The 57166-nt window shown below is 60.2% G+C and carries 53 protein-coding genes (2 of these 53 cut by a window edge); 21 read left to right on the top strand and 32 right to left on the bottom strand.

From position 1 onward, the window contains the following. The 4 genes from ABWL43_RS12395 to ABWL43_RS12380 form a co-directional block, all read left to right on the top strand. Positions 1-1076, top strand: partial view of an RHS repeat-associated core domain-containing protein gene (locus ABWL43_RS12395; protein WP_404487911.1) — the end only. It extends 3538 nt beyond the left edge of the window; the window shows 1076 of its 4614 coding nt (coding positions 3539-4614); the start codon falls outside the window, past its left edge; its stop codon occupies positions 1074-1076. After that, a complete protein-coding gene (locus tag ABWL43_RS12390) occupies positions 1076-1711 on the top strand; it encodes a hypothetical protein (RefSeq protein WP_262206331.1) in 636 nt (211 codons plus the stop codon). The genes ABWL43_RS12395 and ABWL43_RS12390 overlap by 1 nt, the downstream gene beginning before the upstream one ends. Before the next feature lie 446 nt (positions 1712-2157). Beyond that, complete coding sequence (locus tag ABWL43_RS12385; protein ID WP_262206330.1) at positions 2158-2454, top strand: hypothetical protein; 297 nt, start codon at positions 2158-2160, stop codon at positions 2452-2454. A 770-nt stretch (positions 2455-3224) separates the two neighbouring features. Continuing rightward, positions 3225-3608, top strand: coding sequence for a hypothetical protein (locus ABWL43_RS12380; protein WP_404487910.1), 384 nt, complete (start codon positions 3225-3227; stop codon positions 3606-3608). 7 nt (positions 3609-3615) lie between these two features. Here ABWL43_RS12380 and ABWL43_RS12375 read toward each other — a convergent pair whose 3' ends face one another. Next, positions 3616-4053: a DUF3995 domain-containing protein gene (locus ABWL43_RS12375; RefSeq protein ID WP_242197482.1), complete on the bottom strand. Its 438-nt coding sequence runs from the start codon at positions 4051-4053 to the stop codon at positions 3616-3618. A 92-nt stretch (positions 4054-4145) separates the two neighbouring features. Here ABWL43_RS12375 and ABWL43_RS12370 point away from each other — a divergent pair, with 92 nt between their 5' ends. Together ABWL43_RS12370 and ABWL43_RS12365 are read left to right on the top strand one after the other, a co-directional pair. Further along, a complete protein-coding gene (locus ABWL43_RS12370) occupies positions 4146-4535 on the top strand; it encodes a DUF2946 domain-containing protein (RefSeq protein ID WP_262206327.1) in 390 nt (129 codons plus the stop codon). Positions 4536-4630: 95 nt separating this feature from the next. Beyond that, on the top strand, positions 4631-6757 hold the full coding sequence (locus tag ABWL43_RS12365) for a TonB-dependent receptor (protein ID WP_404487909.1): 2127 nt from the start codon (positions 4631-4633) through the stop codon (positions 6755-6757). Between the two features lie 151 nt (positions 6758-6908). Here ABWL43_RS12365 and ABWL43_RS12360 read toward each other — a convergent pair whose 3' ends face one another. Together ABWL43_RS12360 and ABWL43_RS12355 are read right to left on the bottom strand one after the other, a co-directional pair. After that, positions 6909-7925 carry an ABC transporter substrate-binding protein gene (locus tag ABWL43_RS12360; RefSeq protein ID WP_404487908.1) on the bottom strand — a complete coding sequence of 339 codons (1017 nt, stop codon included), beginning with the start codon at positions 7923-7925 and terminating at the stop codon, positions 6909-6911. Positions 7926-8058: 133 nt separating this feature from the next. Further along, entirely contained in the window at positions 8059-8529 is a 471-nt protein-coding gene (locus tag ABWL43_RS12355) for a hypothetical protein (protein WP_145164588.1), read from the bottom strand. Between the two features lie 387 nt (positions 8530-8916). Here ABWL43_RS12355 and ABWL43_RS12350 point away from each other — a divergent pair, with 387 nt between their 5' ends. The 3 genes from ABWL43_RS12350 (at position 8917) to ABWL43_RS12340 (ending at position 9841) form a co-directional block, all read left to right on the top strand. Next, positions 8917-9192, top strand: coding sequence for a hypothetical protein (locus ABWL43_RS12350; protein WP_145164590.1), 276 nt, complete (start codon positions 8917-8919; stop codon positions 9190-9192). Between the two features lie 110 nt (positions 9193-9302). After that, on the top strand, positions 9303-9533 hold the full coding sequence (locus tag ABWL43_RS12345; protein WP_119741687.1) for a hypothetical protein: 231 nt from the start codon (positions 9303-9305) through the stop codon (positions 9531-9533). A 71-nt stretch (positions 9534-9604) separates the two neighbouring features. Next, positions 9605-9841: a DUF2789 domain-containing protein gene (locus ABWL43_RS12340; protein ID WP_106580278.1), complete on the top strand. Its 237-nt coding sequence runs from the start codon at positions 9605-9607 to the stop codon at positions 9839-9841. Positions 9842-9848: 7 nt separating this feature from the next. Here the strand turns inward: ABWL43_RS12340 and ABWL43_RS12335 are convergent, their stop codons facing one another. The 3 genes from ABWL43_RS12335 to ABWL43_RS12325 all read right to left on the bottom strand — a co-directional run bounded on the left by ABWL43_RS12335 (position 9849) and on the right by ABWL43_RS12325 (position 12350). Then, positions 9849-10052 carry a hypothetical protein gene (locus ABWL43_RS12335; RefSeq protein WP_262206323.1) on the bottom strand — a complete coding sequence of 68 codons (204 nt, stop codon included), beginning with the start codon at positions 10050-10052 and terminating at the stop codon, positions 9849-9851. Between the two features lie 115 nt (positions 10053-10167). Next, positions 10168-11400: a methyl-accepting chemotaxis protein gene (locus ABWL43_RS12330; protein ID WP_404488401.1), complete on the bottom strand. Its 1233-nt coding sequence runs from the start codon at positions 11398-11400 to the stop codon at positions 10168-10170. Positions 11401-11945: 545 nt separating this feature from the next. Continuing rightward, positions 11946-12350 carry a TraR/DksA C4-type zinc finger protein gene (locus ABWL43_RS12325; RefSeq protein WP_010564800.1) on the bottom strand — a complete coding sequence of 135 codons (405 nt, stop codon included), beginning with the start codon at positions 12348-12350 and terminating at the stop codon, positions 11946-11948. A gap of 624 nt (positions 12351-12974) precedes the next feature. On the opposite strand from ABWL43_RS12325, the gene ABWL43_RS12320 reads away from it, so the two are divergent. Further along, entirely contained in the window at positions 12975-17465 is a 4491-nt protein-coding gene (locus ABWL43_RS12320; RefSeq protein ID WP_404487906.1) for a dermonecrotic toxin domain-containing protein, read from the top strand. Positions 17466-17568: 103 nt separating this feature from the next. On the opposite strand, the gene ABWL43_RS12315 is transcribed toward ABWL43_RS12320, so the two are convergent. The 12 genes from ABWL43_RS12315 to iolC form a co-directional block, all read right to left on the bottom strand. Then, positions 17569-18591, bottom strand: coding sequence for an ABC transporter permease (locus ABWL43_RS12315; protein WP_026013640.1), 1023 nt, complete (start codon positions 18589-18591; stop codon positions 17569-17571). 58 nt (positions 18592-18649) lie between these two features. Then, on the bottom strand, positions 18650-20203 hold the full coding sequence (locus ABWL43_RS12310) for a sugar ABC transporter ATP-binding protein (protein WP_404487904.1): 1554 nt from the start codon (positions 20201-20203) through the stop codon (positions 18650-18652). 63 nt (positions 20204-20266) lie between these two features. Further along, on the bottom strand, positions 20267-21202 hold the full coding sequence (locus ABWL43_RS12305) for a sugar ABC transporter substrate-binding protein (protein WP_404487903.1): 936 nt from the start codon (positions 21200-21202) through the stop codon (positions 20267-20269). A 48-nt stretch (positions 21203-21250) separates the two neighbouring features. Continuing rightward, the gene (locus ABWL43_RS12300) at positions 21251-21433 is read right to left on the bottom strand and encodes a hypothetical protein (protein WP_145164602.1); all 183 of its coding nucleotides are present in this window, start codon (positions 21431-21433) and stop codon (positions 21251-21253) included. 128 nt (positions 21434-21561) lie between these two features. Continuing rightward, entirely contained in the window at positions 21562-22590 is a 1029-nt protein-coding gene (locus tag ABWL43_RS12295; protein ID WP_404487902.1) for a Gfo/Idh/MocA family oxidoreductase, read from the bottom strand. A gap of 197 nt (positions 22591-22787) precedes the next feature. Then, positions 22788-23648: a sugar phosphate isomerase/epimerase family protein gene (locus ABWL43_RS12290; protein ID WP_404487901.1), complete on the bottom strand. Its 861-nt coding sequence runs from the start codon at positions 23646-23648 to the stop codon at positions 22788-22790. A gap of 158 nt (positions 23649-23806) precedes the next feature. Continuing rightward, a complete protein-coding gene (locus tag ABWL43_RS12285; RefSeq protein WP_404487899.1) occupies positions 23807-24817 on the bottom strand; it encodes a Gfo/Idh/MocA family protein in 1011 nt (336 codons plus the stop codon). Positions 24818-24836: 19 nt separating this feature from the next. Further along, positions 24837-26768: a 3D-(3,5/4)-trihydroxycyclohexane-1,2-dione acylhydrolase (decyclizing) gene (gene iolD, locus ABWL43_RS12280; protein WP_404487897.1), complete on the bottom strand. Its 1932-nt coding sequence runs from the start codon at positions 26766-26768 to the stop codon at positions 24837-24839. A 149-nt stretch (positions 26769-26917) separates the two neighbouring features. Then, positions 26918-27739, bottom strand: a complete 822-nt coding sequence (locus ABWL43_RS12275) for a TIM barrel protein (protein ID WP_404487895.1) — start codon at positions 27737-27739, stop codon at positions 26918-26920. 25 nt (positions 27740-27764) lie between these two features. Further along, positions 27765-28553 carry a 5-deoxy-glucuronate isomerase gene (gene iolB / locus ABWL43_RS12270; protein ID WP_145164612.1) on the bottom strand — a complete coding sequence of 263 codons (789 nt, stop codon included), beginning with the start codon at positions 28551-28553 and terminating at the stop codon, positions 27765-27767. Positions 28554-28556: 3 nt separating this feature from the next. Beyond that, positions 28557-29444, bottom strand: a complete 888-nt coding sequence (gene iolE / locus ABWL43_RS12265) for a myo-inosose-2 dehydratase (protein ID WP_404487893.1) — start codon at positions 29442-29444, stop codon at positions 28557-28559. Positions 29445-29592: 148 nt separating this feature from the next. Next, entirely contained in the window at positions 29593-31530 is a 1938-nt protein-coding gene (iolC, locus tag ABWL43_RS12260; protein ID WP_404487891.1) for a 5-dehydro-2-deoxygluconokinase, read from the bottom strand. On the opposite strand from iolC, the gene ABWL43_RS12255 reads away from it, so the two are divergent. After that, the gene (locus tag ABWL43_RS12255; RefSeq protein ID WP_404487889.1) at positions 31529-31732 is read left to right on the top strand and encodes a hypothetical protein; all 204 of its coding nucleotides are present in this window, start codon (positions 31529-31531) and stop codon (positions 31730-31732) included. The genes iolC and ABWL43_RS12255 overlap by 2 nt on opposite strands. Before the next feature lie 83 nt (positions 31733-31815). Then, the gene (locus ABWL43_RS12250) at positions 31816-32724 is read left to right on the top strand and encodes a MurR/RpiR family transcriptional regulator (RefSeq protein ID WP_106580294.1); all 909 of its coding nucleotides are present in this window, start codon (positions 31816-31818) and stop codon (positions 32722-32724) included. A 160-nt stretch (positions 32725-32884) separates the two neighbouring features. Here the strand turns inward: ABWL43_RS12250 and ABWL43_RS12245 are convergent, their stop codons facing one another. Both ABWL43_RS12245 and ABWL43_RS12240 read right to left on the bottom strand, forming a co-directional pair. Beyond that, entirely contained in the window at positions 32885-33085 is a 201-nt protein-coding gene (locus ABWL43_RS12245) for a hypothetical protein (protein ID WP_242197538.1), read from the bottom strand. Positions 33086-33130: 45 nt separating this feature from the next. Then, the gene (locus ABWL43_RS12240; protein WP_404487887.1) at positions 33131-34552 is read right to left on the bottom strand and encodes a PLP-dependent aminotransferase family protein; all 1422 of its coding nucleotides are present in this window, start codon (positions 34550-34552) and stop codon (positions 33131-33133) included. 92 nt (positions 34553-34644) lie between these two features. Between ABWL43_RS12240 and ABWL43_RS12235 the strand changes: the two genes are divergently transcribed. After that, the gene (locus ABWL43_RS12235) at positions 34645-35856 is read left to right on the top strand and encodes a multidrug effflux MFS transporter (RefSeq protein ID WP_404487885.1); all 1212 of its coding nucleotides are present in this window, start codon (positions 34645-34647) and stop codon (positions 35854-35856) included. A gap of 102 nt (positions 35857-35958) precedes the next feature. Here the strand turns inward: ABWL43_RS12235 and ABWL43_RS12230 are convergent, their stop codons facing one another. Next, the gene (locus ABWL43_RS12230; protein WP_404487883.1) at positions 35959-36864 is read right to left on the bottom strand and encodes a hypothetical protein; all 906 of its coding nucleotides are present in this window, start codon (positions 36862-36864) and stop codon (positions 35959-35961) included. A gap of 323 nt (positions 36865-37187) precedes the next feature. Here ABWL43_RS12230 and ABWL43_RS12225 point away from each other — a divergent pair, with 323 nt between their 5' ends. Further along, positions 37188-37871, top strand: coding sequence for a response regulator transcription factor (locus ABWL43_RS12225; protein WP_003219726.1), 684 nt, complete (start codon positions 37188-37190; stop codon positions 37869-37871). Further along, positions 37849-39240: a HAMP domain-containing sensor histidine kinase gene (locus ABWL43_RS12220; protein ID WP_145164627.1), complete on the top strand. Its 1392-nt coding sequence runs from the start codon at positions 37849-37851 to the stop codon at positions 39238-39240. The genes ABWL43_RS12225 and ABWL43_RS12220 overlap by 23 nt, the downstream gene beginning before the upstream one ends. Positions 39241-39371: 131 nt before the next feature. On the opposite strand, the gene ABWL43_RS12215 is transcribed toward ABWL43_RS12220, so the two are convergent. The 3 genes from ABWL43_RS12215 to ABWL43_RS12205 are packed head-to-tail and all read right to left on the bottom strand — an operon-like array spanning position 39372 to position 41636. Beyond that, complete coding sequence (locus tag ABWL43_RS12215) at positions 39372-39788, bottom strand: SRPBCC family protein (protein WP_404487881.1); 417 nt, start codon at positions 39786-39788, stop codon at positions 39372-39374. Between the two features lie 29 nt (positions 39789-39817). After that, complete coding sequence (locus ABWL43_RS12210; protein WP_242197557.1) at positions 39818-40615, bottom strand: SDR family NAD(P)-dependent oxidoreductase; 798 nt, start codon at positions 40613-40615, stop codon at positions 39818-39820. A 16-nt stretch (positions 40616-40631) separates the two neighbouring features. After that, entirely contained in the window at positions 40632-41636 is a 1005-nt protein-coding gene (locus tag ABWL43_RS12205; protein ID WP_404487879.1) for an aldo/keto reductase, read from the bottom strand. Positions 41637-41749: 113 nt separating this feature from the next. Here ABWL43_RS12205 and ABWL43_RS12200 point away from each other — a divergent pair, with 113 nt between their 5' ends. After that, positions 41750-42643, top strand: coding sequence for a LysR substrate-binding domain-containing protein (locus ABWL43_RS12200; RefSeq protein WP_145164635.1), 894 nt, complete (start codon positions 41750-41752; stop codon positions 42641-42643). A 118-nt stretch (positions 42644-42761) separates the two neighbouring features. Here ABWL43_RS12200 and ABWL43_RS12195 read toward each other — a convergent pair whose 3' ends face one another. Genes ABWL43_RS12195 through ABWL43_RS12185 form a run of 3 tightly spaced genes read right to left on the bottom strand, consistent with a single transcriptional unit; the run spans position 42762 to position 46524 of the window. Next, positions 42762-44057 (bottom strand): NAD(P)/FAD-dependent oxidoreductase, encoded by a 1296-nt coding sequence (locus ABWL43_RS12195; protein ID WP_404487877.1) that lies wholly within the window; start codon positions 44055-44057, stop codon positions 42762-42764. Then, positions 44054-45142, bottom strand: coding sequence for a polyamine ABC transporter substrate-binding protein (locus tag ABWL43_RS12190; protein WP_145164639.1), 1089 nt, complete (start codon positions 45140-45142; stop codon positions 44054-44056). Before ABWL43_RS12190 ends, ABWL43_RS12195 begins: the two co-directional genes overlap by 4 nt. A 23-nt stretch (positions 45143-45165) precedes the next feature. Further along, positions 45166-46524 carry a glutamine synthetase family protein gene (locus ABWL43_RS12185; protein ID WP_404487875.1) on the bottom strand — a complete coding sequence of 453 codons (1359 nt, stop codon included), beginning with the start codon at positions 46522-46524 and terminating at the stop codon, positions 45166-45168. Between the two features lie 139 nt (positions 46525-46663). Between ABWL43_RS12185 and ABWL43_RS12180 the strand changes: the two genes are divergently transcribed. After that, the gene (locus ABWL43_RS12180; protein ID WP_404487874.1) at positions 46664-47560 is read left to right on the top strand and encodes a helix-turn-helix domain-containing protein; all 897 of its coding nucleotides are present in this window, start codon (positions 46664-46666) and stop codon (positions 47558-47560) included. A 98-nt stretch (positions 47561-47658) separates the two neighbouring features. Continuing rightward, positions 47659-49818 (top strand): TonB-dependent siderophore receptor, encoded by a 2160-nt coding sequence (locus tag ABWL43_RS12175; protein ID WP_404487872.1) that lies wholly within the window; start codon positions 47659-47661, stop codon positions 49816-49818. Here ABWL43_RS12175 and ABWL43_RS12170 read toward each other — a convergent pair. Beyond that, positions 49808-50938, bottom strand: coding sequence for an MFS transporter (locus ABWL43_RS12170; RefSeq protein WP_404487870.1), 1131 nt, complete (start codon positions 50936-50938; stop codon positions 49808-49810). The two genes, ABWL43_RS12175 and ABWL43_RS12170, sit on opposite strands and share 11 nt — an antisense overlap. A 97-nt stretch (positions 50939-51035) precedes the next feature. Between ABWL43_RS12170 and ABWL43_RS12165 the strand changes: the two genes are divergently transcribed. Beyond that, on the top strand, positions 51036-51806 hold the full coding sequence (locus ABWL43_RS12165) for an AraC family transcriptional regulator (protein ID WP_404487868.1): 771 nt from the start codon (positions 51036-51038) through the stop codon (positions 51804-51806). Positions 51807-51810: 4 nt separating this feature from the next. Here ABWL43_RS12165 and ABWL43_RS12160 read toward each other — a convergent pair whose 3' ends face one another. Together ABWL43_RS12160 and ABWL43_RS12155 are read right to left on the bottom strand one after the other, a co-directional pair. Further along, positions 51811-52248, bottom strand: a complete 438-nt coding sequence (locus ABWL43_RS12160; protein ID WP_262210229.1) for a carboxymuconolactone decarboxylase family protein — start codon at positions 52246-52248, stop codon at positions 51811-51813. A gap of 122 nt (positions 52249-52370) precedes the next feature. After that, positions 52371-52841, bottom strand: a complete 471-nt coding sequence (locus ABWL43_RS12155; protein WP_106580315.1) for an Lrp/AsnC family transcriptional regulator — start codon at positions 52839-52841, stop codon at positions 52371-52373. Positions 52842-52964: 123 nt separating this feature from the next. Here ABWL43_RS12155 and ABWL43_RS12150 point away from each other — a divergent pair, with 123 nt between their 5' ends. Both ABWL43_RS12150 and ABWL43_RS12145 read left to right on the top strand, forming a co-directional pair. Further along, positions 52965-54212, top strand: a complete 1248-nt coding sequence (locus tag ABWL43_RS12150; protein WP_404487866.1) for a methionine gamma-lyase — start codon at positions 52965-52967, stop codon at positions 54210-54212. Positions 54213-54444: 232 nt separating this feature from the next. Then, entirely contained in the window at positions 54445-55122 is a 678-nt protein-coding gene (locus ABWL43_RS12145) for a response regulator transcription factor (RefSeq protein ID WP_262210235.1), read from the top strand. 56 nt (positions 55123-55178) lie between these two features. Here the strand turns inward: ABWL43_RS12145 and ABWL43_RS12140 are convergent, their stop codons facing one another. Both ABWL43_RS12140 and macA read right to left on the bottom strand, forming a co-directional pair. Continuing rightward, positions 55179-57137: a MacB family efflux pump subunit gene (locus ABWL43_RS12140; RefSeq protein ID WP_404487864.1), complete on the bottom strand. Its 1959-nt coding sequence runs from the start codon at positions 57135-57137 to the stop codon at positions 55179-55181. 3 nt (positions 57138-57140) lie between these two features. Beyond that, on the bottom strand, positions 57141-57166 hold the 3' portion of the coding sequence (gene macA, locus ABWL43_RS12135; protein ID WP_404487862.1) for a macrolide transporter subunit MacA. Its footprint extends 1126 nt past the window's final position; 26 of the gene's 1152 nt are visible here — the last part of the coding sequence; its start codon lies off the right edge, out of view; the stop codon is at positions 57141-57143.

Raw genomic sequence — 57166 nt, 5'->3', positions numbered from 1 at the left:
GGTTGGTGATTCAGGGCGATCATCATTACGACTATGACGCGTTCGGCAATCTGATCCGCCAAAGACGCGGTAAGGGTCATCAACTCGTTACCGAGTACCGCTACGACTGCCAGCATCGGTTGATTGGTATCACTCAACCCAACGGCCAAACCGCGAGCTACTGCTACGACCCGTTTGGTCGGCGCATCAGCAAAACCGTCGACGACATAACGACGGAGTTTTTCTGGCAAGGCGACAAGCTGGTTGCGGAGCATCACGCGGATCGTCATCGCAGTTATATCTACGAGCCGGACAGTTTCCGTCCGTTGGCGTTACTGGAAGGTTTTGGACCGAAAGACACCCACCCCTTCCACTACCAACTCGACCACCTCGGCACCCCGCAGGAACTCACAGCCCCCGACGGGGAAATCGTCTGGTCCGCGCACTACCGCGCCTATGGCCAGATCAGTCGCCTAGACATCGAAAAAATCGACAACCCACTGCGCTTCCAAGGCCAATACTTCGACCCGGAAAGCGGCCTGCACTACAACCGCCATCGCTACTACAATCCAGATATTGGTCGTTACCTGACGCCCGACCCGGTGAAGCTGGCGGGTGGGATCAACACATACCAGTACGTGCCCAATCCTATCGGGTGGGTAGATCCGCTAGGCTTAAACACCTGTCCCGGCGCCAATGTATGTAAACCCGAACATAAAGCCGAGAGCCCAACACGGAACGCAAAAGCTTCCGATGGCGAGCCAACGTTACCAGTTAACACATCAAACCAAGAAAAAACCGTAAGGGTACGACACTATACGAGCAGGGCTGGCTCAAAAGGCATTGAAAAAGAGGGAGCAATATTGGCTCAAGACAGCAATAGAGTTTATCTTGAACCCGCAAAAAACAAAGTACTAAACCCGACAGAAGCGCAGGACAAATATCACATCAAAAAAAATAAAGGTCGAGATTACATTGAAACGGATGTAGAGGAATCACGATTGGAGTTGATAAAAAACCCCAGATATAACTCTACTGAGCTAACCGTAAAAGGAAACTTGACGTTAAAAAACCCAAAATTCACAAGGAGAAAGTAATGTTAGAAAACAATGAAAAAATAGTACTTCCCGGAAAAGAAGCACTTGACGCTCTTAAAGAAATCGAGTTTATATTGATATCCTTACACAAAATGGGCAGTTATTATGCTGAAAAGCCTGGTGCTCTAGAAGAGTATCGAAAAGCAACCACTGACTTCATCGACGATTGCGCCGTTACACAGCGCTTGGCAAAGGTCCGCAGGATCGTATCTATGCCCTTTGACGACTCTCTCGGTGATGACGAGATGGATGACATGGAAAGATATTTCTCCGATTTAAAATTCTGGGAGCCCAGTCAACCGATGAATCGAACAAGCCCTAGTACAGAAAAGATTACTATCTCAAAGGGAATCATTGAACAAGTCACTTGCAAAAGAAATGAATTACTAGTTTTTTTTACGGACCAACAAGATCAATCACTGCTGATCACTTTCCATAACCCGGCCGCCTTTAAAAGTATAAATGCGATCACCTCTCAATGTGAGATACACGAGGAAAAGGATTCTAACCTTTCGCAAGAGGTAGCACGCATCGCTCCAGACAAATCAGGTAAAAATTATTGCTTCAAGGACAGCAGCAGCGGCGAAGTTATCTTTTCAGTGATAGCGGGTAGCTACAGCATTGAGAGGATATGAGATTGACTGAACACCTGTTTCGGATATATGGCCGACTTGGTAGCCAGCGACCCGGTAACGGATGGATGAGAAGCTGTATCAGCCGGGGAGCACAGACAGTGGATAAATACTCTAAAACTGGAGGAGCCCTTATTTGAGTAAAAGCGTAGATTAATTTGCTGATAGTGATCCAATCGTGGCTACGACAGACGAAGACAAAAGTCAGGAAACATCTCGAGAATATTAAGGTCGCAGAAGACCTCAACGGAGGCGACTTCAAAATCTACGACCTTTCATTACTGGGTACAAGACGTTATTTAAGCCTAGATGGCGTGATTCCTAATAACAAGACCTTCCCGACTGGAAAGCAAATGGGGTAGGAACCAAAGCGAATACAATGAAGTCACCCACTTTAATAAGACACCCAGAAAATGAAAATAATTTGCGTGCCACTTACGACAGAAGCAATGAAATTGCTGGACATAAACGAATGCCCGGACGCTCTACTTGAGACTGTCTCGCTTACTGAAAAAGAACACCAACAATTTTTAAATTCTGGCGCATTAGAAAGCATAAATTATGCGACAGGGAAGATAATCGATGAGTATGAGGACGAAATCATAACCACTCCTGAAGAACTAGAAACAACTTTGCAAATATTGAAAACCCACTTAAAACCTGAAAACTCAAAAACATTAACCAAATTAATCCAATTAAACGAATTAGCAATCAATAAAAGCACAGGGTTATTTTTCTTTTTTTAACCGTTCAATCTTAAACCCATCGCCAGTTTCATCCAGGACAATACAATCACAGGAAAACACTGCTAGTGTAAAATAAAAAATAGCACTTAATGAAAAGGAAGCACTTGATACCCTTAAAGAAATCGAGTTCATACTGATGTTTCTACACAAAGTGGGCAGCTATATGCTTATAAGCCTAGCGCCGTGGAAGAGTATCTATCCTAGGCAACGAGTGTGATTTTTTGTTCGGCTTAGACACTCAGATTACGTCAACCAGAGCCGATAGACTGGATAGACAATACGATGAAAACCAAGCCCTTAGAAAATTTTATAACTGAGTATTTGGCACAGGTAAAAAAAGTAACAAAGCTAATTGAGCGCTGATTCGGAGCCACAAATATTCTGAGCCTTTGGTGCTCCACCACCACACATAGATCCTGCGCGCATGACTGTTGACCGCACGTCCGTCACACTCATGCAAACACCCAAAAATAACTTTGAAAAAGTATGGCGCAGGCTAAGTTATCTTAGAGATATTTCCACCACGGAGATTTCAAAGTAATACTTTTCGACAAAATGTCTCTCTCCTTCAGATTTTATGACCCGGAAACGCGTGGAGCCGCGCAACTTATCTGCCTCTCTAAGCACGCAGAACTATTAAACGAAATTATTGCCACGATGAAAATAACAGAAATTCAACAAGGCGATGTATACACCTACATCCATCGCGAACAAAAACGCTATGATTGTCAATAGCACAACCGGCTAGAGTCGAACTAAGTAGAAGCAAAATGAAAATTCGAATTATCGATACATTTTCTGAGCTAGGCGTATTGCACGTGAGCTTCCAATCACCCGTCGGAAGTGGCACTGCCCTATGGAGCGACTCTGTGCCAAAAGCCGGTGAGATCGTTGATGTGGAGTTCGATTTGGATGAGGTTTTTTCGTGGGGGAAAAATATGACGCACTCCTCTGAAAAAACACCGAAAATCAGTGCGATAGCCAACGTCACTTATATTACGGCTGAACTGTCCCAAAGTGCAGATGAAGAATGCGCAGCATTGAATCTCAGGGACTCAATAATCCTCATCGAACTTGACGGAGCGATCCCCCTACAATCCGGGTTCGTTGAGTTAAGAGCAGCTAAAATTCACCTCTACCCAACAAACATTTAACCCCCCCTCACCCCCACGCCACCACCAACAACCCCACCCCCAACACCAAACACAACGGCGAATAAAAATACGTATCCAGCCGCGCAAACCTCGACCCACCGACCTTCTTGAAAAACCCCACCAACTCCGAATCGCCTATCGCCCTGGCAAACATCACCACGGCAATCGCGCTGATCCCCCACTGCAGCGCGCCATGGGACACCGGTGAGAAATACAAACCGGCCCGCAGGCAGACGAGCAATGCAATCGCCACCAACCCCAGCGCGACCAGGAATGTGCCCAGCGCCGAGGGTTTGAACGCTGGTCGTGGCCCGTGGGCGAATTCGCCGGGCAGTTGGGGGATGGCGGCAAGGCTGCCGAGTTTGCCGCCCGCGGCCCAGTACAAGTGCACCATGCTGATGCAGGTAAAAACCCCGACGATCCAACGCGCGATGACAAAGCTCATGGCGGGCGCTCCCTGAAATATGGGAATGAGGATAGTCGCCCTGAGATTTTTTGTAGGCATTTCGTCGGCGGCTGATGGTAAAGTGCCGCCCCATGAAAATCGCCCGTGCCGACCGCTCGCTCATTGTTTGGATGCTTTACTGCTGCGTGCTGTTCAATGTGTTCGCGTGCAGTATTGGGCATGGGCAGATGCTGGGGATGCAGCTCAACGGCATCGGTGGTCAGTTCTGTACGGTGGACCCGCTTACCCAGGCGCCCAAGTCGACCAACTCCACGGATGAGAGCCTGCCGACGCTGTCGAAGGCGTTTAGTTGCCCGCTGTGTTCGACCGGCGGTATGGGCCCGGCACTGAGTTCCAGCCTGAATGTGGCGGTGTTGCCACAACCTCATGCGCCACCACCGGCGGTGGTGCTTGCCGCTGATATCCCTGCCCGCTTCACCTGGCCTGCGGCCAACCCGCGCGCGCCGCCCGCTTTCGCCTGATCCCTTCGCTTTCTGATTTGCACTGGCCACCGTCCCCATCGGGGAATACGCGCGGCTGTGCGTTGTTTTCAAGCCAAGTTTTTCAGGATTCAACCATGAAACATTTACCCCTGTTGGCGGGCCTGTTCGGCTGCCTGCCTGTCTGTGGCTGGGCGCTTGAGTTGGCGCCTACCACCATTGATGGTGAGCAAGCCGCGGAGCCCGGCCTGGCGCTCGACCAATCCAGCGGCATGGCGTCGCGGCTGGGCTTAAGCGTGCGCGAGACGCCGGCATCGGTGGCCATTGCCACCCGCAACGACATTGAGCGCCATGGCGCCAAGACCTTCCGCGATGCGGCCAACACCCTACCCGGCGTCAACGCGAGTGCGCCGCCGGGGTTTGGCGGGTTTGTGTCCTACCGTGGATTCACCAGCAGCCAGATCACTCAGATGTTCAACGGCATCAACGTCGCCACCGGCTTGGCCCGACCGGTGGATGCGTGGATCTATGACCGCGTCGAACTGGTTGGCGGCCCCTCCTCCTTGATCAATGGTGCCGGCGCCGTGGGCGGCTCACTGAACTATGTGACCAAGCTGGCGACCCGCGAGGAGCAAGCGGCAGAAGGCCAGCTCACCTACGGCAGCTACGACACCGCCGGCATGGCCTTTGGCGTCAACCATGCGCTGACGGAACCGGGTGCCGAGGTGCAGCATTACGCGCGTCTGGACGTGAGCCGCAACACCAACCACAGCTATATCGACCGCGACCAGCGGGATGCCTGGAGTGTGGCGTTTTCCCTGCTCAGCGACCTGACGCCCAACCTGTCCCATACCTTGGCGCTGGAATATCAGGATGAACATGAGGACAGCCCGTACTGGGGCACGCCGGTGCTCAACCCCAAGGCGGGTGAGTTGAAAATCGACCGGCACAACCGGTTCAACAACTACAACGTTGCCGATGGTCGTTACGAGCAGCGCACGATCTGGGCGCGTTCGATCATTGATTATCGGATCAACGACAGCACCACGCTTAAGAACACGCTCTATCACTTGGACAGCCAGCGCGACTACCGCAACCTGGAGACCTACCAATACAACGCCGACAACAGCGCGGTGAACCGTTCAACGGCCTACCAGGTGCGTCATCAGGGCGAACAGAACGGCAACCAGTTCGAACTGCGCCACGACGATACGTTCTTCGGCTTGTCGACCACCTGGTCCGGCGGCTTCGAGTACAAGGTCAACAGCACCACCAACAACCCACTGAACGTGCCGGGTAACAGTAGCGTGGACCCGAACCACTACAACCCAGGGCACTTCTACGATATACCGGGCACCCGGCCGGGCTTCGTCAAGGACAAAACCAATGCGGTCACCACCCAGGCACTGTTCGCCGAAAACCGTCTGGGCCTCACCGACAAACTCTCGCTGCTGACCGGCTTGCGCTACGACGCTATCGACCTGGACGTTACCAACCACAGAACGGTGACAGCCACCAACCCACGTCACTTCAAGCGCAGCTGGGAGCCGGTGACCGGTCGCGTGGGCCTGACTTACCAGTTCATCCCGTCGGCCAATGTGTATGTGCAATACAGCACCGCGGCCGAGCAGCCGTCGACCACCACCCAAGTGTTCGACGTGTCCACCGGCAAACAGTGGGAAGTGGGCAGCAAGTTCGATTACCTGAACGGTCGCGGCTCGGCCACCGTCGCGGCCTACAAGATCGAACGCAAGGATTTTGCCGTTACCGACCCGCTGGACCCGAACAACAGCATCCCGGTGGGCGCGCAGTCCTCCAAGGGTATTGAGTTGGCCAGCTCATTGCGCATCACGCCAAAGCTGCTGGCCGAGGGCAATTTCGCCTGGGTGGATGCCGAATACGATGATTTCAACGAAAAAATCGCCAGCGGCGCGGTGGTCTCACGCAAGGGCAACACGCCCACCAACGTACCCAAGCGCGTGGGCAACGTATGGCTGACTTATGAATTCACACAGGATTGGCAGGGGGGCGTGGATGCGCGGTATGTCGCGCCGGTGTATGCGGACAATGCCAATACCCTGACGGTGCCGGCCTACACGCTGTTCGGGACTTTCCTGCGCTACAAGGTGGACTCACACACCTCGTTAACCGGCCGGGTGCGCAACCTGACGAATGAGGTGTATGCGGAGTTTGCACATGTGTCGCCGGCGTATTACCTAGGGTCGCCAAGGACCTTCGAGGTGGCCGTTCAAACCAAGTTCTAAGCCTGAAATACAATCAAAAATGTGGGAGCTGGCTTGCCTGCGATAGCATCACCTCGGTCTACCTGATAAACCGAGGTGCCTGCATCGCGGGCAAGCCCGGCTCCCACACAAGCCCACATTTGAATCTGCATCGAATAGAAAGGTTGTCGGCTTACTTCAAACTCGCCTCAACCTTCTGCGCCACATCCTCCGTCAACCACGCCTTCCACACCTCAGGATGCTCCTTGAGAAACGCCTGGGCCACTTCGCGTGGCGCCGTATGGTTCTCGCTCATGGTCGCCAAGGCCTTGTTCAGCGGCTCGATGGGAAACTGAACCTTTGTAAAAAATTCGGCAATTTGCGGGTTCGCCTGCTGGAACGGCGTCGATACACCAATGCTCAACTTGGACGCCAACGAGCGGGTCGGCCTCGGGTTGGGGTTATCCGCATCGGTCAGTGTCTTCCACGCATCGGCGTCAAACGGTGGCTCTTCCAGCTGGATCAGCTTGTAACGCCCCATCAACGGCGTCGGCGACCAGTAGTAGAACAACACCGGTTTGCCACGACGGATCGATGACGCAATCTCGGCATCCAGGGCGGCGCCCGAACCACTGCGAAAATTCACGTAGCTGTCTTCCAGGCCGTAGGCCTTGAGCTTTTGTTTGTTGACCACTTCCGAGGTCCAGCCGATGGGGCTGTTGAGAAAGCGCCCCTTGCCTGGCGATTCCGGGTCTTTGAACACATCCTTGTAACGCGCCAGGTCTGTGACGCTTTTGAGGTCCGGCGCCAGAGGCTTGAGGCCCTTGGCAGGGTCGCCCTTGACCACATACTCCGGCACCCACCAGCCTTCAGTGGCGCCCTTGACCGTATCGCCCAGGCCTACCACTTTGCCTTCGGCCTCAGCCTTGATCCACACCGGGCTGCGGCCGGCCCATTCTTCGCCAATCACCTGGATGTCGTTTTTCGCCAGCGCGGTTTCCAGGGTGATGGTGGTACCGGGCAACGTATCGGTGGGCAGGTCGTAGCCCTTCTCAACAATAAAGCGCAGCACCTCGGTGATCAGGCTGCCACTTTCCCAGTTCAGGTCGGCAAAATGCACCGGAGCTTGGACGGCCGATACCGGCATTGAAGCCACCGACAGGCTCAAAGCCGTCAGGGACGCTGCCAACAGGGTTCTCAATCCTTTCATGCCTTGTGCACCTCGCGTTTTCGCAGCCATAGCGGACGGCTTTGCTGCCAATGCGCGAAGCCTCTGATTAGTTAAGTCAACTCAACTGTAGTAGAGGTTCCGGGAGAGCAGAAATACACGCGAGGTTTAACGACTATTCACTGGCCTTGAAGGTCACCAGTTCACCCTTGCGCCACTTGGCGGCCTTGCCGGTTACGGCTTTGAGCGTTTTGGTGAGGTTTTCCTGCAGCTGTTCGTGAGCGGCAAACACCAGCATTACGCTGTGGCCTTCCTTGAACACGATGCCCTGGCCTTCGGGCGAAGAAACAAAGGCGTAATCGCCCAAGCCATACACCGTCAACTTGATATCGCGGAACTTCAATTCGAATTTGCCGCCTTCACGGCTCGGCAGCACCGCCGCGCGAAAATGGTCGCCGACCTTGAGCTCCAGGCGCGGTTTGTCATCCACCACCATCGCCGCCTCGGTGTCGATTTCGGCAATGTAGATGCCTTCCGGCGTCTGTTCGGTGATGTAAACAAAACGGGATTGAAACTGCTTGACCAACTTTGCGCGCAAATCACCCAGCACGAATAACGCGTGCATATCCAGATTACTGACTGCCAAGGAAACGCCCCCACATCGAAAAAGCACCGACCGCCGCAGCGGACAGCACAAAAAAACGGCCGTAACGGCTCGATCACACATTCATTAAAAAACTGAAGAGAACCCGCTGCTGCGCTGTAAGACTAGTACACAGATGCGCGATGGACCTTGTGCAAGTCATCAGGCGCCACAGGAAATCACAGGTTCAAGGACCTGAGAATACAGGCCGGTCAGCTTCAGAGAATAACCCAATTAAAAACGCAGTTTCCGACAGCATACACATCACAAAATACCTGGCCATGGAACCAGGCCAACGCTGTGGACGACAATACTAAAACAGCAACGCGGGTCAAAACCACCTGAAAACGCTGCGGGCAAGTCAACAAGATCGACCGACAGGAGCCGGCCATGCAAACACGTCAACTCAATGCTACGTCTTCCCGCACTCGTTCATCATGTCCAGACGAGCGTCAATACTACTGCCTGGACAGCCCCGACGGGTACTCCAATTCCGTTCTTTACCAAGTTGTACCGGCGGGCCGCAATTTCTTTCATATCCTGGAAGTGACCAGCGGCAGGATCAGAGGCTTTCGCAGCAACCACATCCGGGCCTGCGAATTGGCTAAAAAGCTTGAAGCCAACCCGCTGACCTTTCACCCAGGCATCGTTTCGTCATCTGGATGAGTTTACTGCGCCACCGCCCCTCAACAACTGCCATACTGGCCCGTCCATTGAAGTTTGCCCCTATCGGGTCAGGTTTTATCAGTGCAGTTACCTTGAAGGGAAGGCTATACGTGACGGAATTTGATATTGGCGAATTTTTCATCCATGGCGATGCGAGGGAAGTTGACGGTGAGTTTCAAGCGGTGATCATCATGCGGGCCAAACCACCGCTGACCACGGTCACAACACACCAGGTAGAAAAAGATCGTTGGTTCAAAACTGTCGACGCCGCTGCAACGGCGGCAAAAGATGCCGCCAAGGCACTTAAATCCGCCGTGGATTCAGGTGCACTCAATTCCTGACAATCCGATAGAACTCTGCCGCCTCCTGCGCCTCACATGCACAACGACCATCACCTTGCATGGAGAACACTATGGACGCGCCAATCCCCACTCTCGAAACACTGTTTGAACAATTGGGCCTGGATTCAACCCCGGAGGCAATCGACGCATTCATCGATGCGCACCCGCTGGCTGAAGACGTGAAGCTGATCGATGCGCCTTTCTGGACGCCGCAACAAGCGGCGTTTCTGAAAGAAGAACTGCGTGAGGACGCCGAATGGGCTATCCCCGTGGACGAACTGAACCAGCGCCTGCATCAACCTCACTAACCTACCCTCAATGCAGGCTGTCGGATTGCTCCAGGCGCAATAACGCCTCCCAGGCAGCCTTGCACTCCTGCGCTTCGTCGCGACTGGCGAACGCTGTGCCACGTTGCTCGCCATTGAGCAGCACGACCCAGCAGGCTTTCTGACCCAGCGCGCGCAGTGTTTCGGGAACACCACTGCCGATCATCACGGCGACATCGACTTTGTTTTGCATGGAGCTTCTCCGCCATATTAGTTAGCTACCTAACAATGTCAGCCATGCTACGGTTTTCTTCCCGTTGGAAAAAGCTATCCCCGGAATAGCTCCGTTGCATAAACAGCAACAATCGCTAGCGTGCCGGCTTCGTCGCCTGCGGTTTATAGCCCAGACGCAAGCCGCCCCAATGCCGCCCGTTAACCATGATCGGCACCGACAAGTCGTGCATCAACTCGCCGGTATCGCGCGTATAGGTCTGCAACAGCACTGCCTGTTGATGGCTGCCACAGCGGATGCCGGTACGGTCTTCAAACTTGCGCTTGGTGCGGTTCTGCACCGCATCGACGTGCGCGTCGCCGGTGAGCGCCTGGGAAAAAGCCTTGTTGTGTGTCGGCACATAACCCTGAGGCGTGCAGGCAATGGCGAATACCAATCCCTCATGGCGCGGCAGCAGCGCTTCCTGGATCGCCGGCAAAACCTCATCGGTGTAACGGTCAAAACGCGTGTGGTACTTGCTCGGGCTGGTATTCGGGATCGGCGTGTAACTGCGGTCGAACAAGTCCTGCAAGCTGATGCGGTTTTGCAATACATCGGCTTCGAACTGCTCGGCGATGCGGTGTGCGCCCTCGCGGGCCAAATCGTAGATGCGCTGGTGATAGTCATCCAGGCCGACTTCGGCCAAGCGCTCGCTGATGGTTTCGGCTTGCCCTTCCATTTGCACGGCGGCGTCGGCCAGTTGGCGGGTTTGCTGGTCGCTCACGGTCAGATCGCTGCGCATCTGCTCCACCGCATGGAACAGGCTGTCGAGTTGCGCGCGGTTGGTATCGGTGCCCTGCGCAATTTCATTCACCTGCCCTTCCACATCCGCCGCCAGGCTGGCGATGCTCTCCAGTTGTTCGCCGGCGTGCTCCACCTGTTCAACGCCCGTGTGCAGGTCCGCCGACAACTGGCGAATCTGCTCCACCACCTGCGCTGTGCGTTGCTGGATGTCAGCGACCATCACCCCAACCTCATCGGTCGCCGTGGCAGTACGCCCGGCCAGGCCGCGCACTTCATCGGCAACCACGGCGAAACCGCGCCCGTGCTCACCGGCCCGCGCCGCTTCAATGGCCGCGTTCAAAGCAAGCAGGTTGGTCTGGCCGGCGATCGATTGGATCACCAGCGTGACGCGCTGGATTTCTTCACTGCGCAGGCTCAAGGCTTCAATCAACTCGCGACTGGCGTCGGCACGCTGGCTGAGCTGGCGCATGCGCGTGATTGACTCGACCAGCACTTCACGGCCCTGCGTACTGTGCTGATGCGCCTGGCTGGCCGCGCCCAAGGCTTGACGGCTGAGTTGGGAGGTGACCTGCTCAGTGCCGATCATGACTTCGGCGCTGCTGACGATTTGCCTGGCTGCGCTTAATTGCGATTGCAACCGGGCCGCCAATTGCTTGACCGAATAGGCCACGCCGGCAGCGGACAGCGCGTTATGGCTGGTGGTGTAGGAAAGATCGCGAGTCAGCTCGCCCATCGTATCGGCGACGGGGACAGGCGCCACGCGGTGCGTTCGACTTTTAAGGGAGGGCAGCCATATCACCAGCAAGGCCAGCGGCAGGCACAGGTACAGCGGCAAGCCAGCAAACGCCAGGCCCAGCAGAACCAGCACCAGGGCGGTGCTCTGCAAGAGCGGCGTCAGCCAGCCGGGCAGCGCGCGCACCCGCGCGTGCACGGGCACTGCTGCGCCCATCAGAGATCCGTCTCCAGCCATCGTCGTTACCCCACTGCTTGTCGTTATTGTTTCTGCATTAAACGCCACTATCGGGCCATTATCCATGGGCTGTTAGTGGGAGGCTTGCAGCAGATCAATAGACAGGGGCGTAACCGGTATTTCTCTTGAGCGCCGCATCAGCAGCGCCCAACTTCAGCACATCAGGCTTGACGCTGGTGCTTGTCGATCTGCTCGTGGCGCTCTTGCGCTTCGATGCAGTACTTGGTGGTCGGGCTGATCAGCAGGCGCTTGAGGCCGATAGGCTCGCCGCTGTCGTCGCACCAGCCAAAGGAATCTTCCTTGATGCGTTCCAGTGCACGCTCAAGCTGCGGCAGCATGCGCTGGTCGCGATCGATGGCATTGACCAGCCAGGTGCGCTCTTCTTCAACGGACGCCGCGTCAGCCGGGTCAGCCGGGGTGTCCAGGCTTTCGATGGCGATACGGTTCTGTTCAATGCGCTCGTGGTGTTCCACTTTCATGTCTTGCAGCAGCTGCTCGAAAAAAGCGTGCTGTTCGGCATTCATGTAGTCATCCGCCGGCATGGCCAGCAACTTTTCCTTTGTCATTGATTTCTCTATAAAAAATACGTGCATTAAGGCGAATAAGGGAGCGTTCCGGCAGACCTCTGCAGGCCTCGGAAAGGCGCCGTCCATTTCAAGCGCCACCCGGCACTCAATTTACGAGGGGCGGCAGTCTAAGGCCGACTTGAGGGCTCAGCAACTGAAAAGACAGGCATTTTTTCCCAATTAACCCCCAAAGGCACCAGGACGGGCTTGGCGAATGGTCATCGGAGTGCGTTTATAGCAAGAAATTCAGTGTTGTGGAGCTATATAGAAGACAAACGGTTGAATAAGGCCACCAGGCCTATGCGCAAGGGCGATTCAACAGATTCCAGCACGCGGTGGCGGCAGTTACATACCTCCCGTCGAAAATTCGCCCCGGTATAGATAGAGGCTCCGAAGTTTCCCTACCGAACAGGACCTCTCATGCCCGCAATCCCCTCCGCCCATCGCGCGCTCCCCGCACAAGCCGTCAGCGCACAATTTGCTTCACGCCCGACGCTGGACACTGTTACCCGGCAACTGCTGACAGAGCTGATCCGGCAACACTATCCAACTTTAGTCATTGATCTGTCCCGTACACAATTGGCCATACCCAGTCCCACCGGAGGCTGGAATCTGCATCCGCTCATGGCCCGCGTGCTCGAGTTTCTCGCCACCGGCACCGAGCTGGACTTAAGTGACCGGCACGGCGAGTCCTGCTACCTGACCGACGCTCCGCCTGGCCGGCTCAAGCTTGCAGCCCCGGCGACCTCCGCCCTCGACATGAACATCATCGAAAACATAATCAAGGAATTGCCCTTGACCCTGCCGACAGCCCTGCAAAACGCCCTGGCCACTTATTGGCGCGAAGAGGCCGACAACGGCCTGTCACGCTGGCGCTGGCTCAGCGATTGGCTGGCCGACAACCTCAGGGTCGCCGCCATCAGCCAGGCGGAGTTGGACGGCACTGAGCGTGAAATGCTTGAACAACTGATCAGCTACCCCGACCGCGACGAACGTATCCGTCGATTCGGGGCCAACGCCGTGCGCGCCTATTACCCGCGAGCGACGCTCAAGGAAGGTCAGCAGACACTCCCCCTGCTTAGCCCGCACCTGTTGTTGACCCAGGCAACCCGGGTCCTGCTCTGCCAAACCACCGGTGCCTGCGGACGTTTTTCGTCCATGGACGCCAGCCTCCAGGCCTGGGCCCGACAGGTTGCGCAGCCCTACGTGGTCGAGCACATCACCACCCAACAATGGGAGCCAGACGGCAACGTTTTCGACATCCAGGCGGCACTGATGCTCAATCAGCAACTGGAAGACCTGGGCGCCCTCACCCTGCCCACCCGCCTGGAACTCGATACACTTCGCGCGCTGTGCCTGGAGATCGGCAACCCCGCCCACTCTTTTCTTGAGGCGCCGACCTCTGCCGCGAAGCTACAGACGACACTGCGCCAACAAACCCCGGCCTGGCTGCAACGTGCCAGCGCGGCTGACCAGCTACGCTATGGACGCTATAGCCTGGCCTTGGCCAGCGCCAAGAAACGCAGCAACGGCCACACCTTTCTCAGCGATATTCCAGACATCTACACCTTCGCAACCAATGCCCTGTTGCAACAGCTGAAACACGATGAGATCACCTTCGACAAGGTGACGCCCGAACAGTCGAAGGCCACACAGTTTCACCCTGATGACCTGCAATTGACATTCAGCGTGGCCGTTGGATACCCAGGAGGCTCCGGCTTCGTCGAGCCCGTGCACATGAGCCTCACTGAGCTGGCCATCAACAACCTGCAGGGCCAGCCCCGTGGGCAACTCACCGTACGACATCGCCGCTCGCTGCCCCTGCCAACCTGGCTGACGCCCGACTACATCAAAGGCCGCGGCGGCCTGATCGAGCAGGTCGATATTGGCAAGGCCTACCCCGAATTGCTCGACACCCAATTGCTCGGCGACAGTGACCAGGCGCGGCAACGCACAGAGCGCTTCGCACAACACACCGTCGCACAGCTGCCAATGCTGGCCCTGGAATGGGCGCTGAACAACCAGCACGGCATGACCCTGCGCGGGGCTCGCTACGTGGCTGCACTGATGGGCGAGCGCATTGAGCAACGCCAGGTCGAAGGCCAGGGCATCGTCATTCGCCACCTCGCCCTGGTGCGCAAATCCCAAGCGACACCGGATGTTGTCACCAATATGTACATCATCGAATCCGAGAGCGCCCTCGCCGGACCACACCTGCTGTACCGGCCCTTGTATGCCGATCCCCTTCGGGAGTTCGCCAGCCGCGAGGACTTGCTGCAGGCCATTGCCCACCCTGGTGAATTGCAGACCAGTGTGCTGACCTGGCTGTCCGACGGCGCGAGGCCGGTCTACGCCAACGGTGGATTCCAGGAACCCCATTACCCGCGATTTGGCATGGGCGATGAGTTCAGCGTCCCTGACGTACCGCAACCCGCCACCCTGGCGACTGATGGCAGCAACGACGAGCTGACGCAATTTCTGTCCAGCGGCCAACTGATGCAGTTCTTGTATGGCAGTAACGCACGGGCGCTGGTCGATCAGGCTGATCGCGCCTCGGTTTCCAACCACGAGAGCCGCTGGCGCGTGCTGCTTGAAGGCGCCGGCCTGCTGTTCAACACCCTGCTGCTGCCCCTGGCCCGAGGCCCTCTTATGCTCACGGGTTGGCTGCTCAGCCTGATGAGCAGTGCCAGCCATGATATTCCAGCCCTTGGCAGCGATGATCCGGTGACCCGGGAATTGGCGCTGGTCGACCTGTTGCTGAACATCGGCATGCTGATGCACCAATGGCTACCGCCGACGACATCGCCCTCGACACCGCTGGCTAACGATGTCAGGCAACAAGCCCTTCGCTCACCGATTACCAGGCTGGGCGACGAGCACTGGCCACCACCACCCGCCCCTGCGGTGCACCAAGGTCCTACCGTACTGGAAAACGGAGGGCTAGCGAGGGACGCTACGGTGTTCGATTTCAGCTTTTCCAACGCCCACCACCGACTCACGCCCAGCCAACGCGAACGGCTGGCCGGGTTCAGGGCACCCAAGCCCGAGCCATTGCCCAAGCCCCAATTGGACGGGCCACGCAGAGGACTGTATTCGTACCTGGGAGACTGGTACGCCTTGCTGGATACCCAGTGGTACAAACTGAGCCCTGAACGCGACGCGGGCGTGGTGATTGTCGACCCCATCGACCCCACCCGGCTGGGGCCTTTCCTGCAAACCGACGGCTTGGGCAACTGGTCGCTGGACTTGCGTCTGCGCCTGCGCGGCGGGCTGCCAGCCAAACGCATTGCCGCCGAACGAAAGCGCCAGGCCGAGCGCAAAATACAGCTCAACGCGCAATACGAGCAATTTTCCAACGACCAACAAGCTCAGCAAAAAAAAGCTGACGACGCAGAAATGCTCATGACCCTGGCGGCCGCCAACCCCAAGTACTCCGACGCAGCAAAGGCCAGCACCCGCAGGGCCTTCGACAGGGCTTTATACGAACAAAGTGAGGGGTATCGAAAAATACTCGACAGTCGCAAAGAGCGTGAAGCGTTGCACATCCCCTTCCCGGCCCAGGTCAGTGCCACACTGCTGGAAAACATCATCAATAACGCACGCAAGTCAGTCGTGATCGCCGACATGGACCGCAAAGCGCTCTATGCCATGCACCAGGAGCTCATGGGTGGTGGGATCGAACGGACACCCGTCATGCTCGCCAACGTTGCCCCTCACTTACAATTTCTCAATGAGATGAGTGAAATCAATGAGCGGCAGATAAAGGCCCTGGAACTCAAGGATCACTACCTGTTGGAGTTATTCAATCTGGGCCAGCCCGGCCTGGAAAGCTATAACCGCCTGACCATGAACCGCCCTGCCGAACTTGGCGCATTGGCGATCAAGTACCAGCAACTCAATACCCTTAAATACCTGAGCGTCAAAATCTGGGACCATAGCGCCAACACCGAGTTGTATTCCGTGCTTGAGCCGCTGCACCCCCAAGTGCGCACCCATGCTGAACTCAGCACCCTTAGCCTGACGCCGGATGAGCGCCTGAACGTACTGGACAGTCTCTTCCGGCACTACGGCCAGGCGCTGGACGCGCTGCAAAGCATGGCCATGGTTCATGCCGACAACTTGCACATGACGCCTTTCCAACACATACAAAAACTGCTGACAGAGCTGTACCAGGATGCCATGCAGCAGTTGGCCGCCGAGATCAAGCCTGAACCCCACGCGGTCAAGCACCCTCCCAAGCATCCTCGGCCTGCTGACGGCGGCCCGCAGAAAAAGGTGATCAAGACCCGCAGGCAAGGCGTGTTGATCGGCGACCTGAAGCCTGCAGACGCAACGTTTCCAATCGATCGGGTCGAAGTGCGCTCCGTAGAGGGTGACCAACTGTTGGGCACTTACTCACAGCGCGAGCACCAATGGGACGAAATCATAGAGATACGCCCCAGCGCCCCGCCGCCGCCGCCAGGCACGCGGGCACTGAATGTGGTCAAAGGTGAGGCGCGCAAATACCTGCAGGAGCTCACGCCGATCCTCAAGCGTGAGGCCGGCTATGCAAAGGTTTCCAAGTTTCCTGTCGAGATCCAGGAGAGTCTGCAGAAGGAGGCTCGCCGATTCACCGAGCTGGCCGACGAACTCTATCGATCCATCCAGGCAAAGCCGGAGGATTCAAGAGTACTTGCCGACCAGACCCTGCTGGACGAGATGCGAGCGGCGGTCACAACCTTGACCACCAAGGGCCAGGAACTGCGCGTCCAGTACTCACTGGAACTGCCGCCGAACGACGCTAACCTGGTGTACTTGCTGGACCAGGACCTCGTGCAACTGGCCAGGCTCGGCTCACGCATTGAGATGCGAGGCGTCCGGCAGGATTTCATCCAGGAGTACGCGGTCAACGACAAACGCGGCTATCCGCTGTGGTATGCACATTTTCATTACGCCAAAGCCGACACACCCAAGCACGACTACACCGTGGCCCACCTGAAAAAAAAGAATCAACGTAAGGACAGTTACTACTCGCTCCTGGCCAACGCCCGGGGCCCACAAAGCGTGGTGGATGTGCACCATGGCACAATCGGCCGTGAACTGGCAGAGCGCCGGTTCCTGCCTTTGGCCCCGTAAACCCTGGACCGAGCTTGCTCGCCAGGATCGTCAACGCTGACATGGGGAGTCTGGCACCGCGCAGCGCTCTCGGGTTCTTCGCGAGCCAACTCCCCCCATCGACTCAGCGCTTGAGCTTGCGCTTATTGCGATACTGGTCGATCACCACCGCGATCACGATGATCAGCCCCTTGATGATGTCCTGGATGTACGCATCCACGCCGACAAAGGTAAACCCGCTGGCCATCACGCCAAGGATCAACGCGCCGATCACGGTGCCGGTGATGCGCCCCACCCCGCCCGCCAGGCTGGTGCCGCCGATCACCGCTGCGGCAATCGCATCCAGCTCATAGGACATGCCCATGCCGGCCTGGCCGGTCGCGGCACGTGCCGAGGCGACGACGCCCGCCAGGCCCGCGAGCAACCCGGCGATGCTGTAGACGATGATCAGATGGCGCTTGACGTTGATCCCCGACGTGCGCGCCGCCTGCATATTGCCGCCGATGGCGTAGGTGTACTTGCCGTACTTGGTGTAGCGCAGCGCGATATGGAAGATCACCGCCACCACCAGAAAGATGATCACCGGCATCGCGCCATGGCCGATCGCCGTGTACGAATCCGACAGCATGCTCACCGGCTGGCCTTCGGTGTAGTAACGCGCCAGGCCGCGGGCCGAGACCATCATGCCGAGTGTCGCGATAAATGGCGGAATCCCCGTGACGGCAATGATGCTGCCGTTGATCGCCCCTGCAAGCAGCCCGACCCCCAAGCCCATCGCCACCGGTATCCACACCGGCAAATCCGTCAGGCTGGGAAACACCGCGCGGGAAAAATCCGAAGTTTGCGCCAGGCTGGCGGCAATCATCGCCGACAGCGCCAACACCGAGCCTGAGGACAAGTCGATGCCCGTGGTGATGATCACCTGCGTCACGCCAATCGCCAGCAGGCCGATGATCGACACTTGCAGGATCATCAGCACCAGACGTTGGGAATTCATCAGAAAGCTCTGGTCGCGCACGATCCAACCGAACAGCTCAAACACCAACCCGATGCCGATCAGCACCAGGAAGATGCTCAGCTCGGTGGGCAAGCGCCTGCGGTGCTTGACCGGTGCCGTGGCAGGCTTGTTGTCTGTTATTGCGTTCATAGCCAATCACCTTCTTGTTCTGTGGCACAGGCCAACCGCAGGCCTGCGCTGCTGTTCGTCAGTGGACGACGGTCATACCGGAAGCCAGCTGCATGACTTTTTCCTGGGTCGCCTCCGCACGGTCCAGGGTGCCCATCAGGTCGCCCTCGTGCATCACCATCACCCGGTCGCTCATGCCCAGCACTTCAGGCAGCTCGGAGGAAATCATGATCACCGCCATGCCTTCGCTGGCGAGAAAAGCGATCAAGCGATAAATCTCGGCCTTGGCGCCGACGTCGATGCCACGGGTGGGCTCATCGAGAATCAGCAGGCGCGGGTTGGTCATCAGCCAGCGCGCCAGCAAGGCCTTTTGCTGGTTACCGCCGGACAAGGTGTCGATGCACTGCTCCAGAGACGGAGTCTTCACCCGCAGCTTCTTGCACATGTCTTCACACAACGCGCGCAACGCCTTTTGCTGGATAAAACCGTTGCCCGAGTAGTGCGGCAGCACCGCCATTTCCATGTTTTCCAGCACCGACAGGCACGGGAACAGGCCGCTGAGCTTGCGGTCCTCGGTCAACAGCGCAAAGCCTTTCTCGATGGCCATGTGCGGGTCGCTGATGCGCACCGGCTTGCCGTCGAGGCTGATCTGGCCGCCAGAGCTTGGCGTGATGCCGAAGAGGGTCTCTGCCACATTGGTGCGGCCCGAGCCCATCAACCCGGCGATGCCGAGGATCTCCCCGGCGTGCAGGTCGAACGACACCCCCTTGAACACGCCGTCCAGGCGCAAGTCGCGCACCGACAGCAGCAATTCGCCGATGGGCGCCTCACGCACCGGGAACAACTGGCTCAGTTCACGGCCGACCATCATCGAGATCAAGCTGTCGCTGTTCATGCTGTCGGCGCGCTGCAGGCCGATGTAGTGGCCGTCGCGAAACACCGCGACTTCATCGGCAATGGCGAACACTTCGTTCATTTTATGCGTGATATAGACGATGCCTTTGCCCTGGGACCTGAGGTCGGCAATGATCGAAAACAGGTGGGCCACTTCCTTTTCGGTAATGGCCGACGTCGGTTCATCCATGATCAGGATGTCGGAGTCGTAGGACACCGCCTTGGCAATCTCGACCATCTGCCGTTCGGCGATGCTCAGGTTGCCGACGTGTTCTTCAGGGTCCAGGTTGATGCGCAAACGCGCCAGCAACTCGGCGGTGCAGCGGTGCATTTCGCGGTGGTTGACCATGTGCAGGCTGTTGAGCTGCTCGCGGCCGATCCAGATGTTTTCGGCGATGCTCATGTGCGGCATCAGGTTGAGTTCCTGGTGGATCATCGCGATCCCGGCCTTCTGCGCCGCCAGCGGCGTTTCAAACACGATCGGCTTGCCGCGCAGACGTATTTCACCGGCGTCGGGCTGGTAGATGCCGGCGATAATCTTCATCAGCGTCGACTTGCCTGCACCGTTCTCGCCCATCAGCGCCAGCACCGAGCCAGGGCGAACGCGCAGTTGCACATCGGCCAGGGCCACGACGCCGGGAAAGCCTTTGCTGATGTTGAGGATTTCCAGCAGGTAGGGTTCTTCCGGCGCCAGGGGCTGGATGCCGGGAGGCTGCGAGGCAACCGCTTGAGCAAGCATATCGGGTACTCCATCAGCAGGACGACCGTGGCCGCCCTGCTCGCTTATTGTTGTTATGAAGGGCTACTTGAAGTCTTTGACGTTGTCCGGCGTGATCAGCTTGAACGGAATGATCACGTTCTGCTCGACCGGCTCGTGCTTGGCCATCTTGCGCGCCGCTTCCACCGAGCCGACGGCCTGCCCTTTCGCGTCCTGGAACGCCGACGCGGCCATGTCGCCCTTGGTAATCGCGTTCAAGCCATCCGGTGTACCGTCGACCCCGGCGATCAACACGCTGCCCGGTTTGGTGCCCGCCGACTTCAGCGCCATGGAGGCGCCGATGGCCATCTCATCGTTGTTGGCCAGCACCGCATTGAACTCACGCCCCTGGGTCAGCCAGTCGTTGACCAGCGTCATGCCGCGGTCACGCAGCCAGGTGCCGGTCTGTTCCTGTTCGATGGTGATGCCGGGGTACTTGGCCAGAACCTCTTTCACGCCTTTGGTGCGGTTGGTGGTGGAGTTGTTGGCCAGGTCGCCCAACAGGATCACGATCTTGCCTTTGCCACCGAGTTTGTCGGCGATGTACTGCATTTGCAGGCGACCGGCCTCGACGTCATCGGAGGTCACGGCCACCACATCTTTAGGCAAGTCTTTCTGATCGGGCCGGCGGTTGACGAACACCAGCGGAATGCCCGCCTTGGTCGCCGCACTGATGATGTTCTTGGTCGACGCGGTATCCACCGGGTTGACGATAATCGCGTCGACTTTCTGGCTGATGAAGTTCTCGACCTGGCTCAGTTGCTTGACCACGTCGGCGCGGGCGTCTTCAAACTGCAGCTGCACGCCATCGCCCTTGGGGTAGGACTTGGCTTGCTTGTCCATGTCCTCGCGCAGGTAAGTCAGAAAGGTGTCATCGAAGGCGGACATGCTCACGCCTACTTTGATATCGGCAGCCGAGGCAAAACCGCTGGCAAGCAGCACGGACAGGGCCAGCGCGGTGAAACGGATCGGGGTCTTCATGAACGGTCTGTCTCCAATTTCTTGTTGGTTTTGTGGACGTTGCGTTTTTCAGAGCGAGGAAGCCGGCAGCCGCACGATCGGTGCCCCCGGAATGCAGCACACCAGGGCGCCTTTGTTTTCGACGCACAGCACATTGAGGAAGGAGAAATAAAACGGCCGGGCGCGGGGCAGACCGCGTGGCGCTTGCTGGGCAGGGCGTAAAACTCGCAGTACAGCGTTGAAGATTTTCATCTGACGGTACCTGGTTGTTTTTGATCTTGTTTTTGTTGAGTCGCCCGGATCAAGCCCGAAGCGTACTTTTTGCAACCTGGAAAAGACTTTATTGGAAAATAATTTCCATATCAACCTGTTTTAGAATTTTATTCTATTTTTGTTGAAACCACCTGCTGGTGCTCGTTGCTAAGGCGCGCGGCGTCCAATATACGGGTGGTTTCCAGTGCGTCATAGGCGTTCACCGGCAGCGCTCCCTGCCCTTGCACGGCACTGTGCAACTGGCGATAGAACTGCGTCCAGCAGCCTTTCTCCGAAGGCACACGCTCGCGCTCCGCGCCTTGCTCAAACCAGCCCCAGCGTCGGTGCTCTTCAGCGCCCCAGTGCTCGCCTTCGGTTTTCGGCGTCTTGCCGGCCATCAGCGCTTCTTCCTGGCCATCAAGCCCGTCCACGGTGTAACAACCCAGGGTACCGCTGACGCGAAAACGCGGGGCCTGACTGTTTTGCAGCGCACTGCCCCACAGGTGGGAAATCACGCCGTTGGCGTGGGTCAGCGAAACAAAAAAGCCGTGATCGAGGGTGGGGTGTTCCGGGCTGAACTGCAGTTGCGCGAACACCCGGTCCACCGGGCCGAACAGCTGCATCGCCTGGTCCACCAGGTGACTGCCGAGGTCGCGCAACCATCCGCCGCCGCTGGCATTGCCCACCGCTTGCGGATTGAAGCGCTCGACGCGGGACTCAAAACGGGTGATCTGGCCCAGCGCACCGGCGTCGATCAATTTGCGCAACGTGAGGAAGTCCGAGTCCCAACGCCGGTTCTGGTAAACGCTGAGCAACACGCCCTGGCGTTCGGCGGCGGTGATCAGTGCCTGGGCCTGTTCGGCGTTGCTGGCGAACGGTTTGTCGCTGACCACCGCAACCCCGTGTTCGATGGCTTCCAGTACCAGCGCCGGACGGCCCTTGAGCGTGGTGGAAATCACCAGGACGTCGACACCGGCCTCGACGATCTGGCCGATGGTGTCGTAGGCCTTGAGGCCGGGGTGGTCAGTCGCCAATTGCTGGCGCCGCTCGGGTGAGCGTGTCACCACGCCGACAAACGTTGCGCCGGGCAACGTTGCAATCAACGGTGCGTGAAAAAAACGGCCGCCGTGGCCGTAGCCAACTAGTCCGATTCGCATAGATGTGCTCCATCGTGAAGTGGAAACCCAGTTCAAATGTGGGAGCTGGCTTGCCTGCCAAAGCAGCGTGTCAGTCAATGAACCCGCCACTGAAAGACCGCTATCGCAGGCAAGCCAGCTCCCACACTGACTGCATTCCACCTGCCCGAAAATGATCCTTGATCGTTCCTACGCAGAGCGTTGGAATGATCGATTGCTTATTGGCACAGCTCGCGGGTTACCCGCTCCAGCATCATCCGGTTGGATTCATCCGGCCGGTCTTCCCAGGCAAACACCGAAACCGTGGCGATGCCGTCGAACTTGATCTCGCGCAAGGTGCCGAAAAACGCCTCCCAGTTGACCTCGCCCTGACCGATGTCCAGGTGCTGATGCACCGTGGCGGTAACGCCCGGCGGGTTGACGATGTAGCGCAGGTTCGACGACGCGCGGTGGTTATAGGTGTCGGCAATGATCAAGTGGCTGAGCTTGGAACCGGCGTACTTGAGCATCGGGGCGATATCGCCTTTGCCGTCGTCATAAAAGAAGGTGTGCGGCGCAGCGTAGAGGTAGTTGATCCAGTCGCGGTCGAGGCCGCGAATGATGTCCACCGACTCGTTGTTGCGCTCACAGAAGTCATACGGATGCGCCTGGATATCCAGCTTGATGCCTTCACGCTCGAACTCCGGGATCAGCTCGTCCATGGAGCGCATGAACTGGTTTTCGCACACCAGCGGGTTGTCGGACTGGCCGGTGAACTCGGTGTTGACCAGCTCGCAGTCCATTTCCACGGCGATCTGGATCGCACGCTTCCAGTTGCGCACGGCGGCGACGCGCAGGCCTTCGTCGGCCGCGGCCCAGTGGTACATCGGCAGCAGCGATGACAGTTGCACACCGGCGTCGCTCAAGGCCTTGCGAAATTCCTTGATGCGCGCACGGTCAACGCGGGCGGCTTTGTAAAAGGGCAGGAAGTCTTCGCGGGGCGACAGTTCGATGTGTTGGTAGCCGAGTTCGGCGGCCTTGTCGACCATCTGGCCAAGGGGCAGATGGCGGTACATGTAGGGGTCTAAGGCGATACGCATAGGTGAAACTCCCGTATCTGAAATTGGAATCCGCTCGAATGTGGGAGCTGGCTTGCCTGCGATAGCAGTGCATCAGGCGGCATTTATATTGAATGTGCCGCCGTTTTCGCAGGCAAGCCAGCTCCCACACTGATCCGGTTCCTCCAGTGCAATAGGTGTCAGCCGTAAAAATGTGGACGCTCTGGCAGGCCGACTTTCACGATCTGCTCACTGCGCTGCGCCTCAATGCACGCATCCGCCGCCACCGCTGCCGCAAACCCATCCCACGCCGACGGCCCGCCGACGTGCCCGGCGCGTACGCTGTCGATGAACGCCTGCAATTCGACGTCGTAGGCGCCGATAAAGCGGTCCTTCCAGTCCATCAGAATCGCATTCGACAGCTTGGCCTCGCTGCGCAGTTGCACCTGCGAAGGCTCAGGCAGTTTGGCAATACCGGTCTCCCCCACCACTTCGCACTGAATGTCATAGCCGTACTGGCAGTTCACGAACACTTCCACATCGATGCGCGTGCCCTTGGCGGTTTCCAGCAGCACGATCTGCGGGTCACGCAGGTGGGCCAACGCCTTGCTCGACTTGCGTGGGAACACCACTTGCACCGACACGTAGTCGTCGTTGAGCAACCAGCGCAACACATCCAGTTCATGGATCAAGGTGTCGGTGATCGCCATGTCGGTCTTGTAGTTTTCGCCCACCGTCGGGTTGCGGTGCGCGCAGTGCAGCATCAAAGGCTCGCCGATCTGGCCGCTGTCGATTACGGCCTTGAGGGCGCGATAACCTTCGTCGTACGGGCGCATGAAGCCCACTTGCACCAGGCGCTTGCCGAAGGCGATTTCGGCATCGACGATCTTGCGGCAGCCTTCTGCGGTGACGGCCAAGGGCTTTTCGCAGAACACCGGCTTGCCGGCGGCGATGGCCGCGAGCACGAACTCTTCGTGGCTCGGCCCCCAGGAAGTCACGAGAATTGCCTCGACCTGCGGCGAGTTGATCAACGCATGGCCGTCCGCGTACACCTCGGCGGTCAGCTTCAAATCAGCCACGACCTTGGCGGCTTGCTCAAGGTTGATGTCGGTCACCGCCACCACCTGGCTATTGAGCAAGGTCTGGCTGCACCGACGGATATGATCCCGGCCAATGGCGCCCGTACCGATAACGCCCAACTTCAAAGACATACAAACACTCCTCTTGTTATTAGTACTGCCGGGCCTTGGCCAGGCGTTCATTGAGTTGTTTGGCCACCGCGTCAGTGCGCGCACTGGTCGAGACCTGCGCCACCCCGACCCGCCACCACGACAGGTATTTGTGGATCATGGTCTTGGGCAGAACCTTGATATCGATCAGCGTCGACACCGTTTGCGTACGTGCATCGGCCAACGCCGCCTGCAACTGCTCCACCGTGCTGACCTTGTAGGTCTTGCAGCCGTAGGCCGCCGCACTCATGGCGAAATCCACCGGCACAAAACCGCCGTCGAGCTTGCCCGTCTGCGGGTTACGAAAGCGGAACTCGGTGCCGAAGCTGTCCATGCCGTGTTCCATCTGCAGGTTGTTGATGCAGCCGAAGGTCATGTTGTCGAGCAGCACCACGTTGATCTTGCGCCGCTCCTGAATCGAGGTGGCCAGCTCCGAGTGCAGCATCATGTAGGAGCCGTCACCCACCAGCGCATAGACCTCGCGCGCCGGCTCGGCCAGCTTCACGCCCAGGGCCGCATTGACCTCGTAGCCCATGCACGAATAGCCATACTCGACGTGGTAGGTGTTGACGCCCTTGCTGCGCCAGCTGCGCTGCAAGTCGCCCGGCAAGCTGCCGGCGGCGGCGACGATGATGGCGTCGTCGGCCAGGGTGTCGTTGAGCACGCCGAGCACGCGGCTTTGGGTCAGGCAGGAACCGGTCAGCTCGATAAACTCGCGCAGCACGGCCGGGTCCATGTGGTCGTTGATTTCCGGGACGAAATTGTCCGTCTGGTAGTCGGCCTGGTAGATGCGGTCCACCTCGGCCTCCAGCTGCGCCTTGGCGTCGCGTGGCTGGTCCGCCCAGTCGGAACGGTAGTCGCCCAAGGCATCCGCCAACGCCTCCAGGCCCACCCTGGCATCCGCCAGCAGTTGCACGCCGTCCAGTTTCAGGGCATCGCACGGACTGATATTGAGGTTGAGAAACTTCACGTCGGGGTGCTTGAACAGCGACTTCGACGCGGTGGTGAAGTCGGTGTAGCGCGTGCCGATACCGATGATCAGGTCCGCTTCCGGGGCCAGCAGGTTTGCCGCCAGGCAGCCGGTTTCGCCGAGGCCGCCCAGGTTCAGCGGATGGCTGGAGACCACTGCGCTTTTGCCTGCCTGGGTTTCGGCGAAGGGGATGTCAAAGCGTTCGGCAAACGCTTGCAGCGCGGCATTCGCGCCGGCGTATTTGACCCCGCCGCCGCAGATGATCAGCGGTTTGCGCTTGCCTCGAAAGGCGGCCAACGCATCGCCGATCATCGCTTCAGTCGGCGGACGGCGTTCGATACGGTGCACACGTTTTTGCAGGAAGTAGTCGGGATAGTCCCAGGCTTCAGCCTGTACATCCTGCGGCAGGGCCAACGTGACGGCGCCGGTTTCCGCGGGGTCAGTGAGCACGCGCATCGCATGGATCGCAGCGGTCATCAGTTGCTCGGGGCGGTTGATGCGGTCCCAGTACTTGCTCACGGAGCGGAAGGCATCGTTGGTGCTGATGCTCAAATCGTGAAACTGCTCTATCTGCTGCAGCACCGGGTCGGGCTGGCGGCTGGCATAGACATCGCCGGGCAACAGCAGCAACGGAATACGGTTGGCCGTGGCGGTGGCGGCGGCGGTAATCATATTTGCCGCGCCCGGCCCCACCGATGAGGTGCACGCGTAGATCTTGCGGCGCAGGTGCTGCTTGGCAAACCCGATGGCGGCGTGGGCCATGCCTTGCTCATTGCGGCCCTGATGCACCACCAGATCACCGCTGTCCTGCTCCAGCGCCTGGCCCAGCCCCAGCACGTTGCCGTGGCCGAAAATGGTAAAAACCCCGGCGACAAACTTGCTCTGCACGCCATCGACTTCGATGTACTGGTTATCCAGAAACTTCATCAGGGCCTGGGCCATGGTCAATCTTGTTGTGGTCATCACTTGCACCTTGAGTGAATGCAGATCCATTGTTCAACACAGATCTAATGTGGGAGCTGGCTTGCCTGCGATGGCGGTGTATCAGCCAACTGTTTATCAACTGACAGACTGCTATCGCAGGCAAGCCAGCTCCCACAGGTTGATTGGCGTCAGGTTCGAGGGTTTTGTAAATGGGCGATGCTCGCCCCCAATGCCTGCTGGATATCCGCCAGCGCATGCACGCTTTCGGCAAACGGTTCGAACGACAGATAACCGCCGTAGCCGGTGCTGAGCAAGGTGTCGATCTGCGCCGCATTGCCGAGGATATCGCCCTCGCCCACCAGCACGCGGTGGCCGTCGCGGATGGCATTGAGCGGTGCGTCGCGATCCTCGACGCCGGAGATATGCACCAGGCCGGTCAGCTGCGGGAAGAATTCCTGTTCGCCAGCCAGGTGATGGTGAAAGGTGTCGTGCACCAGCCGGAACACATCCAGGCCGCCAATCGCCTGGATCGCATCCACAGCCACACGCTTGCGGCGCAGCGCGCATTCTTCAAACCCCAGCGGCTCGATGAAACCGAGAATCTTGTACTCGCGCAGGATCGGCGCCAACTCGCTCAACGCCGTGCGCAAACCGGCCGCGCGTTGGGCTTCGTTGCGGGTATCGCCGCGCTCGTTCAGCGGGCACATCACCAGGCCTTGCGCGCCGCATTCGCGGGCGTAGGTGGCGAGCTTGATCGCCTGGGCGCGGCGCTCGTCATTCCACACGTCAAACGGGTACAGCGCGTTGATCGACAGCACCGTGATGCCTTGCACCGCGCACAACTCACGCACGCGGCTGGCCGGGGTGCCGTATTCGATGTCATGACCTTTGAGGTCGTTGCGAATCTCGATGGCATCGCACTTGAGGGCCGCCGCCAACTGGATGAAATCCGGCAGGGAAAGGTCGGGCGCGACCATGCGGTTAAGGGCAAAACGTAGCGGCGACTTCATTGTTGTTGTTCTCCGTTCAAACCGGTCAGAGGTCCAGCAGCCAGCTGTGCTGCGGGTCGTTATGGAAATGCCAGGCGCGCTTGGGGCCGGCCATCACGTTCAAGTAATACGACTCGTAGCCATACGGCACGCTGACCGGGTGATACCCCTTGGGCACCACCACCAGGTCGCTGTTTTCCACGGCCATGGCCTGGTCGATGCTGCGATCGTCGGTGTACACGCGCTGGAACACGAAGCCCTGGGGCGGGTTGATCTGGTGGTAGTAGGTCTCTTCGAGAAAGCTTTGGTGCGGCAGGTCGTCGGTGTCGTGCTTGTGTGGCGGGTAGCTGGACGAGTGCCCGGACGGCGTGCGCACTTCCACCACCAGCAGCGAATGGGCCGGCTCGCTGTCGGGCAGGATGTCACACACATACCGGGTGTTGGCGCCCTTGCCGCGCACGCTGCGCTTGCACTGCTCGGGGCGAATCAGGCGCGGTTCAAAACCTGGGGCACCGGGTGCGGCGCACACGGCGATTTGCACGTCGCTCAACGCGGTCACCTGCGCATCGGTGCCGGGCGGCAGGTAGGCGGCGAAGGGCGATTTATCTTCGAACACCGACTGACGATCCCCCAGGTTCTGCCAGTTGAAGCCCTCGCCTTGGATATTCACCCGGCCGCTGAGCAGGACCAGGCACAGCTCCTGATCACCGGCGGTGACCGGCAACGTCTCACCCAGGCTCAGGCGGTAGGCGGCAAAGCCTACGTACTCCAGGCGCCCTTCTTCCAGGGCAACCATGGTTTGCCCGCGTTTGCTGCTCTTGACCAACAGGCTCATCACTTAAGTCCTCTCGCTGAGAAGCGTGCGCAACGTGTCGTAGCCCTTTTTCGCGTAGATATAGCTGGGCGCTACGGCCGGGTCCTGCTCGGCTTCCACCACCAGCCAGCCCTCGTACTTGGCCGCCAACAGCACGTCGAGCAACTCGGCAAAGTCGATATCGCCGTCACCGGGCACGGTGAAGGTGCCGTTGACGATGCAGTCGGGAAAGCTCCACATCTGGTTGCGCGCCAGTTGCACCACCGGTTTGCGCACGTCCTTGAAATGCACGTGGCAGACGCGCTCGATGTGTTTGCGCAGCACCTCGACGGGCTCGCCGCCGCCCATGTAGCAGTGGCCCGAATCGAACAGCAGGCCGACTTCCGGGCCGGTGCGGCGCATCAACTGGTCAATGTCGTCGGGGGATTCGACGTAGGCGCCCATGTGGTGGTGATAGGCCAGGCGCACGCCCTGGGAAAGGGTGAAACGCGCCAGCTCGGTGAGTTTGTCGGCGTACGCCTGCCAGGCGTGTTCGCTGTGAAAACGCGGACGTTCGATCAGGCGCACCCTGGCGCCCTGAATCGAATCGGCGACTTCGCCGTAGACCAGCACCTTGGCGCCGTTGAGTTTGAGCAGCTCGACGTGACCGGCGATGGCCTCGATTTCTTCCGCCACCGAACGCCGTGCCAGGCGGCTGGAATACCAGCCGGAGACCAGCGCCAGGTCATAAGGGCGCAGCACGTCGCCGACGCCTTGGGCGTCCTTGGGGAATTTGCCGTTGAGTTCAAAACCCTCGTAGCCGATCTCTTTGCCTTCGCCCAGGGCAGTGCTCAAGGGCGTTTCACCGCCCAGGGCCGGCAGGTCGTCGTTGCTCCAGGAGATCGGGTTGATGCCAATTCGGATTGCGGGCATGGCTGCACCTTTTGTTTTTATCTGACTTAAGCCTGGTGAGGTTTGCTTTGTGTGGGAGCTGGCTTGCCTGCGATGGCATCAGCCCGGCGTATCTGATGGACCGAGATGTCTGCATCGCAGGCAAGCCAGCTCCCACATTTGAGCGTGTTTAACTTCTAGCGCTGCGCCAGGCGTTGATGAGCTGTTCGAAGGTGCCCTGCACCTGCTCGATCAGCGTTTGATCATCAATCTCCCCCGCCATCCATGCGCGGCTCGGTTCCTGGAAGATCGTACGGCCCACCGCAAACCCTCGGCAGGTGCTGCTTTGGCTCGCTTGCCGGAAGCCATCGGCGAGGCATTCGGCCGAAGCGTTCAGGCCCAGCAGCACCACGCCACGGCAGTACGGGTCGCGCTCCTGGATCAGTTCGTCGAGCTTTTTCCAGTCCTGCGCCGACTGCGCCTCGATCTTCCACCACGCCGGGTAGATGCCCAGGTTGTACAGGCGCTTGAGGCTGCGATAGAGCACGTCGGGATAGGTGGACGGGTGATCCTTGGGCGGGATGACTTCCAGCAGCAGCTCATGGCCGCTGACCAGCGAGGCCTCGTACACCGCCTTCAGTTGCGCTTCCTGTTCCAGGCGCAGCATCGGCTCGTCATCAGGGTGGTATTGCACCAGGCACTTGATGATTTGCTCCTGGGGCCAGGCAATCAGGTTGCTGCCCACCGAGCGCCCGTGTTCAAACGCCAGCGGCCGCGAGTTCTGCACTTCCACCGGGCGCGCGATCCACCAGCCGCGACCGCTGGCGGCGTTGAGCGCGTCCTGGCCGAAACGCTGGTCGGCCAACAGGCCCACGTCGGCTTCGACGCCCTGCTCGCGCAGCTTGGCTTCGACGCGTTCGATGGCCTGGATAAACAGCTGCTTGATGGCGCTGATGCGGGTTGAGGCCTGGCCGCCTTTTTGCGCCAGGTCCACCAGTTGCCAGCGATGGTCGAAGGCAAACACGAACAGTTGCTTCCAGGCTTTACGCGGCACCGTGACGCGGTGCAGGCGCTGCAGGGTGACGTCTTGGTCGGGCCGAGTGATGGGCACCGGGCTGTTGAACAGGTAATCCAGCTCGGCAGGCGTGGGCATGGCCGGCGCGCAGGCGTGGCGGGACACCACCAGGCCGCCACAGGCGTTGGCCAACTGGCTGCAACGCTCGTCGCTGGCATCGTTGATCCAGCCGCTGAGGAAGCCCGACATGAACGCATCGCCAGCGCCCAGCACATTGAGCACCTCGACGCGCACGCCGGGGTAGATGGCGCCGTCTTCCAGCCGCGCGGGGATCGCGCCGTGGATCACCGTGCAGCCCTGCGGGCCGAGCTTGACCACCAGGGTGGCCGGGGTCAGGTCACGCACAGTGCGCAGCGCGGTGAGCAAATCTTCACTGCCGCCGGCGATCAGAAACTCTTCTTCGGTGCCGACGATCAAGTCAAAACGCGGCAGGATTTCCTGCACATGCTGGCTGACGTTCTGGTCGGCGACAAACCGGGTTTCGCCGTCAGCCTTGCCCGCCAAGCCCCACAGCACCGGGCGGTAGTCGATATCGAGCACGCGCTTGACGTTGTGTTTGGCTGCGTAGTCCAGGGCCTGGATGCTGGCCTTGTACACGCCATCGGTGGAGAAATGCGTGCCGGTGATCAGCAAGGCTTTGCTGGAGGCAATAAAGGCCTCGCTGATGTCTTCGGCGCGCAGGGCCATGTCGGCGCAGTTTTCGCGGTAGAACACCAGCGGGAAGGTTTCGCGGTCCTTGAGGCCCAGCAGCACCAGCGCGGTGAGGCGTTCCGGGTCGACCTTGATGCCGCTGACATCGCAACCTTCGCGGGCCAGGGATTCCACCAGGAAGCGGCCCATGTGGTCGTCGCCTACCCGGCTCAACATCGCCGATTTAAGCCCCAACCGTGCGGTACCGAAGGCGATATTGGCGGACGACCCGCCGAGGTACTTGGCGAAGCTGGACACGTCCTCAAGTCGCGCACCCACTTGCTGTGCGTAGAGGTCGACGCCCAGGCGTCCGAGGCAAATCAGATCCAATTGACGCCCACTGGCAAAACGAGTCTGGCCCATGCTGGCTCCTGTTATTTTTATCAGCCTGCGTGGTGCCGCCGTGGTGGCGGCACACGCTCTTGGTGAAAGCAGACTAGAACGTCCGGCGGCCGCAATCAATATTTATTCCATAATTATTTTTAGTGGAATATTTTTTCCAATAAGCCAGCATAATGGCCTGCCAGCCTTCCTGCATCGTTTCAGCAGGCCACGGCCACCGTGATGCCGGGGTATTTTTTTGCGCCTACCCTGTAGACTTGCGCCCACCCATCAGCGCATCAGAAGAACACGCCAGAAGGATTGCCCATGTCCCGCACCGATCCCGAGACCACCCTGGAAGAGACTATTGCCAGCCCTCCGATCAATGCCGAGCGCCTGTTGCAGCTGATCACCGACGAATACGAAAGCCTGCCACGCCAGCTCAAACGCATCGCCAGCTACATGAGCCAGCAAAGCGACCGGATCATGGTCGACCGCATCAGCGACATCGCCCGCGAGTGCGAAGTGCACCCTTCGGCCATCGTGCGGTTCTCCCAGCGGTTCGGTTTCAGTGGTTTCAGTGAGATGCAGGCGCTGTTTCGCGAGGCCTACACCCACAAGACCACGCCGGTGCAGAACTACCAGCAACGCATCCGCAGCATGATCGCCAACAAGTCGCAAAAGGCCAGCGGCGGCGACCTGGCGCGCGAATGCGTGAACGCCACCCTCTCCGGCATCGAGCGCCTGGGGCTGGAACTCGATGATGTGGCCTTCGAGAAAGCCGTGGACCTGGTGGTCAATGCCGACAATATCTACGTGGTGGGCGTGCGCCGCTCCTTCGCGGTGGCCGATTACCTGGTCTACAACCTGCAGCACACCAACAAGCGCATTCACTTGATTTCCGGTTTGGGCGGCAGTTACCGCGAGCAGATGCGCAGCGTGCGTGCCAATGACCTGGTGATCGCCATCAGCTTTACGCCGTATGGCAAAGAGACTCAGCATTGCCTGCGCATTGCCCAGCATCACCAGGCCAAGACCTTGATCATCACCGACAGCAACCTGTCGCCCCTGGCCAAACGGGCGAACGCGGTGCTGTTGGTGAATGAAGGGTCGTCGTTTGCGTTTCGCTCGCTGAGCGCCACCTTGTGCCTGTGCCAGGCATTGTTTATTGCGGTGGCGTATCGGTTGGAGTTGAAGGTGGATGAGATTCATGAACAGGTGGGGTTCGACGACTGATCTTCTGGTACTGAAGAGCCGCTGTGGGCGCGGGCTTGTTCTGGTGAGCCGGTTTACTGTGGCGAGCGGGCTTGTTGTGGCGAGCGGGCTTGCCCCGCGTTGGGGCGCGAAGCGGCCCTGAAACCTGACGCCGCGGTCTATCAATGAGCGCGCGGCGGCCTTATTGGGGCTGCTTCGCAGCCCAACGCGGGGCAAGCCCGCTCGCCACGACAGACCGGCTCACCACAACAAGCTTGCTTGCCACAGCAAGCCCGCTGGCCACGACAATCATTGGCGCGGCGATGCGGCTCATGCCTTCGGTGATGGCCGCCAGCAGGTCACCGTCCTTGCGCTCAGCCCAGGCGTTTTTCAGGTAGAGCACAGCATGACCAGGATTAAACGCAGAAGGCGGCTCATGGGGCGCGGGTTAAGCCGCTGTTAACAATTGCGTGAGCACTCGGCCGTGATAGCGAATCTGCGCCAGGGTCAGCGCGGTGTAGCCGATGATCACCGCCGCCGGCAAGTTCGCCGCGACGCAGAACTTGCCCAGTGGCTGCAAGGTCAGCCCGGCGGCGGCGGCGCGGGTGCAGAATTCGCTTTCCTCGACACCGCTTGGCAGCCACAGCACAAAGTGCAATCCGGCGTGCTGGCCGCTCACCGGGCATTCATCCGGCAGACAGGCGAGCAGCGCATCGCGACGCGCCTGATAAGCCTGGCGCGAAGCCCGCAGGTGCCGCACAAACGCGCCGCTGGCGAGAAACTCCACCAGCCCCGACTGATCCGTCGCGCCCACCGAATGCCCGGTGAGTTGCAGGGTGCGCAGCAACGCGGGGCGCAACGCCTTGGGCACCACCATGAACCCCACGCGCAGGCCCGGGAACAGGTTCTTGTTGAAGCTGCCGCAGTAGATCACCCGGTCGCCGGAATCCAGGGATTTGAGCGCCGCCAGTGGCGCGCTGTTGTAGTTGTATTCGCTGTCGTAGTCGTCTTCGACCACCCAGGCGTCGGCGCGGGCGGCCCAATCCAGCAGCGCCAGGCGGCGTGAAACCGACAGGGTCATGCCCAGCGGTGCCTGGTGCGCCGGTGTCACATAGGCCAGGCGCGCCGTGTCGGGGAGTTGCGCGGTATCAAGACCTTCGGCTGTCACCGGGACCGGCACCACCTGCGCACCGGCCAGGCTGAACAGGCGGCGTGCCGGTGTATAACCGGGGTCTTCCACGCACGCGGTGTCACCGGGTTTGAGCAGCGTGCGCGCGATCAGGTCCAGGCCATGGCGAATGCCGGTGGTGACAACGATTTCGTCCGCCTCGCAGTGCATGCCGCGATAACTGCGCACGTAGTCGGCGATCTGTTCACGCAACGCGGGCAAGCCGGCCGGGTGGGCGGCCTCCAATACGCCTGGCCCCGCAGACAGCAAGCCTCGGGAGATGCACCGCGCCCAGGTTTTCAGGTCGAACAGGCTTGCGTCCGGGCGTCGCGCGACAAAGGGGACGTGGCTTTGCACGCCCGCGTCAGGCTGATCCGGTATGGCCGCGCGGCGTGAACTTGCGCTGGGCGCCGGCGCCGCAATGAATTGCTCGGGGATCACCGCGCTGACGCGCGTGCCCGAACCCGCCACGCGCTGCACGTAACCTTCACTGTGCAAGCGCTCGAACGCCGCTTCAAGCGTGCCGCGCGACACCAGCCAGCGTTCGGCCAGGCTGCGGGTAGACGGCAAGCGGCTGCCGGCGGGCAATTGCCGATTCAGGATGGCGGCGCGCAATGCGTCGTAGGCGCCCTGCTGCTTGCCGGCGTCCAGGCTATCGGGGCGCGGCAGATCTAGGTGGGAGGCGGCTTTTCCTCGGCTCATAGTGGTCCATTCATAAGAGGCACAAGTGGCCCTGAAGATTAAACCATATACCCGCTAGAGTTCGAACTCTACTCCTTGCAAAGAAGCTTCCCATGACGCAACGCGCCCTCTCCTCCGGGTTCTGGCTGGTGCTGCTGACCGTACTCATCGGCCTGCCACGTATCACCCTGGACATGCACCTGCCAGCCCTGCCCGCGATGGCCGACGACTTCCACGCCAGCGACAGCCAGTTGCAGCTGACCCTCACGCTGTACGCCCTGGGCTCTGCCATTTCCTTGCTGGTCAGCGGCCCGCTGACCGACCGCTTCGGGCGCCGCCCGGTGCTGCTGAGCGGGCTGTTGGTGTACGCGGTCGCCACCGTGGCCTGCGCGCTGGCCGACAGCATTGGTGTGCTGATCGTCGCCCGCCTGTTCCAGGCCTTGGGCGGTTGCTGCACCACGGTCATCGGTCGGGTGATCGTGCGCGATTACTTTGACCGTCATGAACAGGCGCGCCTGCTTGGCCTGATCTCCATGGCCATGGCGATTTCGCCGATGGCCGCACCGGTGCTGGGCAGCGTGATGCTGCCGTTCATCCATTGGCGCGGCCTGTTTATCGTATTGGCCGTGATCGGCGTGACGCTGTGCCTGGTGGTGCTTCGCCGGCTGCCGGAAACCCGTCCACCGGAAGTCGCCGCCGCGCCGCCGAGCAACCTGTTGCGCCTGTACGGCCAGCTGTTGCGCGACCGTTATTTCCTGCGGTACTCCCTGGCAATCGGCTGCGTGTACAGCACGTATTTCCCTTTTATCAGCGAGTCGTCGGCTCTGCTGCAACGCGGCTTTCACTTGTCGGCCTCGGCCTACGCGCTGGTGTTTGCCGCGACGATCAGTGGCTACATGCTCGGCGCCAACCTGTTCCGCCGACTGGTGCTGCGCGTTGAAGCCGATCAGTTGATCAGTGCCGCCATCGCCTTGAATGTGCTGGGTTGCATGATGCTCGCCGGGGCCACGGTCGCCCTGCCCCAGGCCTGGCTGGCGATTGTGCTGCCGATGGTGGTGATCATGGTGTCGGTGGGGATGGTGATTCCGGCCTGCCAGCTGTCGGTGTTGCAGCCTTACGGCGCCATTGCCGGGACCGCGTCGGGGTTGTTCTTCTTTATCCAGATGTTCCTGACCGCCGTGAGCAGTTGGGCCACCGGGATGCTGTCGGACGGCACCTCGCCCCCCCTGGTGATCATGACGTCAGTGGCCAGCGCATTGCTGGTCGCAGGTTGGCGGGCCTTGCAACAAAAAGCCGCGCCTGTGGGTCAGGCGCGGCTTGGGTGAAGCGCGATCAGGATCAGTGCATGAAGATCGCGATCAGAATGATGAGCGGGATAGGCACACCGAGGAACCAAAGCAGTAATGAGCGCATGTTGTTCTCCTTGATTAACGAACGTAGTTTTCAGTTTCGACATACACCACGGCGTCACGACGACGACCGCCGAAGGTGGCAGCGAAACTGGCAAAGAAGGCACCGATCAACAGCGCAATGAAGGTCCACAGCGAGGTGTAGGCAGCCACTTTGGCGGCAGTGTCGGCGGCTTGCTTGGCTTTGACCTTGGCGTCTTCGATGGCTTTACGGGCATCGCCGTACACCTTGTCGATACGCGCTTCGGCGTCAGCCTGGCTGAGGTTGGTGCGCTGGCTGATCAACTGAGCCAGGTAGGCACGGTCTTCAGGGGCCAGTTGGCCGTCGTTGCTCAGGGTGCGAGTGAAGATGCGCGCTACAACGCCATGCACGGCGTCATCGCTGACGGCGGCTGGGCGATCATCGCGAAACAGGCTGTCGACGTAGTAGTCAAAGTCGCCGCTGTTGGCGCCTTTGGCTGCACTGCCGGCTGCCTGAGTCAGGCCACTGGCGGCGCTCGAGGCGACACCGGCGCCGGCTTTAACGCCGCCGCTGACCACACTGCTCACCGAGCCGACGACCAGCACTGCGGTCACCAGCGTAGCGACTGCCCAAGCGAGGAAACCGTGGGCGGTGTCGCGAAAGTACACTTCGTCACCGTGCATGTTGGCCCACTTCACACGCAAGCGGCCGGCAATGTAGCCGCCCAGGCCCGATGCGACGATCTGGGTGAACGCCAGCCAGACAATCGTGGAAATGCCAAGCCCTTTGGCGCTGATACCGCTGTCGGCCCACGGCGACACCGCCGAAAAGCCCAGGCCGAAGCCCAGCAGCACGAGGATCAGCGACAGTGCGGCCGCCGCAGCGGCCCCGGCGAAAATCGCCCCCCAGGAAACCCCAGAGTGCGAGCTCGATTCTTGCAGCGTGGATGACGATGTGATCATTGTTGTTTTGCTCCCGGCAGGAAAAATAGTGTTACAACTCTCAAAAGGGACAGTGCAGGCACCATGCCAGCCGGACTAAAAAATAAATCTCTTATATTTCAATGAGATAAAAAAATTGAACTAACTTAAACCATGCAAGTTGCAAGAAATGATCGAAAACAGCGTGCGTTATGCAATCCCCCAACGCCCACGGCCCGTGTGGACGCTGGCCGGCATGAAAGTTGTGTCAGTTTTGCCAAGATGAAGTTTAATTTAGGAAGCGTTCAGGCATTTCTTGGCAAAATGCCCCCACTTCTAGTGTGAATCGCTCACCAGGTAATCCTATGACCCGTATTTTGACCATCGAGGATGACGCCGTTACAGCCCGCGAGATCGTCGCCGAGCTGAGTAGCCATGGACTGGATGTAGATTGGGTGGACAACGGCCGTGAAGGCCTGGTCCGCGCTGTGAGTGGTGACTACGATCTGATCACCCTCGACCGTATGCTGCCGGAACTCGATGGCCTGGCCATCGTCACGACCCTGCGCACCATTGGCGTGTCGACGCCGATCCTGATGATCAGCGCCCTCTCCGATGTTGACGAGCGGGTACGCGGCCTGCGGGCCGGCGGCGATGACTACCTGACCAAGCCGTTTGCGTCCGACGAAATGGCCGCCCGCGTTGAAGTGCTGCTGCGGCGCAAAAGCACGGTGAAGGAGTTCGAAACCGCCCTGCGCGTGGCCGACCTCGAACTGAACCTGATCAGCCGCGAAGCCAGCCGCGCCGAACAGCCGCTGAGCCTGCTGCCCACCGAATACAAACTGCTCGAATTCCTGATGCGCAATACCGGGCAGATCCTGTCGCGCATGATGATCTTCGAAGAAGTCTGGGGTTATCACTTCGACCCGGGCACCAACCTGATCGACGTGCACATCGGTCGCCTGCGCAAAAAAATCGACCCGCCGGGCCTCACGCCGCTGATCCGCACGGTACGAGGTTCCGGTTATGTCATTGCTGAACCCCTCTAAAGGCTGGCGCTCCTCCAGCAGCCGCTTGCTGGCGCTTTACAGTTCGTTGTTCGTCGCCTGGAGCTGCATCCTCATGGGGGTGCTGTATTACGAGGTGTCGGGTTACCTGGGTGACCTGTCGCGTCACTCGCTGATGCAGCGTCAGCACCTGTTTCAACGCTTCGACGGTGAAGAACTGGTGGAAGCCCTGACCACCAGCATGACCTTCGACATGAAAGGCGTGGACGCCTACGGCCTGTTCGATGAGCAATTTCGCCCCTTGAGCGGGCCGATCCGCGCAGTGCCGCCGGACCTGCCGCTGGACGGCAAGATCCACGCCCTGGCCAACTGTGTCGACTCTGACGACCCGAAACTGCCCAAGGACAGCTGCGATGCGGTGGCCACCCACACCGAAGACGGCCGCTGGCTGGTACTCGTGCGCGCCAACGGTTCGCTGTTTGGCGTGACCCGGATCATCTGGCATGCGCTGCTGTGGGCACTCTCCCTGACGATTATTCCCGGTGCTGCCGGTTGGCATTTGTTACGCCGTCGCCCGCTGCGGCGCATTCGCGGGATTCAGGCCAGTGCCGAGGCCATCGTCGCCGGTGACCTGACGCACCGCCTGCCGTTGTCTGACCGACGCGACGAACTGGACATGCTCGCCGCCATCGTCAACGCCATGCTCGACCGCATTGAGAAGCTGATGAACGAGGTCAAGGGTGTGTGCGACAACATCGCCCACGACCTGCGCACGCCGCTGACGCGCTTGCGCGCGCAGCTCTACCGCATCAAACAAGAGGCAGAGGAAAACTCCGTCTACGCGGTGAAACTGGACGATGCGATTGCCGAAACCGATACGCTGATGGCGCGCTTTCGCGGGCTGTTGCGCATCTCGGAGCTGGAAGACCACCAGCGCCGTTCGGGTTTCCTGGTGATGGACCCGCTGCCGCTGTTGCGCGAACTGCATGACTTTTACCTGCCCCTGGCAGAAGAAGGCGAATTGCAGCTGCGCCTCGAAGTGCCCGACTCGCTGCCGTGGATTACCGGCGACCGCGCACTGTTGTTCGAAGCCTTGGCCAACCTGTTGAGCAACTCGATCAAGTTCTCGCCACCCAACGGTGAAGTGATCCTGCGTGGCGTCAATGATGCCGGCAGCACGCGGATCGAAGTGCACGACTCAGGCCCGGGCATCCCGGCAGCGGAGCGCGACGCGGTGTTCCAGCGTTTCTATCGCGTGGATGAAAGCGACCAGCAAGGCGGGTTCGGGTTGGGCTTGTCGATTGTCGCGGCGATCATCAACCTGCATGGGTTCAAGTTGGAAGTCGGCAACAGCCGATGCGGGGGCGCATGCCTGCTGCTGGAGTGTCGGCAGCAATTGATGCCTGAATAGTCAAAACACCCCAAAACAGTGTGGGAGCTGGCTTGCCTGCGATGGCGATGTATCAAGCAATTTGTTCATTGCCTGACACTCCGCCATCGCAGGCAAGCCAGCTCCCACATTGGACTTCGGTGCCTGGAAGGTCAGGCCGGGAAGTTGGCGCGCAGTGCCTCAAGCCCGCCGCTGTACACGCCGGCGAACAACTCCTCCACCGCCGCCTCCGTGGTCCCCGCCGCCGGGGTGAACACGCCGGACCACGTCACTTTCGCCGACGCATCGGTCAACGCCTCAACCTGCAACGTCGCCAGGTAAGCACTCACCGGAAACGGCGACTGCTCGATGGTGTAGCTGTAAGTGCGCGCCACGTTATCAAAGCTCTGCAAGCGCTCGACCACCACACCGCCGTCCGCGGTTTGCAAGTGACGCACACGCCCGCCGTCGCTCGCCTCGCTTTTGACGATAAACGGTAGCCAATCGGGCAGCGCGTTAAAGCCGCCAATCAATTGCCAGACCTGATCGGCCGAAACCGGAACCTCAATCACCGAAGAAGCTGTCGCCACAATAAATACTCCAAAAAAATTACAAGAATTCAGATCGCCATGCTGTCGACAACACCACCGTCGACGCGCAATGCAGCGCCCGTGGTTGCAGCAGACAAGGGTGAAGCAATGTACGCCACCAGGTTGGCCACTTCATCCACATTTGCCGCGCGCTGGATGATCGACGTGGGCCGCGCATTGCGCACAAACACGTCCGCCTCTTCCCGCGCACTGCGCCCGGACTTGGCGGTGGCGTCTTTAAGCATCTGCTCCAGGCCGTCGGTAAAGGTCGGCCCCGGCAGCACCGCATTGACCGTCACACCGGTGCCGGCCAGACGCTTCGCCAAACCATGGGAGACCGCCAGGTTGGCACTTTTGGTCACGCCGTAGTTGATCATGTCCGCCGGCGTTGCCACCCCGGATTCCGACGACAGGAAGATCACCCGCCCCCAGCCCTGCTCAACCATGCCCGGCACATAATGCCGCGCCAGGCGCACGCCGGAAATCACATTGACCTCGTAGAAGCGCGTCCATTCGCTGTCCGGTGCGTCGAAGAAATCCACATCGTTGAAGATGCCCAGGTTGTTGACCAGGATGTCGGCGCGCGGTTCGGCCGCAAAGAGTTTCTCTGCGCCTTGCGCTGTGCCGAGGTCCGCCACCAGCCCGCGCAGATCCGCGCCCGGCACTGCCTGACGAATGCTCGCCAGGGCGTCGTCAACCTTGCCCGCTTCCCGCCCGATCACCACCACAGTGGCGCCGGATTGCGCCAGGGCCTGGCTGATGCCCAGGCCGATCCCGGCAGTGCTGCCGCTGACGATGGCTACTTTGCCGCTTACATCGATTTTCATCTGAGAACTCCTGAAGTTAGCGCGGCAGCGGTGCGCTGGCCGAAATCAACTGTGCGTCGCGCAAGGCCTGCCAGAAGGCTGCCGGAATCTTCTCTGACAACGCCGCGACGTCTTCGGCAATCCGCCCCGGACGACTGGCACCCGGAATCACGGCGGCCACCGCCGGGTGGGCCAGGGAGAACTGCAGCGCTGCGGCTTTCACGCTCACGCCATACGCTTGGGCAATCGCCTTGATCTGCTCGACCTTGCTGATAATCGCCGGGCTGGCCTTCTGGTATTCGAAGTGCGCACCGCCCGCCAGGATGCCCGAGCTGTAGGGCCCACCGACGACGATTTCGACGTTCTGCGCCAGCGCGGCATCCATCAGGCGTTGCAGGGCACGCTCGTGGTCCAGCAGGGTGTAGCGGCCGGCGAGCAGGAAACCGTCGGGCTGCGCTTCGGTCAGGTCCAGCGTCAGTTCGCACGGCTCGACGCGGTTCACGCCCAGGCCCCAGGCCTTGATCACGCCTTCTTCACGCAAACGGGTCAGCACTTTGAAGGCGCCGGTGCGGGCCTGGTTGAAGTAGTCCAGCCACTGGTCGCCGTAGAAATCCTGGGCGATGTCGTGAATCCACACGATGTCCAGACGGTCGGTTTGCAGGCGCTTCAGGCTGTCTTCGATAGAGCGCAGCGTGGCGTCGGCGCTGTAGTCGTTGAGCATCTTGTTCGGGCGGCCTTGTTCGAACACACCGCTTTTTTCGCCGAGGTCGCGGGCGCTTTCTTCGACTTCGTCGAGAATCACGCGGCCGACTTTGGTGCTGAGCACAAAGTCATCGCGGTTGTACTGCGACAAGGCTTGGCCCAGGCGGATTTCCGACAACCCCGAGCCGTAGAACGGCGCGGTGTCGAAGTAACGCACGCCGCTGTTCCACGCAGCCTCGACGGTGGCCTGGGCTTCGTCTTCGGGAATGGCGCGGAACATGTTGCCCAGCGGTGCGGTGCCAAAGCCCAGTTGGCCAGGCAGTGTGTCTTTCAAGCTCATGGTGGTTCCTCAATCGGGTTCAGGGTCGCTGTGACCGTTGAGCCGATCCTAGATTGCGTAGATCGGACCGTCCAAGACATACTGCGACCAACTTGAGTCCTGCGAGGTCTTACATGATTGATCTGCGCCAACTGCGCTATTTCGAAGTCGTTGCCGAAGAAGAACACGTCGGCCGCGCCGCCGAGCGTTTGCACATCTCCCAGTCGCCCTTGAGCCGGCAGATCGCCCAGCTCGAAGAGCGTTTGGGCCTGACCCTGTTCGAACGCAGCCAGCAGCGCATCCGCCTGACGCGCGACGGCCAGACGTTTCTGGCCGAAACCAAGGCGCTGCTGACCCACGCCAATCGCCTGGAGTCCCTGGGCAAACGCTTGGGTCGCGGTGAAGAAGGCGGCCTGTGCATCGGCTATATCGAAAACGCGATGCATGCCGGCGTGCTGCCCAACGCCTTGCGCGTGTTGAGAGACGACCGCCCCACCGTGCACATCAAGCTGTACAACTTGCCGTCGCTCGAACAGCTCGAAGGCCTGCGCCAGCGCAGCCTGGATATCGCCCTGGTCAGCGAACCACCGGCCGCCGATGACCCGGACCTGACCGCGTTGCAAGTGCTGGACGACCCCATGCTGCTGGCCCTGCCTGAGCATCATCCGCTGGCCAAACACAACGAACTGCTGCCCGAACACCTGGCCGATCAGGAATGGATTGGCGTGCAACGCAAAGCCGGCGCCCACCCGGCTGATGACTTTGTCGCGGCCTGCATCCGGGCCGGGTTTACCCCGCAAATCCCGATGGAAGCCAGCGAACCGTTCACCGCGTTGGGCCTGGTGGCCTCGGGCTTGGGCGTGGCGATGGTGCAAAAAGGCTTGAGCCGCAATGCCCCGCCCGGCGTGGTGCTGCGTGAGCTGCCGTGGCTGACCTACACCACACCGTTGTGGGCGGCGTGGCATCGGATCAACCTGCGCCCGCTGGTGGAAACCTTCCGCAAAGTGCTCACCGAACCCCAAGGCTGATGGAGATCAAACAGGTGGGAGCGGGCTTGCTCGCGAATGCAATGAGTCAGTACCGAACAAGCCAACTGACACTGCGCTTTCGCGAGCAAGCCCGCTCCCACATTTGAATCGCGGCGCATCAGCTCACCCTCTCCCGCAGCCGGAACCACAACATCCCCAGCGCCAGCAGCGGTGAGCGCAAGGCCTTGCCGCCCGGAAACGTCATGTGCGGCACCTGGCTGAAAATGTCCAGGCCCTGGCTATGGCCGGCATGAATGGCTTCGGCCAAAAGCTTTGCGCACCAGTGGGTCACGTTCAGCCCATGCCCGGAATAGCCCTGGGCATAGAACACATTCGGGTATTGCTTGAGCTGCCCGACTTGCGGAAAACGATTGGCGGTGATGCCGATCTTGCCGCCCCACTGGAACTCGATGGCGGTGTTCGCCAGCTGTGGGAATACCTTGAGCAGCTTGGGTTGCATGTACGCGGCGATGTCCACCGGATCACGCCCGGAGTAGTGACAGGCACCGCCGAACAACAGACGCCGGTCGGCGGAAAGCCGGTAGTAATCCAGCCCGACTTTTTGGTCACACAGCGCCAGGTTCTGCGGGATCAATTGCTTGGCGACAGCCTCGGACAATGGTTCGGTGGCGATGATGTAGCTGCCCGCCGGCAGCACCTTGCCGCTCAAGCGTGGCTCCAGTTCGTCCAAGTGTGCGTTGCAGGCCAACACCAAACGCGCGGCGCGTACCGTGCCAGCGGCGCAGCGCACTTGCACGGTGTCGCCGTGGATCAGTTCGAGGACCTGGGTGCGCTCGAAAATCCGCACCCCCAGAGACTCGGCCACCTGCGCCTCGCCGAGTACCAAGTTCAGCGGGTGCAGGTGCCCAGAGCCCATGTCCACCAAGCCACCGGCATAGACCATCGAACCGACCACCTGCTGCATGTCCTGCGGTTCGACCAGCCGAGTTTCATGGGCATACCCAAGCGCCGCCAGGCTCTGCTGCTCGCCCTTGAACGCAGCGAATTGCGCCGTGGTATTGGCCAGCTCGCAAAAGCCCCAGCGCAGATCGCAGTCAATGCTGTGCTGACGAATGCGCTCGCCCACCAGCGCCACCGAATCAATCCCGGCCCGCTCCAGGTAACGCACGCCCTCCTCGCCCACGTACTTGGCGAACCCCGACACGTCATGGCCGATGCCGCGAATCAACTGCCCGCCGTTGCGCCCGCTGGCGCCCCAGCCGATGCGCCGGGCCTCCAGCAGAATCACCGAGAGCCCGCGCTGGGCCAGTTCGATGGCCGTATTGACCCCGGTAAAACCGCCGCCGATCACGCACACATCGGCGCTCAGGTCGGTGCCCAGCGATGGACGCTCAGGCATGGCATTGGCCGAAGCACGGTAATAGGACCGGGCGTGGTCACTGGATGAAATCATTTGTTGGTCTTCACTTTGCTCCAGGCGCGGGTCATCAGGCGCATGGTCGCCGGAGTCGGCGTGGTGGAAATGTAGAGTTTGTCGAGCACTTCCTGGGGCGGGTACACCTCAGGGTTGTTCACCAGTTCCGGCGCCATAAACGGCTTGGCGGCGGGGTTGGCATTGGCGTAGCCGACCGAGGCACTGACCTTGGCGATCACTTCGGGGTCGAGCAAATAGTTGATAAAGGCATGGGCCTCTTTCGGGTTGCTCGCGTCGGCCGGGATGGCCAGCAAGTCAAACCACAGGTTGGAGCCTTCCTTGGGAATCGAATAGGCGATATTCACGCCGTTCTTGGCTTCCTTGGCGCGGTTGGCGGCCTGGAACACGTCGCCGGAATACCCGAAGGCCACGCAGATATCGCCGTTGGCCAGATCCGAGATGTACTTGGAGGAATGGAAATACGTGATGTACGGCCGCAGGGTCAGCAGCTTGGCTTCGGCCTGTTTGTAGTCCTCGGGATTCTCGCTGCGCGGGTCCTTGCCCATGTAATTGAGGATCGCCGGGAACAGCTCGTCCGCCGAATCGAGGAAAGCCACGCCGCACTCGTGCAGCTTTTTGATGTTCTCGGGTTCGAACAGCACCGCCCACGAATCGATGTGGTCGATGCCCAGCACTTGCTTGACCTTGTCGACGTTGTAGCCGATGCCATTGGTGCCCCACAGGTACGGCACTGAGTGCGCGTTGCCCGGGTCGTTTTTCTCCAGCAGCTTGAGCAGTTTGGGGTCGAGGTTCTTGAAGTTGGGCAGCTGCGAGCGGTCGAGCTTGAGGAACGCGCCGGCCTTCACCTGGCGCGCCAGGAAGTGGTTGGACGGCACCACCACGTCATAGCCGGTGCGCCCCGCCAGCAACTTGCCCTCCAGGGTTTCGTTGGAATCGAACACGTCGTAGACCACCTTGATCCCGGTCTTGGCCTGGAAATCAGCCAAGGTGGTCTCACCGATATAGTCCGTCCAGTTATAGACGCTGACCGTCGGCGCGGCTTGGCTGGCACTGCTGAACGCGGCCACCAGGGCCAGCGGGAGAAGCTTTTTCACAAGACGCATATCGACACCCCTTTTGAGTTTTTTTAGACGCTCAACAGCAGGAACTCACGTTCCCAGGAACTGATCACCCGCTTGAAATTCTCATGTTCGGCGCGTTTGACCGCCACGTAGCCGCGCACGAACTTCTCGCCCAGGTACTGCTTGACCGTGTCGCAATCCTCCATCCGCGCCAGCGCGTCTTCGAGGGTGAACGGCAGGCGCAGGTTGCGGCGCTCGTAGGCGCGGCCTTCCACCGGGGCGCTGGGCTCGATCTTTTCGATCATGCCCAGGTAGCCGCACAACAAGCTGGCGGCAATTGCCAGGTACGGGTTGGCATCGGCGCCCGGCAAACGGTTCTCCACGCGCATCGCGTCGGGACTGGAAGTGGGCACGCGCAGGCCGACGGTGCGGTTTTCTTCGCCCCACTCCACATTCACCGGCGCCGAGGTGTCCGGCAGAAAGCGCCGGAACGAATTCACATTGGGCGCGAACATCGGCAGCAGCTTTGGGATGTACTTCTGCAACCCGCCGATGTGGTGCAAGAACAGCTGGCTCATCTTGCCGTCGGCATCGACAAACACCGGCTTGCCGGTGGCGATGTCCACCACGCTCTGGTGCAGATGCATCGCGCTGCCCGGCTCGTCGGCCACCGGCTTGGCCATGAAGGTGGCGGCCACGTTGTGCTTGAGCGCCGCTTCACGCAGCGTGCGTTTGAACACGGTGATCTGATCGGCCAGGTGCAGGGCATCGCCGTGGCGGAAGTTGATTTCCATCTGCGCCGGGCCGTCTTCGTGGATCAGCGTGTCGAGGTCCAGGCCCTGCAGCTCGCACCAGTCGTAGACGTCTTCGAACAGCGGATCGAATTCGTTGGCGGCGTCGATGGAAAATGACTGGCGGCCGGTTTCGGCGCGACCGGAGCGACCCACCGGGGTTTTCAACGGCAGGTCCGGGTCTTCGCAGCGCTGGGTCAGGTAGAACTCCATTTCCGGCGCCACAATCGGCTGCCAGCCTTGCTCGGCGTAAAGCTGCAGCACCTTTTTCAGCACGTTGCGCGGCGACAGCTCAATCGGGTTGCCCTGCTTGTCATAGGTGTCGTGGATCACAATCGCGGTGGGCTCGATAGCCCACGGCACCACGTACGTGGCGTTGGACACCGGGCGGCAGATCATGTCGATGTCGGCCGGGTCGAGCAGGTCGTAGTAGATATCGTCGTCGACAAAGTCCCCGGTCACCGTTTGCAGCAACACACTTTCCGGCAGGCGCATGCCTCGCTCATGCAGGAACTTGTTGGTGGGCGCAATCTTGCCGCGTGCGATGCCAGTCAAATCACTGATCACGCATTCGACTTCGGTAATCTTGTGTTCTTTCAGCCAGGCGGACAGCTGATCGAAGGGGGCGTTCATAAGGACCTCGTCATGGGTTGGATGCATGCGCCTGCTTGTACTCGCGGCGCATTGAGGTCTATCTTGATGCCGCCGCACGCCGGCATCTATCCACTTTGCACCAACCACAACGCACCAATAGAGTGCGCCCAGGTTACCCATGACACAGGCAACAGCTTTGCGCGTACAGGCTTTCACCACCGGTGATGTGGCCGCTCAATGCAGTGCGACACCCGGTTGGGTGCAGCAGTACCAGCAGATGTCCCCGGGGCATTTTGCCGGGCAGATCCGTTACCTCGACCTGCAAGGCGTGCAGGTGTACGAAGAGTGCATGAACACGCGCGTGGAGCAGAACTTCAACGCGCCGCCCGGTGCATTGGCGTTTTGTTTTGATGGCAGCGACAACGCGCTGTACCTGCTCAATGGCGAAAGCCGCAACACCTGGATCACCCCGGAAAACTACCGCGAAGTGGCCGTGGTGTTCGGCCCGCAGTTCGTGCAGCGCCAGGGCCTGGATGTGGCCCGACTTGAAGGCCTGTTCATGGCGCCGCTGACTTGCCAGCAGAACGCGCTGTTCACCCGCTGGCTCAGCGGCACCCTGACGCGGTTGTCCACCACACTCGACCCGATCAGCCGCGACGCCCTCACCCAGCAGTTGCTCGACGATTGCCTGTTCATCCTCGACAACGCCTGCGTGTGCCTGGACCGCAGCTCATTGCAGCGACGCAGCGACGAACGCCTGCTGATGGCGCGCATCGGCGAGTGGGCAGCGGATGCGCCGGATGAAACCGTCAACTTGCTGGAATTGGCGCAAATCGCCGGTGTGCCGCTGCGCCAGTTACAGCAAGGCTTCAAGACCTACACCGGAATGAGCCCGGCGCAGTGGTTGCGTCTGCGCCGGTTGAACGGGGCGCGGCGCGAGTTATTGACCTCAGCCGACACCACCGTGGCCGAGGTCGCGATGAACTGGTCGTTCTGGCATTTGGGGCGGTTTTCGAATAGCTACCGCGCATTGTTCAAGGAACTGCCCAGTGAAACCCTGAAGCGCTCCAGCTGAAAGGCGGGACGGCAGAACCATTCGCGATAACTTGTAAAACCCCGCACTTCCCCCTAGCTTATGCGCCCCCCCGTCCTGCGCTTTAAGGCCCTGCCCCCATGGTTTTGCGTTTTCGTCCTGCCGTTCACTCACGTTTTGCCCTCGGCCTGCTGCTCAGCGGCGGCATCGGTAGCAGCCTGGCGGCTGAAATAGAGCTGCCGGCGGTGAACGTCCAGGGCCAGGACGAGTCCGGCTACCGCAGTGAAACCGCATCGGTCGGCGGCTTCGATGAAGCGCCATTGCTGGACACCCCGGCCTCGATCACGGTGATCAACGCCGCGCTGATCAAGGACCAGCAAGCGCGACTGCTCAGCGAAGTGCTGCGCAACGATGCCTCGGTCGGCGACAGCTACGCACCGATTGGCTATTACGAAAACTTCGTGGTGCGCGGCTTCTCGCTCAATGCGGCAAGCAGCTACAAGATCAATGGTCGTACCGTCACCGGCGAGCAGAACGTCGCCCTCGAAAACAAGCAGCAAGTGGAAGTGCTCAAGGGCCTGGCCGGTGTGCAGAGCGGTATTGCCGAGCCCAGCGGTGTGATCAACTACGTGACCAAACGCCCGCAGGACGTGCGCTCGGTCACGGTGTCCACCGACGATCGCGGCAGCGGTTACATCGCCACCGATGTCGGCGGCTGGTTCGGCAGCGAGCAGCAGTTCGGCCTGCGCGCCAACGTGGCCCATGAAGACCTCAACAGCTATGTGGAGCACGCCAATGGCCAGCGCGATTTCGTGTCCCTGGCGTTCGACTGGACGATCAGCCCCGACGCCGTGCTGCAACTGGATGCGGAATACCAGAACAAGCAACAGCGTTCGGTGCCCGGTTATCAGTTGCTGGGCGGCACCGAGGTGCCCCACGATGCCTCGCCGAAAAAACTGCTGGGGCACCAGAGCGGTTCCAAACAGGTGGGCATCGACTCGCTGAACCTCAACGGCAAGTTCGAATACCGCTTCAGCGATCAATGGAAAGGCACTATCAGCGCCGCGCGCAGCAAGGTGGTGATTGATGACTACAGCGCGTTTGCCTGGGGCTGTTATGGCTCGACCAGCTGTAGTTCATCGAGCGTGCCCAACCATTTCAGCCCCGAAGGCAACTACGACGTCTACGACTATCGCAGCCCCGACGATACCCGCCGTGACGATGAAGTGCAGGCTGCAATGACCGGGCTGTTCGACACCGGCGGCCTGGGCCACGAGCTGACTGTGGGCAGCAGCGCGTTTCGCCGGGTGATCGACAAGCGCGAAGCGGTCAACGCGTACATCGGCAGCGGCAATATCAACGAAGACGCACCGACCTTCGCGCCCACCGACGAACCGCTGAAAGACAGCCACCGCAACCTCGACAGCCGCCAGTACGGGCTGTTCGTCACCGACCGCATTCGCTTCAACGAGCAATGGCAAACCATTCTTGGCGGCCGCGAAGTGCGCCTGGATGAAAAAGCCTATGACGATAATGGCAACCAGGCTCGCCACACCCAGCAATACGTGTTCCTTCCTCAAGCTTCGTTGATTTACAAACCAGTGGAAAACATCTCGCTGTACACCAGCTACAGCAAAGGCCTGTCGCTGGGCGGCACGGCGCCTTGGTTCGCTGAAAACGCCGACGAAACTCTGGCTCCAACCGTGTCACGGCAAATCGAAGCCGGCGTGAAATACGACTGGCGCCGAATTAGCTTCGCCGCCGCCGTATTCCAGACACATCAGGCCTATCAGTACGCCAAACCGGAAGATGGCAAGTTCACCTACGTGCAACAAGGCCAACAGAAAAATACCGGCCTGGAACTCTCCGCCAACGGCTGGGCCACCGACCGCCTGCAAATCGCAACCAGCGTGGCGGCGATTCGCGCGCGCGTGAGCAACAGCGGCACGCCGGAATACGAAGGTCATCAGGCGATCAACGTGCCCACGCTGCGCGCCAGCGTGTACGCCGACTATGCGTTGCCGTGGGTGAACGGTCTGGCGCTGCTCGGCGGTGTGCAATACAGCGCCAAGAAATACGCCAACCGCACCGGCAATGTTGAAGTGGGGGACTATGCAGTGGTCAATGTCGGCAGCCGCTACACCACCAACGTCGAGGGCTATGAAACCGTGTTTCGCCTGAGCGTCGACAACCTGTTCGACAAGCGTTACTGGCGCGACGCCGGCGAATACATGGGCGATGACTACCTGTTCCAGGGCGCGCCGCTGACGGCGCGCCTGAGTGCTTCGGTCAACTTCTGAACACCCGCGGCGCTGCCAGACACAGCGCCGCCACGCCACAGATCAACAGGCTCCAGCCCAGGTTCTGGGCCCAGGCCACCAGCCCAAGCCCGGCGCCGATCATCAAGTAATACAGCAAGCCGAACACTGCGGCGGCCGTGCCAAGCCGGTCGGGATAGCGCACCAGCGCGGCACCCAGCACATTCGGGATTGCCATGCCGAATGCCAGCACCACCAACAGCATCGGCCATACAAAAAGCCAGCTGTCTTGCAGCAGCACGACGAGCAAGCCCCCCAGTGCCGCTACGCCAGCGGCGCTCAGCACCAACTGCTCACCGTTCATGCCACGCTTAAGCAACCGCTTGTTCAGCCACGCCCCAAGCCCCGAACCCAGCGCCAGCAGCACGCCGCTGTAGCCGAACTCGGCAGCGGACAAACCCAGCCGCGCGAAGATAAACGGCCCCACGCTGTAATAGCCGAACAGCGCAATATTGAACGCCGCCACCAGGCCGACCGAGCGCCAAATGCCTGCGTCCCTGAGCATCAGGCCCAGCGTTTCGGGCAGCGACGCCGTCGACACTGAGGCAGGACGCGTCTCGGGCAAGGCCCACAGGCACCAGCCCCACAACGTCAGCGCCGCCAGCAGCAACCCGGCCAGCATGCCGCGATAACCGAAGTACGCCACCAGCGTCGCGCCACTGAACAAACCCAGCGCAGGACTCGCAGCCAGGGCGATGCCCATTATCGAAAACACCTGGGCCAACTGCGCACCGTGGAAGCGATCGCGCAGCACGGTTTGCGTCACCACCGAGGCGACCGCCGCACCAAACGCCGCCAGCGCCTGGGCCACTAACAAGGCATTGAACGTGGTCACACTCAAGGCCAGCACCGACGCCGCCACATACAGGGCCAATCCGGCCAACATCACCGGCCGCCGCCCCCAGCGATCACACAGCCGGCCCCACACCACCACCCCGAACGCGAACGCCAGGAAATACACCGACAGGGTCTGCCCTGCCCGTTCGGGCCCAACCGCAAACGCTTCGCCGATATCACCCAGGGCCGGGCTGTAAAGGGTCTGGGCCAATTGCGGAAACATCAGCAACGCCACACTCAGCACCAACAGGTTTTGCACGTTCATTGACGACTCCTTGGTATAAACAACGCCAGGAGTTTAAGGACCGGAAACTGGGGTATTATCCAAACTTCGTCATTTTATCGATCAAATCGGACAACCTATGGCCTGGCTTGCCGCCGACGCGTCTTTCGACCCCGACCGCTTCCCGGCGCCGGTCATCGGCATCGCCGCACTGCTCGGCGACCATGACTCCGGCCTGCATCGGCACCAGCGTGGGCAACTGTTGTTTACCCAACAGGGCTGCACCCGCATCACTTTGGACAACCAACTGTGCCTGCTGCCGCCCTCCCGCGCGGCATGGATCCCCTGCGGTGTGCCCCACCGCGCGGTGATGCACAAAACCGTGGATTACCGCTCTGTCTACCTGAGCGCGGCATTGGCTGATCAGTTGCCCAAACAGGTGCGGGTCATCGAAGTCAGCGCCTTGCTGCGGGCGGTGCTGGAACCCATGGCAATGGCGCCGTTCGAGACCGATTGGCACGCCGGCCGGCATGCCCATCTATTGGGGTTGTGCCTGGATGAAATCCGGCAGGCCGCCGAGCAACCGATGCTCCTGCCCTTGCCGCACGACAAGCGCCTGGCCCCGTTGCTGGCCGATCTCGACAGGTTGCCGCCAACGCTGCAAGTGCTGGAAAAACAGATTGGCGCCAGCACCAAAACCATCGGCCGGATTTTCCTGCGGGAAACCGGCGTGGGGTATCAGCAATGGCGCCAGCAGTGGCGCTTGATGCGGGTCATCGAACTGCTCGCCACCGGGCGCAGCCTGGGCTACTGCGCTTTCGCGCTGGGCTTTGCCAGTGACAGTGCGTTGATCGCCTTTTTCAAGGGCATGACCGGCACCACGCCACGCGGGTATTTCAAGTCAAGCTGAAGGCTTACTTGGGCATCTTGCGAAAGCCCACGGCCAGGCGGTTCCAGCTGTTGATGGTGGCGATGGCCACGCTCAAATCGACCTGCTCCTGAGCGCTGAACTCGGCGGCCAGCGCGTTGTAGTCTTCGTCTGCGGCGTGGGTCTGGCTGAGCAGGGTGAGGCTTTCGGCCCAGGCCAGGGCGGCACGCTCACGCGGGGTGAAAAACGGCGTTTCACGCCAGGCCGACAGGGTGTACAGGCGGCGCTCGGTTTCACCGCCCTTGCGGGCGTCGGCGGTGTGCATGTCGAGGCAGAAGGCGCAGCCGTTGATTTGCGAGACGCGCAGGCGCACCAGTTCCAGCAGCGGGAGTTCGAGGGACAGTTTGCCGACAGCGCCTTCCAGGGCGAGCATGGCTTTCATGGCGTCCGGGGAAGCGGTGTAGAAATCGGTACGGGTTTGCATGGTGATACTCCAGAACGGTGGGGATTGGTGGCCAGAGTAGTCACCGTGAGTGCCTGGAGAAATATCCAATTGCGGGGAAGATTGGGTGGCCAATGTGGCGCCCGTGCGGGAAGGTAAAACGATCAACCCGGCAACGGAATCACCCGCAGCCGCCTGACCGACTTGTACGAAAAACTCGAATAGATCTCCTTGACGCAGGGCAGCGTTTGCAACACCTCGCGCGCAAATTCCCCGAACGACTCGAGGTCCTTGGCCACCACCTCAAGCAAGAAGTCATAGCGCCCGGACACGTTATGGCACGCCACGATCTCGGGAATTTCCAACAACCGCTGCTCAAAGGCGCGCGCGATTTCCTGGGTATGACTTTCCATCATGATGCTCACAAACGCGGTCACCCCGTACCCCAGCGCCTTGGGCGACAGGATCGCCTGGTAGCCGCTGATCACCCCGCTCTCTTCCAGGCTGCGCACCCTACGCCAACACGGTGAGGTGGTCAGGGCCACGCGGTCAGCCAGCTCGGCCACCGTCAGCCGGGCATTGCCTTGCAACGCGTTTAACAGTGCTTTATCGGTGCGATCCAGACTCACGGGCATGATGTGCCTCTATTCATTGTTTTTATCGACGTTTCGACCCTTAAGCCGGGCATTTCCAGCAAATTTTGCAACGTTCATCTTTGGTTATGAGCATAGCATCGTAGGAAATAAGGAGCGTCCGGCATGAACAATAAACACAATGCATTCGGCTTTTCCACTCGCGCCATCCACCACGGCTATGACCCCAAGGACCACCATGGCGCCCTGGTGCCGCCGATCTATCTGTCTGCCACGTTTGCGTTCCCCACGGCTGAATACGGCGCTGCCTGTTTTGCCGGTGAAGCCAGCGGCCACTTCTATACGCGTATCTCCAACCCGACCCTGGCGCTGCTGGAATCGCGCATGGCCACCCTGGAAAACGGCGAGGCCGCCGTGGCGTTCAGCTCCGGCATGGGCGCGATTGCCGCGACGTTCTGGACCCTGCTGCGTCCGGGCGATGAGGTAATAGTCAGCCAGACCCTCTACGGCTGTACCTTCGCCCTGCTGCACCATGGCATCGGCGAATTCGGCATCAAGGTGCGCCACGTCGACCTGACCGACCTGGCCGCCTTGCGTGCGGCGCTTTCCCCCGCGACCCGCATGATCTACTGCGAGACGCCGGCCAACCCCAACCTGCGCCTGGTGGACATTGCGGCGGTCGCCGCGCTTGCCCACCAGCAGCCCAACGTTACCGTGGTGGTCGATAACACCTACTGCACGCCCTACCTGCAACGGCCTCTGGAACTGGGCGCCGACGTGGTGGTGCACTCGGCGACCAAATACCTCAGTGGCCATGGCGATATCACCGCCGGCATCGCCGTGAGCAACCAGGCCCTGGCGCAACGCATTCGCCTGCAAGGGCTCAAGGACCTGACCGGCGCGGTGATGTCACCGCAGGATGCGTCGTTGCTGATGCGCGGCCTCAAGACATTGGCCCTGCGCATGGACCGCCATTGCAGCAATGCCCTGGCGGTGGCCGAAGCGCTGCAGGCACACCCGGCCGTGCAGTGGGTGACCTACCCCGGGTTGCGCTCTTTCCCACAATACGAATTGGCGGCGCGGCAGATGAAGCAGTCCGGCGGCATGATCGCCTTTGAACTCAAGGGCGGCATTGCGAGCGGGCGCCGCTTCATGAACGCCCTCAACCTATTCACCCGTGCGGTCAGCCTGGGCGATGCCGAATCACTGGCCCAGCACCCGGCCAGCATGACCCACTCCACCTACACGCCCGAAGAACGTGCGCAACACGGCATCAGCGAAGGCCTGGTGCGTTTATCGGTCGGGTTGGAGGACATCGCCGACCTGCTGGAGGATATCCATCAAGCCCTTGCCAAGTGCACCCGCACCGTCGCGTCCCGCCGGGTCCTGGTAGAAGAGCACAGCGTGAAATAAGCCTTAGGCACCCAGTAACGCTTTCCTACAAGCGGTGGTCGGACTGGTCTGACCACCGTTATGCGTTTTTAATCTGATTTTTTCCAGATTGGATCCCCATGCTTTCGTCAGGCTGTACTAGCATAGGTGCTCGACGGGTGCATTATCACTGCAGATTATTCACCCTGGTTACCTTCTTAAATCCCGTCGCGATAAGGCTGAATACCTGCACTGGAAACTCATGGACGAATTGATGAACTCACACCTGTTCCCACATATAGGCAAGGTCATCGCCAGCACCGGCAGTCGCCATTTCCCACGCATGCTGCATGACCTCATCCTGACCCAACTGGCAGTGGACGCCACCCATATCACGCAATTGCGGGTCAGTGCCGAAGGCCACACCCGCCGCAGGATCAGCCCGGTCTACACCGATTCGGTAGCCGCCTTGGGTGAAGAACAACCCGCCGCCCAGCTGCACCTCACGCGCCGTAGGGACGACGTGCGCTATGTACTGTCGGTGTACCGCTCGCACCAGTCAGAAAGTTTTTCGCCGCAGGAACGCAGCATGCTGCAGGACTTCTCCACGCTGCTGCTGCCCATGGTCGAAAAACACATCACTGCGATCCAGCCTTGCCGCCCGACCAGCGAACCGGTGATGCCGGAAAACCAGGGCATCGAAACCCTGCGCCGGCGCATTGAAGAACGCCTGGTGCAATCGGGCCTGACGCTCTCCAACCGCGAACTCGAAGTGTGTGTCGGCCTGCTGGCCGGGCGCACTGCACCGCAATTGGCAGAGCAACTGGCACTCAAGGTCAACACCATCGAGAGCTACCTCAAGCGCGCGGCGATCAAGCTGGGCATCAGCGGGCGGCATTCGTTGTTGCGGTGGATGTACGCGACCGAGGAAGGCACGCTTACAACCCTGTGAATCACCCAAAAACCTGTGGGAGCTGGCGTGCCTGCTCCCACATCTGATAGTTGCCGTCAGTCCCTGGCCAACGCCTCAATCGGGTCCAGCCGCGCCGCATTCCTGGCCGGTACAAAGCCAAACACAATGCCGATCAGGGTCGAGCACGCAAACGCGGTAATGATCGAGCCCAGGGAAAACACCATTTCCCATTCCTTCACAAACAACGAAAACAGATAGCCGATCGCAAAGGACAACGAGATCCCGATCATCCCGCCGATCAAACACACCATCACCGCTTCCACCAGAAACTGCTGGCGGATGTCCGACTGGCGCGCGCCCACGGCCATGCGAATACCAATCTCGCGCGTGCGCTCGGTCACCGACACCAGCATGATGTTCATCACCCCGATACCGCCCACCAGCAACGAAATTACCGCGATCAGCGACAACAGCAGCGCCAGCGAGCGGCTGGTTTTCTGCACCGTTTGCATGATGCTGTCGAGGTTATTGGTGAAGAAATCCTTGGTGCCGTGACGTTGCAGCATGAGTTTATTGACGTTTTCTTCCACCACTTTGCTCGGCTGGCCGTCCTTGATGCGCACGGTGATGCTGTCCAGATGGCGCTGGCCCAACAGACGCCCCGCCGCCGTCTCATAAGGCACCCACACGTTCAGCGCCTTGCTGGCGGCGAACATGTTTTTGTTGTCGGCCGTTACACCAATCACCGTGCACGGCAGATTGCCGACCAGGACCACCTGGCCCAACGGGTCCACATTCGGTCCGAACAAGCGATGTCGGGTGTTGTGGTCGATCACCACCACCTGGGCCTGGCGCCGCGCGTCACTCTCGCTGAAGGCAATTCCGGCTTCCAGCTTCAACCCCTTCACTTTGAAGTAACGGTCGCTGACGCCATTGACCTGTGCATCCAGGTCGATATTGCCAAAGCGCAGCAGCAGGTTGCGGCCCACCACCGGCGTGGCGCTGTCGACGTAATACAGCTGGTTCAACGCCTCCACATCCGAGGGCATCAATGTTTCGATGGCAGATGCGCGGCTGTCACCAAAACTGGTGCCGGAAAAGATATCGATGGTGTTGCTGCCGATCGCCTGGATGTCTTTAAGCACATAACGCTTGGCGCCCTCACCGATGGCCGAGATCGACACCACCGAGGTGATGCCGATGACAATCCCGAGCATCGTCAGCAGGGTGCGCATGCGATGGGAAATCAACGCCACCCAGGCCATGTTGAATGCTTCCTTGAACAACCCCAGGCTCGCCACCAGGCGCCGTGCGCCGCTGCGCCGGGTCTCGATGGGCGCCTCGGCGGGCACCTCCAGGCCGACGCTGTCGTTGGCCTTGTCGCTGACAATCTCGCCGTCACACACCTCGACAATGCGCTGGGCATTGGCGGCCACCTTGGGGTCGTGGGTGACGATAATCACTGTGTGCCCGGCGGCGTGCAGCTCGGCAAGGATGCGCATCACCTCCTTGCCGCTGTGGGTGTCGAGGGCGCCGGTGGGTTCGTCGGCGAGAATCACTTCACCGCCGTTCATCAACGCGCGGGCGATACTCACCCGTTGTTGCTGGCCGCCGGAAAGCTGGCTCGGCCGGTGGCTGGTGTGCCCCGCCAGGCCAAGGCGGGTGAGCAAATCCCGGGCGCGGCTGTGGCGCTGCGTCTCTGGCGTGCCGGCGTAGATCGCCGGCATTTCCACGTTGTGCAAGGCGCTCAGGTGCGCGAGCAAATGGTAGCGCTGGAAGATAAAACCGAAGTAATCGCGGCGCAGTTCCGCCAGTTGCTCATCGCCGAGCGAGCGGGTTTCGATGCCATTGATTTTGTAGCTGCCGGCGGTGGCGTAGTCCAGACCGCCGAGGATGTTCATCAGGGTGGATTTACCCGAGCCCGAGGCGCCGATGATCGCGACCATTTCTCCGGCATGGATGGTCAAGTCGATGCCCTTGAGCGCGATGAATTCGCGCTCGCCGGCCATGAAACTGCGGGTGATGCCCTTGAGTTCCAACAGTGGCTGGGTCATGCGTCAGTTCCCCGCCACAACAGGCGTTG

It is taken from the genome of Pseudomonas sp. HT11, from assembly GCF_044875395.1.
GTDB lineage: Bacteria > Pseudomonadota > Gammaproteobacteria > Pseudomonadales > Pseudomonadaceae > Aquipseudomonas.
Note: the sequence above shows the minus strand (reverse complement) of the source record. Positions and strands in the feature narration are given on the sequence as shown.

What these genes read in the sequence shown, in the direction of transcription:
- ABWL43_RS12365 (WP_404487909.1), top strand. Translation starts at nt 4,631, where the DNA reads ATGAAACATTTACCCCTGTTGGCGGGCCTGTTCGGCTGCCTGCCTGTC.
- ABWL43_RS12315 (WP_026013640.1), bottom strand. Translation starts at nt 18,591, where the DNA reads ATGAACGCAATAACAGACAACAAGCCTGCCACGGCACCGGTCAAGCAC.
- ABWL43_RS12230 (WP_404487883.1), bottom strand. Translation starts at nt 36,864, where the DNA reads ATGATCACATCGTCATCCACGCTGCAAGAATCGAGCTCGCACTCTGGG.
- ABWL43_RS12350 (WP_145164590.1), top strand. Translation starts at nt 8,917, where the DNA reads ATGCAAACACGTCAACTCAATGCTACGTCTTCCCGCACTCGTTCATCA.
- ABWL43_RS12235 (WP_404487885.1), top strand. Translation starts at nt 34,645, where the DNA reads ATGACGCAACGCGCCCTCTCCTCCGGGTTCTGGCTGGTGCTGCTGACC.
- ABWL43_RS12205 (WP_404487879.1), bottom strand. Translation starts at nt 41,636, where the DNA reads ATGAGCTTGAAAGACACACTGCCTGGCCAACTGGGCTTTGGCACCGCA.
- ABWL43_RS12180 (WP_404487874.1), top strand. Translation starts at nt 46,664, where the DNA reads ATGACACAGGCAACAGCTTTGCGCGTACAGGCTTTCACCACCGGTGAT.
- ABWL43_RS12165 (WP_404487868.1), top strand. Translation starts at nt 51,036, where the DNA reads ATGGCCTGGCTTGCCGCCGACGCGTCTTTCGACCCCGACCGCTTCCCG.
- ABWL43_RS12150 (WP_404487866.1), top strand. Translation starts at nt 52,965, where the DNA reads ATGAACAATAAACACAATGCATTCGGCTTTTCCACTCGCGCCATCCAC.
- ABWL43_RS12295 (WP_404487902.1), bottom strand. Translation starts at nt 22,590, where the DNA reads ATGCGAATCGGACTAGTTGGCTACGGCCACGGCGGCCGTTTTTTTCAC.
- ABWL43_RS12375 (WP_242197482.1), bottom strand. Translation starts at nt 4,053, where the DNA reads ATGAGCTTTGTCATCGCGCGTTGGATCGTCGGGGTTTTTACCTGCATC.
- ABWL43_RS12340 (WP_106580278.1), top strand. Translation starts at nt 9,605, where the DNA reads ATGGACGCGCCAATCCCCACTCTCGAAACACTGTTTGAACAATTGGGC.
- ABWL43_RS12250 (WP_106580294.1), top strand. Translation starts at nt 31,816, where the DNA reads ATGTCCCGCACCGATCCCGAGACCACCCTGGAAGAGACTATTGCCAGC.
- ABWL43_RS12210 (WP_242197557.1), bottom strand. Translation starts at nt 40,615, where the DNA reads ATGAAAATCGATGTAAGCGGCAAAGTAGCCATCGTCAGCGGCAGCACT.
- ABWL43_RS12335 (WP_262206323.1), bottom strand. Translation starts at nt 10,052, where the DNA reads ATGCAAAACAAAGTCGATGTCGCCGTGATGATCGGCAGTGGTGTTCCC.
- ABWL43_RS12380 (WP_404487910.1), top strand. Translation starts at nt 3,225, where the DNA reads ATGAAAATTCGAATTATCGATACATTTTCTGAGCTAGGCGTATTGCAC.
- ABWL43_RS12310 (WP_404487904.1), bottom strand. Translation starts at nt 20,203, where the DNA reads ATGCTTGCTCAAGCGGTTGCCTCGCAGCCTCCCGGCATCCAGCCCCTG.
- ABWL43_RS12225 (WP_003219726.1), top strand. Translation starts at nt 37,188, where the DNA reads ATGACCCGTATTTTGACCATCGAGGATGACGCCGTTACAGCCCGCGAG.
- ABWL43_RS12255 (WP_404487889.1), top strand. Translation starts at nt 31,529, where the DNA reads ATGCTGGCTCCTGTTATTTTTATCAGCCTGCGTGGTGCCGCCGTGGTG.
- ABWL43_RS12385 (WP_262206330.1), top strand. Translation starts at nt 2,158, where the DNA reads ATGAAATTGCTGGACATAAACGAATGCCCGGACGCTCTACTTGAGACT.
- ABWL43_RS12390 (WP_262206331.1), top strand. Translation starts at nt 1,076, where the DNA reads ATGTTAGAAAACAATGAAAAAATAGTACTTCCCGGAAAAGAAGCACTT.
- iolC (WP_404487891.1), bottom strand. Translation starts at nt 31,530, where the DNA reads ATGGGCCAGACTCGTTTTGCCAGTGGGCGTCAATTGGATCTGATTTGC.
- ABWL43_RS12145 (WP_262210235.1), top strand. Translation starts at nt 54,445, where the DNA reads ATGAACTCACACCTGTTCCCACATATAGGCAAGGTCATCGCCAGCACC.
- ABWL43_RS12190 (WP_145164639.1), bottom strand. Translation starts at nt 45,142, where the DNA reads ATGCGTCTTGTGAAAAAGCTTCTCCCGCTGGCCCTGGTGGCCGCGTTC.
- ABWL43_RS12195 (WP_404487877.1), bottom strand. Translation starts at nt 44,057, where the DNA reads ATGATTTCATCCAGTGACCACGCCCGGTCCTATTACCGTGCTTCGGCC.
- ABWL43_RS12300 (WP_145164602.1), bottom strand. Translation starts at nt 21,433, where the DNA reads ATGAAAATCTTCAACGCTGTACTGCGAGTTTTACGCCCTGCCCAGCAA.
- ABWL43_RS12240 (WP_404487887.1), bottom strand. Translation starts at nt 34,552, where the DNA reads ATGAGCCGAGGAAAAGCCGCCTCCCACCTAGATCTGCCGCGCCCCGAT.
- ABWL43_RS12170 (WP_404487870.1), bottom strand. Translation starts at nt 50,938, where the DNA reads ATGAACGTGCAAAACCTGTTGGTGCTGAGTGTGGCGTTGCTGATGTTT.
- ABWL43_RS12155 (WP_106580315.1), bottom strand. Translation starts at nt 52,841, where the DNA reads ATGCCCGTGAGTCTGGATCGCACCGATAAAGCACTGTTAAACGCGTTG.
- ABWL43_RS12275 (WP_404487895.1), bottom strand. Translation starts at nt 27,739, where the DNA reads ATGAAGTCGCCGCTACGTTTTGCCCTTAACCGCATGGTCGCGCCCGAC.
- ABWL43_RS12330 (WP_404488401.1), bottom strand. Translation starts at nt 11,400, where the DNA reads ATGATCGGCACTGAGCAGGTCACCTCCCAACTCAGCCGTCAAGCCTTG.
- ABWL43_RS12185 (WP_404487875.1), bottom strand. Translation starts at nt 46,524, where the DNA reads ATGAACGCCCCCTTCGATCAGCTGTCCGCCTGGCTGAAAGAACACAAG.
- ABWL43_RS12175 (WP_404487872.1), top strand. Translation starts at nt 47,659, where the DNA reads ATGGTTTTGCGTTTTCGTCCTGCCGTTCACTCACGTTTTGCCCTCGGC.
- ABWL43_RS12320 (WP_404487906.1), top strand. Translation starts at nt 12,975, where the DNA reads ATGGCCCGCGTGCTCGAGTTTCTCGCCACCGGCACCGAGCTGGACTTA.
- ABWL43_RS12220 (WP_145164627.1), top strand. Translation starts at nt 37,849, where the DNA reads ATGTCATTGCTGAACCCCTCTAAAGGCTGGCGCTCCTCCAGCAGCCGC.
- ABWL43_RS12360 (WP_404487908.1), bottom strand. Translation starts at nt 7,925, where the DNA reads ATGAAAGGATTGAGAACCCTGTTGGCAGCGTCCCTGACGGCTTTGAGC.
- iolE (WP_404487893.1), bottom strand. Translation starts at nt 29,444, where the DNA reads ATGCCCGCAATCCGAATTGGCATCAACCCGATCTCCTGGAGCAACGAC.
- iolB (WP_145164612.1), bottom strand. Translation starts at nt 28,553, where the DNA reads ATGAGCCTGTTGGTCAAGAGCAGCAAACGCGGGCAAACCATGGTTGCC.
- ABWL43_RS12290 (WP_404487901.1), bottom strand. Translation starts at nt 23,648, where the DNA reads ATGCGTATCGCCTTAGACCCCTACATGTACCGCCATCTGCCCCTTGGC.
- ABWL43_RS12140 (WP_404487864.1), bottom strand. Translation starts at nt 57,137, where the DNA reads ATGACCCAGCCACTGTTGGAACTCAAGGGCATCACCCGCAGTTTCATG.
- ABWL43_RS12305 (WP_404487903.1), bottom strand. Translation starts at nt 21,202, where the DNA reads ATGAAGACCCCGATCCGTTTCACCGCGCTGGCCCTGTCCGTGCTGCTT.
- iolD (WP_404487897.1), bottom strand. Translation starts at nt 26,768, where the DNA reads ATGACCACAACAAGATTGACCATGGCCCAGGCCCTGATGAAGTTTCTG.
- ABWL43_RS12160 (WP_262210229.1), bottom strand. Translation starts at nt 52,248, where the DNA reads ATGCAAACCCGTACCGATTTCTACACCGCTTCCCCGGACGCCATGAAA.
- ABWL43_RS12325 (WP_010564800.1), bottom strand. Translation starts at nt 12,350, where the DNA reads ATGACAAAGGAAAAGTTGCTGGCCATGCCGGCGGATGACTACATGAAT.
- ABWL43_RS12285 (WP_404487899.1), bottom strand. Translation starts at nt 24,817, where the DNA reads ATGTCTTTGAAGTTGGGCGTTATCGGTACGGGCGCCATTGGCCGGGAT.
- ABWL43_RS12370 (WP_262206327.1), top strand. Translation starts at nt 4,146, where the DNA reads ATGAAAATCGCCCGTGCCGACCGCTCGCTCATTGTTTGGATGCTTTAC.
- ABWL43_RS12200 (WP_145164635.1), top strand. Translation starts at nt 41,750, where the DNA reads ATGATTGATCTGCGCCAACTGCGCTATTTCGAAGTCGTTGCCGAAGAA.